This window comes from Photobacterium aquae, from assembly GCF_001029445.1.
Lineage (GTDB): Bacteria > Pseudomonadota > Gammaproteobacteria > Enterobacterales > Vibrionaceae > Photobacterium > Photobacterium aquae.
Genome location: NZ_LDOT01000050.1, coordinates 1 through 57,671 on the forward strand (window position 1 = coordinate 1; position 57,671 = coordinate 57,671).

Sequence of the window (57,671 nt, forward strand, 5' to 3'; positions counted from 1 at the left end):
GGCGGACCATACATTTTTGTGCCTGATGAACAGGCCTTATTAGACTAAAGTCTACTAAGGTCTGTTCATCGTCATAATGCTGTTGTTTGGGGAGGGCCTATGACTCAGAAATGGCTGCCAAGGTTAACGGTTATTAGCCTGTTCCTACTGGGGTTTCAGGTGAGTGCATTGTATTTCCTGCTGGCGGTGTTGCTGCTCAATACCCACCACTCTGATATTTTCTGGTAGCTAGATATTGGCTTTTATCATGTCTAGCGCCCGCTGAGAGTGTGCTTTCATTAGCGCCAGAGCTTGGTCACTGTCGCGATCCAGCACGGCTTTCATCATCATCTCATGCTCGCCGTTGTCATTGTAGCGTTCGTCGTAATGGCGCTGGCGATTGACCCAAATGTGGCGGTAGCGTTGGATTTGCTCATAAACCTGATGGTATAGACCAAGCATCGTCGGAGACTGGCTGCCGGCCAGCAAGGCCAGATGGAACTCGCTATGGCGCATTTCCCATTCGTTGAGATCGGTGCTGTCGTCGGCGGGGTTGAGTCGGTTGAGTTTATGGTAGCTGGTGATGATGTTGATTTCCCATGCTTCGTCACCGAATTGGATCGCGCGTTCCAGCAGGGTTTGGCTGAGGATTTGGTTGGTGGTGTACAGATCCTCGAGTTCAGTGGTGGATACCGGTGCGACCCAGCAGCCCTTCTGCGGGGCAAAGCAGACGTACTTACGCCATGATAGTTGGACTAGTGCCTCTCGGATCGGCGACGCCCCGACTTGGTAGCGTTCTTTGAGCTCGGCGACAACCAGCTTTTGGCCAGGGGGGAGAGAGCCGGAAAGAATATCTTGACGGATAATTTCCATCACTTTATCGGAAAGGGTTGGGGTTGGCACTGGACTCCTCACTATAAACAGCGAATTCCCAAGGGGAATGTATCGTGGCAAGAGTATACTTAGAGGTGTCGGCAGTATCGAATGTTATCTTATAAAAGTGTGAATTATCCCCCTAGCAATCGATAACGATTTACTTGTTGGGTTTTTTAGCTACTTTATGGTCATTGATCAGAGAACTATTTGTCAGGTATCGCTGCTTGCCGAATATAAAAAACGGGAGCCAGTTGGCTCCCGTTTTGTGTTCTGTGTGGACTGTGGTTGATTACAGTACGTGTACAGAAGCAGTGTTGGTTGTGCCTGATGGTACAAGAGCACCAGAAACCATAACAACGATATCGCCTTTAGCGCCTAGGCCAGTTTCCAGAGCCAGTGACTTACCGCGAGTGTAGAAATCGTCAGTGCTGTCGATTGCATCAACAACTACAGGTGTAACACCCTTAGTTAGTGCTAGCTGAGCAGCAGTCTTAGTGTTAGTAGTAACAGCTAGGATGTTTGCAGTTGGGAAGTACTTACGTACAGAACGTGCAGACTTACCGGCTTCAGTTGCAACAACAATCAGAGGAGCGCTTAGCTTCTCAGCTGTGTCTACAGCACCTTTACATACCGCTTCAGTGATGCGTAGGCGTGGGCTGTCTAGGCGAGAACCTAGCTCAGCACGTAGTGCCTTGTCAGTACGCTCACAGATTTGAGCCATGATGGTTACAGCTTCGATTGGGTATTTACCCTTCGCTGATTCACCAGATAGCATAACTGCGTCAGTACCATCCATGATGGCGTTAGCTACGTCACCCGCTTCTGCGCGAGTTGGACGTGGGTTCTTGATCATTGAATCAAGCATCTGAGTTGCAGTGATAACGACTTTACGTGCACGGTTACACTTCTCGATCATCATCTTCTGAGCAAAGATTACTTCTTCAACTGGGATTTCAACACCTAGGTCACCACGAGCAACCATGATACCGTCAGATGCTTCTAGGATTGCGTCGAAGTTATCAACACCTTCCTGGTTTTCGATCTTAGAGATGATCTGGATCTTCTCGCCGCCGTTTGCGTTTAGCAGTTCGCGGATTTCTTTTACGTCTTCAGCCTTACGGATGAAAGAAGCAGCAACGAAGTCAACGCCTTGCTCACAACCGAACTTAAGGTCAGCTTTGTCTTTTTCAGCAAGCGCTGGCAGGTTAACAGATACGCCAGGAAGGTTAACACCTTTGTTTTCGCCTAGGTCGCCGTTGTTCAGTACCTTACACTTAACTTCTGTTTCAGTTGTTTCCAGTACTTCCATCTCGATTAGGCCGTCATCCACAAGGATGGTGTTGCCTTTCGCTAGGTCTTTTGCAAAACCAGGGTAAGTTACCGCTACGCGCTCGCTGTTACCGATTACAGTAGTGTCGGTAGTTAGCGTGAATTCCTGACCAGCAACTAGAGAAACGTCTTGGCCGCCTTCTAGTTTGATAGTACGGATTTCAGGACCTTTGGTGTCCAGAAGAATCGCAAGGTTCTTACCAGTAGTTGCCATTACTTCACGTAGGTTGTTGATACGCTGGCCGTGCTCAGCGAAGTCACCGTGTGAGAAGTTAAGACGCATTACGTTCATACCAGCGTTAGCTAGTTTGGTAAGCATTTCTACAGATTCTGTTTTAGGTCCAATCGTACATACGATCTTGGTCTTTTTCATTGAGAGTGGTCTCCGGACGAACTTTTACCCAAGGGAAATTTGAATCACGGTGTTATACCTGAAAATGCGCATTGGAGAATATTGAAATACGCCTACAAAACGTGCCGTAGTTCAAACATTTGCAACTTACACCTTCATGACAACGGTGATAAAACAAATTTTGTCAAAAATATAGCCTTACAAAAACATTGTGTTGCTTTTGTAAGGCATTTCTGTGCGATCATCGCCAACCTTTAGGCGGCTTATAACTCAAAAGCATAGCGCTTGTACGATCGCTATACACAAAATTGAGTGCTAAACAAGCTGTGTATAGTAGCATAGTTGAACTCTTTGGTCACCTTGTGATAGCGCGCAAAAATTTCTCAATCGCCAAAAGCGAGGGGGGAATTATCTACTTATTTCACAGATTTTTTTTGTTTATTATCAATCTCTGATTAATTTAGGGGCGTGAAATAATTCAATCATCTCAGTTGAACTGGATATCAGTGTAGGGATATTTGGAATTTGTGCGCAATGTGTGCTGTTTGGGTATGGAAGTGAAGCCTATTGGCAGAGTAGAATGCTTTTTACGCATTTTAGTAAGTGGTCTGTGATTTTCTCTGAGAGAAGAACGACATACCTAGCTGATAGGGGCTTTGTGACTAGTCCAGCAATTCATACCGATCCTTTATTCATCGATTCGGCGTATGGGGTTGTTATCCACCGTGATTTCAAACCGCTCTATGTTAATGATGAATATGCCAAATATCTTGGTTTTCAATCAAGCCGGGAGGTTATGGCTCTGCCCAGCATCCTGTCGCTGGTTGCACCTCACGAACAGCAGTTGGCTCGTCAGGCCTATGATTTGGTGATGGCCGGAAAGGCACAACCAGGGGTCAGGACCTATACCAATATCACCCACGGCGGTGCCCCCATTCGAGTGCTGACTATCGACAGTATTGTGAACTGGCAGGGTGAGCCGGCGATGCAAATTATCCTGATAGACTTAAGTGCTCAGGTTGATATGCAGCGCCGTCTTGCGGCCAGCGAGACCCGTTACCGCGGTTTGGTGGACGGGTCGATTCAGGGCATCGTGGTGCACAAAGATTTCCAGCCATTATTTAGCAATCAGGCGTATGCCAACATCCTGGGGTATCCCAGTATTGACGCCTTGCTGGGTTGCTCGTCGTTATTGAACCACATCCATCTGGATCGGCAACAGCAGGCATGGCGCGACAATAACCTGCTGCTCAGGGGGGAGGTTGACTGTATCCGTGCCGAATCCCAGTGCATTCGGTGTGATGGCAGTTACGTATGGCTGAGCATGATATCGAGCCTCGTCGACTGGAATGGCGAGCGAGCGGTACAGGTAACCCTGATGGACATTACCGAGCAGTACCAACTCCGCCAGCAGTTGGAGTTCCGGGCCAATCATGACGGATTGACGGGGGGATACAACCGCCAGGCGCTCGGTGAGCATTTTCAAACCATGTTGGAGCAGGCCTGTGGCTGTGGCGGCGGACTGTGCTGCGTATTGGTGGATATCGATAATTTCAAGCGGGTCAATGATCGTTTTGGGCACCAGGCTGGTGACGAGGTACTGAAAGCCTTCTCGAGCCGTTGCCTTGAGGTGCTGCCGGAGCATGCTCTGTTTGGCCGTTGGGGGGGCGAGGAGTTCCTTTTGTTGTTGCCGATGTGCTCGACAGCTGAAGCGGTTGAGATGGCCAATGTGCTGTGCAATAGGATTGCGGATCAGGCCGTGAATGTCGACGGTATGTCGATCGGTTTTACCATCAGCGCAGGGGTGGCCGGAGTAGATGCCAACTTGGATTCGGTAGATATGCTGTTACTGGCCGCTGATAGGGCGTTGTATCAGGCGAAGCGGAGTGGGAAGTCGCGAGCGATTGCCTATGGTGGCTGCGAAGCGGTGATGTAGCCTGTATAACACGGTTAGAAAAGACAAAAGGCCGAAGTGGTGATTAACCGCTTCGGCCTTTCTATATCTGGTGGCCCCTGACAGACTTGAACTGTCGACCAAGCGATTATGAGTCGCCTGCTCTAACCACTGAGCTAAGGGGCCAGTGTGCGGGAAATTATATGGGATGGGATTTGCCTTGTCTAGCGAATAAAGTATTTGTTTTGTTTGAATATTAAGCACTCAAGGCAGAGTGTGACGGCGGTCGGTAATCATGGTGGGGTTGCGTACGGGTATAAAAAAACGGGCCTGATGGCCCGTTTTTACAAGAAGTGCTATGACTTACTCGTCAAGGAAGCTGCGCAGTACATCTGAGCGGCTTGGGTGACGAAGTTTGCGTAGCGCTTTTGCTTCGATCTGGCGGATACGCTCACGGGTAACGTCGAACTGCTTGCCCACTTCCTCTAGGGTGTGGTCAGTGTTCATATCGATACCGAATCGCATACGCAGTACTTTCGCTTCACGCGGTGTCAGTCCTGCCAGTACCTCGTTGGTCGCTGCGCGAAGGTTGGTCGCGGTCGCGGCATCCATCGGTAGCTGAAGCGTAGTATCTTCAATGAAATCACCTAGGTGCGAATCTTCATCGTCACCGATAGGGGTTTCCATCGAGATTGGCTCTTTGGCAATTTTCAGTACCTTGCGGATCTTGTCCTCAGGCATCTGCATGCGCTCTGCCAGCTCTTCCGGCAACGGTTCACGGCCCATCTCCTGAAGCATCTGGCGAGAGATACGGTTCAGTTTGTTGATGGTTTCGATCATGTGTACCGGGATACGGATAGTACGAGCCTGATCGGCAATCGAACGGGTGATAGCCTGACGGATCCACCATGTTGCGTATGTCGAGAACTTGTAACCGCGTCGGTATTCGAACTTGTCGACAGCCTTCATCAGGCCGATGTTACCTTCCTGGATCAAGTCAAGGAACTGAAGGCCACGGTTGGTGTACTTCTTGGCAATCGAGATAACCAGACGCAAGTTCGCCTCAACCATCTCTTTCTTCGCGCGGCGAGCTTTCGCTTCACCGATAGACATACGGCGGCTGATGTCTTTGATACGCTCGATAGACAGGCCGGTGTCTTGCTCTAGCATACGCAGCTTAAGCGCGCAGCGGCGAAGGTCTTCTTCGTACTGCTTCAGGCGTTCAGCATAAGGCTTGCCTGAGTTCAGTGCTTCGTCGATCCACTCGGTCGATGCTTCGTTGCCGGCAAAGAGGTTGACGAAAGTTTTCTTCGGCATCTTGCTGTTGTCAACACACATACGCATGATCAGGCGCTCGTTGGTGCGCACCTTGTCCATAGAATCGCGAAGTGAGCTAACCAGTTTGTCGAACTGCTTAGGGATCAGTCGGAACTGTTTGAAGATGTCAGAAAGCTCTTCAATAGCTTTGATAGTTTCAGGATCTTGACGGCCACGAGAGTCAATCGCCAGTGCCATCTTCTCGTAGGAGACACGCAGTTCGCTGAATTTCTCGCGGGCTACTTCAGGATCGATGCCAGCATCATCATCAGAGCTGTCATCGTCATCGCTGTCATCGTCGTCGTCGTCTTCAAGATCTTTGTCTTCGTCTTCCAGATCGGTTTCGCTTAGCTCGGAGCCGATGTGGGTTGCCGTCGGTGCCGCCGTCTCTTCGTCGTTAGGATCAACGAAACCAGAGATGATGTCGGTTAGGCGTAGTTCGTCGGCTTCAACTTTGTCAAATTGCTCAAGCAGGTGGGCGATTGCGGTTGGGTATTCGGCCACAGAACACTGAACTTGGTTGATACCGTCTTCGATACGCTTGGCGATGTCGATTTCGCCTTCACGGGTCAGTAGTTCAACGGTACCCATCTCACGCATGTACATGCGCACTGGGTCGGTAGTACGGCCGATTTCACTTTCCACGCTGGAAAGCGCCTGGGCCGCAGCTTCAATCGCGTCTTCGTCCGCATTGTCTTCTGTCATCATCAGATCATCGGCATCAGGGGCGGTTTCTACCACCTTAATACCCATGTCATTGATCATCTGAATGATGTCTTCCACCTGATCGGAATCGACGATATCTTCCGGTAGGTGGTCATTTACTTCGGCGTAGGTCAGATAGCCTTGCTCTTTGCCCTTGGCAACAAGCAATTTTAGCTGTGACTGCGGATTTTGCTCCATAGACGATATCCAACTTAGGGTCTGATTGAGATGTTAGTATGCAGAGATGCAAACCAGTAATTATAACAAATGTCTTAATTGTTGACTACTTACTAGCCGGGACGGTTGAGTATGAGTAACTGCAATTCCCGCTTCTCTTCGACTGATAAGCCGATGGTTCTCGATTTAGCCTGCAACTTTTCGATTTGTTGTTTGACGCACTGATCGATAACTTTATCCATCGCGTCCAAAAATACATCTAGCGTATTGTCCTCATCCTTGTTGAGGGGAAGCTCCCACGCGGCCAATCGGGCCAGCATGGCTTCGCTATTGCTTCCGCGCCAGTTCTCAAGTAATTGGCCTGTTCTGATATTGGGGTTGCTGCGGCATTTTTCAACAATAGATATCAATAAATTTAGTCCAGGCACCTCGATCCCTTCAAATGCCGCCATATCAAATTCGAGGCTGTTAACGAATTCTGGGTGCTGGATCAACAACGCGACCACCTCGCGCATCGGTGTGCGTTTAATTTCCGGTTGGCCTGCTTTTTTGGTGCTTTCGCTTCCCATTCGGGAGATCAACTGCTGGAGCTGGCTCTCGTCGGGCAGGCCGAGCTTCTTGCCCAGCATTTCGCGCAGATACAGGCGCAGCGTCCCGCCGGGTACTTTCTCTATGAGCGGTACGGCGAGGGTGCTGAGCTTGGCCTTGCCTTCGTTGCTGCTGGTGTCTACCTGCTGGAGCAAGGTGGTGAACATGAAATCGGACAGCGTCATTGCCTGATCGATTTGCTGCTCGAAGCCCTCGCGGCCGTACTGGCGGATATAGGTATCCGGGTCTTCGCCGTCAGGCAAGAACATAAACTTCAGCTGGCGGCCGTCATTGAGGTACGGAAGTGCCTGCTCCATTGCTCGCCACGCCGCATCGCGGCCGGCACGGTCGCCATCATAGCAGCAAACCACGGTACCGGTCTGGCGAAACAGGGTCTGGACATGGTCGCCGGTGGTCGAGGTGCCGAGCGAGGCGACGGCGTAGTCGACGCCGAATTGTGCCAGCGCGACGACATCCATATACCCTTCGACCACAAGCAGGCGTTCTGGTTCACGATGGGCTTGCAGAACCTCGTACAAGCCGTACAGTTCACGCCCTTTGTGGAAAATAGGGGTTTCGGGTGAGTTGAGGTATTTCGGCGTACCGTCACCCAATACCCGGCCGCCAAAGCCGATGACACGGCCGCGGCGGTCGCGGATAGGGAACATCACCCGGCCACGGAAGCGATCGTAGCGGCGGCCGTTGTCATTTTCGATCAGCATGCCTGCGGTCACAAGCATCTGCTGGCTGTCCATATCACGGCCAAAGCGCTGGCGCACCAAGTCCCATTGGTCTGGTACAAAGCCGATCCCGAATTTCTGGACGATTTCACCCGAGAGGCCGCGGCCCTTGAGGTAGTCAACCGCGACACCGCCATCGGGGGTACGGAGTTGGGATTGGTAGAACTGGCCAATGTGGGCCATCATCTCGTACATCCCGAGCTTTTCTTTGGTTCGGGCTTCAGGCCGCCCGCCGCCACTGCCTTGTTCGCGAGGGACTTCTAGCCCGACTTGTGAGGCGAGCTCTTCAATGGCTTCGACAAACTCAAGCCGATCGAACTCCATCACGAAGTCGAGGACGTTACCGTGCGCGCCGCAGCCGAAGCAGTGGTAGAACTGCTTTTCCTGGCTGACGGAAAAGGAGGGGGTTTTCTCGTTATGGAACGGGCAGCAGGCACCGAAATTCTTGCCCTGCTTTTTCAGTTTTACCCGGGCATCCACAATATCTACGATGTCATGCCTTGCGATGAGATCATCGATAAAAGATCGTGGGATTTTGCCTGCCATAGCGTGTGCGGTACCTGAGAGTCAGTGGATGATGGGCCAAACCAAAGGGCTCGCTGGGGAGGTAGCCCTTTGGTTTGGCGTACAGTGTAAAAAGTCTGGAGCTAGAATACAAACAAGCCGCGCATTCCGAAACCGGATAGCACGGCTTGTTGCAGAAATAGGGTGTGGATTAACCTAGCTTGGCTTTCACCAACTGGCTAATTTTACCCATATCGGCACGACCCTGAACTTTTGGCTTAAGCTCCGCCATCAGTTTGCCCATGTCCTGCATGCTGGCAGCACCGGTAGCAGCAATAGCCTCATCCAGCAGAGCAACGATTTCATCATCGCTTAGCGGCTGTGGCATGAACTCTTCCAGTACGCTGATTTCAGCAAGCTCGACATCAGCAAGATCCTGACGATCTGCCGCTTCATATTGAGCAACAGAGTCACGGCGTTGCTTAACCATCTTGGTCAGTACCGCCAGTACGTCGTCATCGGAAAGAGTGATCTTTTCGTCAACTTCGCGCTGTTTAATTGCAGCAAGAGCCAGACGGATAGCACCAAGACGAGGTTTGTCCTTCGCCTTCATTGCCGCCTTTTGTTCGTCTTTAAGACGTTCAATCAGAGTCATAGCACGTTCCTTCTGTTAATCAGTTGATTAGTACAGACGAACGCGACGCGCGTTTTCGCGAGCCAATTTCTTCAGGTGACGCTTAACAGCCGCTGCTTTAGCACGCTTACGTACAGTAGTAGGCTTTTCGAAGTGTTCACGACGACGTACTTCTGAAAGGATACCTGCTTTTTCGCAAGAGCGCTTGAAACGACGTAGTGCTACGTCAAACGGTTCGTTTTCACGTACTTTGATTACTGGCATGTAATACTCACCTCAGAGTGATTCATTAACGCTGACGTTCAAAAAGTGTCAGCTGATTAAAAATGGTGCGAAATTCTAATCTGATCTGGGGGCGTTTGTAAAGCATTCTGCATCCCCGAACTGGTTAATTTCTGTCAAGGGCGGTAGTATTGCCCTCAATTACCATAAGTATAGAGGTTGTTATGCGTATACTGGGCATCGAAACCTCCTGTGACGAAACAGGTGTGGCGATTTTCGATGATGAAAAAGGCCTGCTGGCACACGAACTTTACAGCCAGGTAAAACTGCATGCTGATTATGGTGGTGTGGTGCCGGAATTGGCCTCGCGCGACCATGTGAAGAAAACCATTCCGCTGATTAAAGAGGCGCTGAATGCGGCTGGCCTGACCCCGGCTGATCTCGACGGCGTCGCTTATACCGCGGGACCGGGCTTGGTTGGCGCGCTGCTGGTTGGCGCAACTATCGGTCGTAGTTTGGCCTATGCATGGAACCTCCCTGCAGTGGCTGTTCATCACATGGAAGGCCATTTGTTGGCCCCGATGCTGGAGGATAATCCGCCGGCATTTCCGTTCGTGGCGCTGCTGGTTTCTGGCGGCCATACCATGATGGTGGAAGTGAAAGGAATTGGTGAATATCAGATCCTCGGCGAGTCGATTGACGATGCCGCCGGTGAGGCATTTGACAAGACGGCCAAGCTGATGGGGCTGGACTATCCAGGTGGTCCGCTGCTGTCTCGCTTGGCCGAAAATGGTACGCCGGGTCGCTTTACCTTCCCGCGTCCGATGACCGATCGTCCGGGGCTGGATTTTAGCTTCTCTGGCCTGAAGACATTTGCTGCCAATACCATTCGCGCCAATGATGACGACGAGCAGACTCGCGCCGATATCGCTTATGCGTTTCAGGAAGCCGTGGTGGATACCTTGGCGATCAAGTGCAAGCGTGCCCTGAAGCAAACTGGCTTCAAGCGCTTGGTGATTGCCGGTGGCGTGAGTGCCAACAAACACCTGCGCGCACAACTCGAAGAGATGATGCGCAAGATGAACGGTGAAGTGTTCTACCCGAGGACAGAGTTCTGTACCGATAACGGGGCGATGATCGCTTATGCGGGCATGCAGCGTTTGAAGAACCAGGAAACGATGGATCTTGGTGTTAAAGCCTTCCCTCGCTGGCCAATCGACCAGCTAAAGCCGATCAAGTAATGCTTGTGGCCAAGGGGTAGTTGATCCGAATTTGGCCGTGTCAAATCCGCATCAGGAAGGGTCTTTGTGGGACTCGTTACTGGTAGAGGGTTTGGTACGGCTGAATTTTGTCCAGATCTTGCTCTCGCTTCCCTCCAGTAGCCGCCGGAGATTGTCATGGTGGCGAAATACAATTAGGCACGATAGCATTGCCACCGGCAGGGTGTATTCGGGCTTTACCCACCAGGTGAACAGCGGTGCGGCCAGTGCCGTGACCATTGAGCCCAACGACGAATAGCCAGTGACCAGCACGGTCAGCAGCCAGGTGCCAATTAGCAACCCGCTCAGATCCCATCCAATCGGTGCCAGTGCGCCGAGGGCGGTGGCCACCCCTTTTCCGCCCCGGAAATGAAAGAAGATCGGATAGATATGCCCAAGGCAGGCCGCAATGCCGATAAAACCGAGCAGGAACGGGTTGATGCCGAGGAAGTAGCTGATCCAGACTGGGATCATCCCCTTGAGAATATCGCAGACGAGAACCGCAGCGGCGGCTCCCCGTCCTCCCAAACGAAGGACATTGGTGGCGCCGGGATTGCCGGAACCTGACTCGCGGGGATCGGGTAGGCGGCACAGGCGGCTGATCAGCACGGCGCTGGAGACTGAGCCCAGAAGGTAGGCCCCGATGATGATCAGGAGTACGAGTGGTGTCATGCAGTGATCCGCTTGCTGGCGCCGGGGCGCTTTTGGTGTCCATTTTGTTGATTACACGTTGGCCAGTTTCCTGTGTTATAGTGCTGGCCGCAGCTCATAGGCAACCTGATGAGCTTGTAAATCAAAGCAGTAGTATATCGTCGTTTCCGACCTGATAATACGCGTTATTGCTCAAATTTGGTATCCGACCACTAGTACGAATTAGCGATTGAACATGGACTCAGTATTTATCGAACAACTTGAAGTCATTGCCACTATCGGTGTTTATGACTGGGAGCAGGAAATCAAGCAAAAACTGGTGCTTGATTTGGAAATGGCTCACGACAACCGCCCAGCTGCGCAAAACGATGACGTGATGTTGGCCTTGGACTACGCGGCGGTCAGTGAGGCGGTGACGACTTTCATTCAGGAAGGGCGTTTCTTGTTGGTTGAGCGAGTGGCCGAGGAAGTGGCTGGCTTGATTATGTCTCGCTTCGGCGTGCCTTGGATTCGGGTCCGGGTGACCAAGCCGGGTGCAGTAGCCAATGCCCGCGGGGTCGGGGTTGTCATTGAACGGGGTAGTCGGTGACCACGGTTTATATCAGCCTCGGCTCGAACATCGAACGGGACTATCACTTGCGTCAGGGTTTGCTGGAATTGGCCGCGCTGGGGCAGGGAATGCGCGTCTCTACGGTCTACGAGGCCGAGGCGGTTGGCTTTGACGGACCGCAATTTTTTAATTGTGTGGCTGCCATCGAAACGTCGCTGTCGCTAGATAGCCTCTTGCAGGTATTAAAGCAGATTGAACTGAAGTACGGGCGCGAGCCGGATGCAAAGAAAAATCAAAGTCGTACACTGGATCTCGATGTCTTGCTTTACGGTGATGAGGTTCGCGAGGAGTATCCGGTTCTGCCGCGCAGTGACATCTACAAATTTGCTTTTGTTCTTCAGCCATTAATGGAATTGGCTCCGGCACTGGTGCTGCCCGGCGATGGGCGTACCGTGGCGCAGCTATGGCACTTATCGAGTTTTGAGCAGGCACTGTGGCCTGTGGATAATTTTGTTGTGTAAGGATTGTTATGACGACCTTTGAAGCTTTCGCGCTGGCTCTTATCCAGGGGTTGACCGAATTTCTGCCGATCTCCAGCTCGGCGCATTTGATCCTGCCGTCAGCGATACTGGGCTGGGCCGATCAGGGTCTGGCATTTGACGTGGCGGTGCATGTGGGCACTTTGATGGCAGTGATTGGCTACTTTCGTAAGGAAGTGGTCGCCTTGTTGTCGGCCTGGTTTGGCTCGATCTTCAAGAAGCAGCATTCAGCCGAATCAAAATTGGCCTGGATGATCGTGATTGCAACGATCCCGGCCTGTATTTTCGGCCTGTTTATGAAAGATATCATCGAGCTCTACCTGCGCTCGGCGTGGGTGATCGCGGTGACGACTATCGTGTTTGGCCTGTTGCTATGGTGGGTGGATGTGCGTGCCAAACAGACCGACGACGAATACCAGGCTGACTGGAAACGCTCGTTGTTTATCGGGCTGTCGCAGGCGGCCGCGATGATCCCGGGGACATCGCGTTCTGGAGCGACCATGACCGCTGCGCTCTACCTTGGTTTTACCCGTGAGGCGGCAGCGCGCTTTTCGTTCTTGATGTCAATCCCGATCATTTTGCTGGCGGGCGGTTATTTGGGGATGAAGCTTGTTAGCAGTGGCGCTCCAGTACAAGTTGATACGCTGGCGATCGGCATTGCGGTGTCGTTTGTCAGCGCCTATGCCTGTATCCACGTATTCCTTAAATTGGTAACCCGATTGGGGATGCTGCCGTTTGTTATTTACCGTTTGTTGCTCGGTGGTGGCTTATTGGCATTCCTGATGATGCAGTAAGTTTCACGGCAAGCAAAAAGCCCGGCATCATGCCGGGCTTTTTTGTGCTTGTTAGCGGCCCTATGGGCTCTTAGCGCAGGGTGGTAAGAGCTTGTTCGACGGCGGCTGTGCGGCGGATGGCTAGTTGATCCTTGATATCCTTGCCTTTGAAGCCTGCGTCGATAATCGGTTTTACTTCGACTTCCAGAGCGGCGGCGAAAGCGCCTTGGAGGATTTCAGCCTGTGGGTAGGGGGCGGTTTCGAAACCGGTCCGGCCTCGTACGTCGGCGAGGCAGCAGGTTGCCAGCTGGGCAACCCGCTCCGGTTTGCGCCAGGCATCGATCTGGTCGAAGATCTTGATGAAGGTAGCTGGGCGCAGGATATCGGCATTGTGGATCTTGGTGTGCTGGGCGCAGACCATCAATGCAGTATCTCGGTAGTCGTTGGGGACTCTCAGGCGCTGGCAGAGCGTCTTGATTGCCCCAAGCCCAGTTTGGCAGTGCAGCTTGTGGCTCGGCCATTCTTCTTCCGGGGTGAGCGCCTTGCCCAGATCATGGACTTGAGCCGTAAAGCGGATCACGGGATCATCACTTAGCAAGGCGGCCTGCTCGGCAACGAGCAAGGTATGGATGCCACAGTCGATCTCCGGGTGCCATTTTTCAGGTTGCGGCACGCCGAAAAGATTGTCGATTTCAGGCATGATCACCCCTAGCGCGCCGCATTGGCGCAGTACCCTGAGGAAGATCTCAGGATTGGCGGTCTGGAGCGAACGTTCCCACTCCTGCCATACGCGCTCTGGGGTCAGGGCTGCCAGCTCACCGGCTACGACCATGTCTTGCATCAGAGCCATGGTTTCTGGGGCAACGGTAAATCCGAGATGGGCAAAACGCGCGGCAAAGCGTGCGACACGTAGCACGCGGAGCGGATCTTCGATGAAAGCGGGTGACACATGGCGCAGGAGGCGCTGTTGCAAATCGTGCTGACCGTTATAGGGATCGATCAGGGTGCCGTCGTCAGCCTTGGCGATGGCGTTGATAGTCAGGTCGCGGCGCATGAGATCTTGCTCAAGCGTCACATCGGGTGCCGAATGGCAAACAAACCCGGTATAGCCTTTGCCTGACTTGCGCTCGGTTCGGGCCAGGGCATATTCCTGTTTGTTTTTGGGGTGGAGGAATACAGGGAAGTCGCTGCCGACCTGAGTGTAGCCTTGTTCCAGCATTTGTTCCGGGGTCGCGCCGACTACCACCCAATCCTGATCTTTGACGCTCAGTCCAAGAAGGGCGTCGCGAACGGCCCCGCCTACCAAATAAATTTGCAATGTATTCCCCTTATGCACGACAGATATGACACAAGTATATCAAAACAGCAGCTTAGCACGAATCCTGTGAGCAACGTGCCAAGCTGACCAAGAGAGGCAGGTGTCTGTCTGGAAAGGGCTATACAATGGTATAAGTGACAAGTAACGTTAAGTATAATCAACCCATGTTCCAATCAAGAGATACGATGGTATGTATAGGGATTTCTACGGGATATCGGAGCCCCCCTTCTCAATTGTTCCCAGCGCGCGTTTTCTTTACCTGAGTGAGCGCCATCGCGAGGCGTTGACGCATATGCTCTCCAGCTTGAGCGGCGGGGGCGGTTTCGGCTTGCTGACGGGGGAAGTGGGCACCGGGAAAACCACGGTTTTGCGGGCGCTGGTCACCCGGCTGCCGCAGGAGACTCAGGTTGCGGTGATCCTTAACCCGTCCTATACCACGCTGGAGCTGCTGGCGAGTATCTGTGATGAGTTCGGCATCTCGTACCCAGAAAGTGCGACGGTCAAGCAGATGACTGACGCTATTTACCAGCACCTGCTCGATAACCATAAAAACGGCACCCAGAGCCTATTGCTGATCGATGAGGCCCAGCACCTGATGCCGGATGTGCTCGAGCAGCTACGCCTGCTGACCAACCTCGAAACCGACAGCATCAAGCTGCTCAAGGTGGTGTTGGTTGGCCAGCCTGAGTTGCAGCAGCTATTGCAGCAGGAGCGTTTGCGCCAGCTGGCGCAGCGGATCACATCCCGTTATCACCTGCTGCCCCTGACTCAAGAAGAAGTCAGCGAATATATCAACTACCGTTTGCGGGCGGTTGACTGCCTGCATAATGTGTTCAGCACTGCCAACAACCAGATCATTGCCAAGGCGACGGGGGGGATCCCGCGCTTGATCAATCTTGTCTGCGACAAGGCGATGCAGCTCGGTTTCCAGCGCAGCATGCACCAGATCCCGAAGGAGCTGGTGGAGCAGGCCTGTCAGGAAGTGCTGGACTGGCAGTTGCCGACACTCAAGTCGGTGGAGACGAAAAAGCAGGGCAACAAGCGCTTTATGCTGCCATTGGCTGCCGCGGTGGCTGGTGTGGCGGTACTTGGGGCCGGTTACGGCTTGGCGCTATGGTCTGGAGATGACAAGCAGCCCGACAGCGCCGCGAGTGTGTCCGTACTGCCTGTGGTTGCGAGCCAGCCAGTGTCGCCGACTCCCGCTGCTGTTGTGGCGGAAGCCGTGCAGGATATCGTCGCTCAGCAACCGAGCCTGCCACTCTATGATCCGCGCCAGGCTGCGGTGAATTGGATGCATCTGGTGAATCAGTCCGCCTCCGAGCGGCATGCGATGCAGTCGCTATACCGGATGTGGGGCTATGACACTCAGCTGAGCCAAGCCAACTGTGAGTCAAGCGGCCGTGTTGGTTTGAGCTGTTACAAGGGGCAGGGTGATCTTGAGCAGCTAGGGCTGATTAACCGGACTGCCATCTTAACGCTGACGGAGCCCGGTGGTATCCCATACTATGCGATTCTGTATGCGGTGCGAAGAGATAGCGTTGAGCTATTACTGGCTAACCAACGGGTATCGGTGAAACCGGAGTGGCTTGCGGCCCGATGGGATGGGGAATACACCTTGCTGTGGCGTCCGCCGCTTGGAGACAAGGGGGCGATCCGCTATGGCCAGCAGGGCCCCCGGGTTCGTTGGTTGGATGATCAGCTAAGTGCCTTGCTGGGTGTCCAGCAAAGCCGTGATGACATTTTCGGCCAAGGCTTGCTGGAGAAGTTGCGACGTTTTCAAAAGGCCCAGGGATTGTCGGTGGACGGTATTGCCGGGCCGCGTACCTTGATGGTGGTCGATGCTGCTATGAACCTGCCGGGGCCGACCTTGCAGCCGCAAGCAACGGCGCAGGAGCCGCTGGATAATTCGCAGCAGTTGCCTGTCGAGATCACGGCAATGGCCTACCCGGTACTTGATGCTGAGCCATTGCCATTGTACAGCCGCTTGGTTCCGCTGGAGCCATCATCGACCCCGCAAGCTCAGGCTGCTGGACAGACAGGGGCTGAGCCTCCGGCTCTGATCAGCCATCAGGCCGATCAGAGTGGTGATGAGGGCTGGGATCTCAATGCGATTGATTACTCCGATATGTCACCGGAGTTGGCATCTCACCTGAAGTCGGCGATTGCCGCAACCAGTGATGGGGAGCTGCCTGCAGAAGAGCCGGTGGCGGTAGAAGAGAAGGCGAAGGGTGCCGATACGATTGATATCGCGGATTTGCCCGTTGCGGTACAGAACAGGATCCCGACGCTGAACTTCCAAACCCATATTTACTCGTCGAATAAGGAGAGTCGCTGGGTGAAGGTTAATGGCAAGGAGGCTTTTGAAGGTGACAGTATCGCCCCAGGGGTGTTGCTGCGCAGCATTGAGCCTCGCCGGGTAGTGTTCGACTTCGAGTCGTACCATGTGTCGATGCCGGCACTTTCTGAATGGTAGTCACCCAGTTCCGAATAGTAGTCACTAAGTGACAAGGCGAAATAAAAAAGGCAGCCGCGAGGCTGCCTTTTTGTATGCGGGGATAGCTAGGTTAAGCCCAGCCGTTGTTGCGCTTGCGACGGCGCGGGATGATATGTGGCAGTAACAGGCCAAATAGCAAGCCACCGCCGGCAACCATACCGCCGTAGGTGAACCAGCGCATCAGCAGGTCATCTTTCTGAGTATCAAGCTTGGCACGCAGTTCGCGAATTTCGGTCTGGGACGTCATCAGCTGCTCGTTAAGGTGGCTGCTCTGGGTCTCCAGCTCGGTGATTTGCTCGGTGCGCATTTGCAGTGTGCTCTGCAAGGTTGCCGTTTTCTCATCGCCAGATTGCAGCGCATCAGCTAGCTGCGCCTTGACTTTGGTCAGTTCGTTTTCCAGCGCAGGAACGCGCTCTTTAAGACCAACCTGCTTAGAAATGAAGTCACCGTTAACCCAGCCAATACGGCCTCGGTCGTCACGGATTTTACCAAAACCGGTATCGCGGTTGGTTTCCAGCAGGGTAACTTTGGTTCCCGCATTGACACTGCCGATGATCCGGAACTGGGTGCTAGGGCCTTTGTGCATATAAGTAAACAGGTTATCGGAGATATACCGGGCCTGCTCTGCTTTTGCTGGCATGGTTGCCATGACGCAAGCAAATAATAGTAAGCTGATTAACTGCTTCACAATCTGATTCCTTGGGAGAGCCTGTTTTTCTTAAGATGACAAAGTCTAAAAACTTTGTACGGCGGGTTCAAGAAAAGAGGGAGGCACTGCCTCCCTCTTTTTGATCTCGAGCCCGATTTGACGTTAATTAACCGAACATTGCTTGCATTGCGTAGAAGAAGATCACTGCCAGTAGGGCACCTGCCGGCAAAGTGATAACCCAAGACGCAACGATATTGCGGACAACACCTAGGTTTAGGGCTGCAATACCACGGGCAAAGGCAACACCGATCACACCGCCCACAAGCGTTTGGGTGGTTGAAATTGGCAGACCTGTACCTGATGCAAGAACAACGGTTGAGGCTGTTGCTAGCTGGGCGGCAAAGCCACGGCTAGGTGTCAGTTCGGTAATACCGGTACCAACAGTCGCCATTACCTTGTGGCCCATAGTCGCAAGGCCGATAACGATACCGATACCGCCAAGAGGAAGGATCCACCATGCAATGGTTGTTTCCGCAGCCAGCTGGCCAGCACTCTCGACAGTTGCAACAACCGCAGATAGAGGACCGATCGCATTGGCAACGTCGTTAGAGCCGTGGGCAAATGCCATCGCACAAGCCGTTACAACCATTAGCAGGCTGAATACGCGCTCAACACCGGCGTAGCCGTTGCTGTCGACAGATGAACCGTCGTCAGTGTATTTGCGGCTGATGTATAGGTAACCCAAAAGCATTACAATGGCTGATATAGCGATAGAGGCCATCCAAGCTTCGTTGTTCGACAAGTGAAGACCAACGTGCTTCAGACCTTTCTTGATCGTTACCAGTGCGATAACCATCGCAGTGATGAACATGTAGACGGGTACGAAGCGCTTGGCATTGATTAGCGGGGTATCCGTATCAAAAATGAGACGCTGGGCGCTCACGAAAATACCATAGGCGAACAGGCCGGAAATCAACGGTGTGATAAGCCAGCTGCCGACGATGCCTTTTACCGAACCCCATGAAACCGCTTCAGGGCCGACAGAAATACACGCAAAACCAATGATTGCACCGATGATGGAGTGGGTGGTTGATACCGGCCAGCCCATGTAAGAGGCAAGCAGTAGCCAAGTACCCGCTGCCAACAATGCTGACATCATGCCGTAAACCAGTACCTCTGGTTTATCAGCAAAGAAAGACATATCAACGACGCCTTTACGGATTGTGTCCGTTACCTCACCACCGGCAAGATACGCACCCGCAAATTCAAAAATCATCGCAATGATGATCGCTTGCTTAACTGTTAATGCTTTTGAGCCAACAGAAGTACCCATTGCATTGGCAACGTCATTCGCACCAATACCAATAGCCATCAAAAGACCAAAAAAAGCCGCCACCAAAATAATCATGGTGCCGTAGTTAGACAGGATTTCCATTGTAAAACCTTGTTTTTGTTACACTCTTTCGCTATGAGCGCGATAGCATGATTTCAAGACGTGAGCCGACGCGCTGCGCCTGGTCGGCAATAGCACCAACCCACTCGAGAATCTTGTAAAGGAACATCACATCCACCGGACTGTATTGGTCTTCGATGGACATCAGTTGTTGGCGAAGCTTGATCTGCATACTGTCAGTGTCGTCTTCGATCACGTCTAGCTGGTTGATCATTTCCGCAACAAGCGTTACTTCTCGGCCTTTGAAGCCAGTTTCAAGCAATTCGTCGAGCTCGTTGATAACGCGATTTGCTTGGTTGGCTGAGTCCAGACAGCGCTGAACATAGGCAAGGAAGTCAGGGTACATTTCGGAAGGAATTTGCAGTTGGCGACCCAACACTCGGCCTGCGATATCTTTGGCGAGGTTGGCAAGCTTGTCCTGCTGGGTGAGAAGGCCGAGCATGTCAGTCCGGTCGACTGGCATAAACAGACCGCGAGGAAGCTTCAGACGGATCTCTCGTTTGAGCACGTCCGCATCTTTTTCAAGCTGCGATATCTGCTCTCGGAGCGCCGTCGCTTTATCCCAGTCTCCAGCCTTGCAGGCTTCGAAGAAGGGCACGAGAAGTTCGCAACACTCATTTACGCGTGTAACGTGGCGTTGCAATGGTTTTATTGGGGATTTAGCAAAGAGCCCCATGATCGTATTTACTGGCATAGCCGAATAACCTAGAAAGAGCCTAATTGGCGAATTCTTGAGCGATGGTCATTAAGGCGCGCATGTTAACGCATAAGTAAGTATAGGGGAACTAATTTCGATCAAGGTTTTGTTTATATTTCGTGCTTGCCCCGGGACGAAATTGCCAATATCCTTGGTTTGCCACTGTTTATAGGTAGGACTATGGAAACCGAGATAGAACTGAAGTTTTTCGTCTCACCAGAATTTTCCAGTCAGTTATTGCACAAAATTACTGAAGCGAAGATTCTGCAGCAAAGCCGTCGTGAGTTAGGCAACGTCTACTTCGACACCCCAGACCAAATTCTTCGCCAGCATGATATCGGCTTGCGTATCCGCCGTTTTGATGATGTCTTGGTTCAGACATTGAAAACGGCCGGCCGTGTTGTCGCTGGCTTGCATCAGCGCCCTGAATACAATGCGGAAACTCGCAGCAGTTCGCCTGAATTGACCCTCCACCCGGCCGATGCCTGGCCCGAAGGCTTCGATGTTGCTCATGTTCAGCAGCAGTTACAGCCGCTGTTTTCAACCGATTTTGTTCGTCAGCAATGGTTAATTGCGATGCCCGACGGCAGTCAGGTTGAGTTAGCTTTTGATCAGGGTTGCGTGAGTGCCGATGGCAAGACAGATGCAATCTGTGAAGTTGAGCTTGAACTCAAATCAGGCCAGACCGAGGCTCTGTTCGCGCTTGCCCGTGAGCTATGTACCGACGGTGGAATGCGTCTGGGCAACTTGAGCAAGGCGGCCCGAGGTTATCGCTTGGCCGCTGATTATACCGGGGATGCGATCAAGCCGTTGGATATCGTTCCGCTGGCCGGAGACGAAAGTGTTGAGGCCGTGTTGGTGAAAACCCTCGAGCATGCTCTCGGCCATTGGCATTACCATGAGCAGATTTTTGCCGAACGGCAAGATGTTGCGGCGCTGGAGCAAATCCAGCAGGCGCTGAGCCTGTTGCGCCAGACACTCGTGACCTTTGGCGGGATGATCCCGCGTCGAGCCAGTGCCCTGCTGCGTCAGGAACTGCAGTGGCTTGAAGGCGAGTTGGAATGGCTGGGCGAAGCGGCCAGTATTGCCGATTTGCTTGATGAGAAAGGTTATGCCCTGCGTAAGCTGGACAACCGCAAGACGTTGATGAAACAACTTGAAGCTCGCCAAGCTGATTTGCCTGATACCGAAGAGGTGCTTGAGCTGATTCAATCGGCCCGTTATTGCAACTTGCTGCTCGACTTGAGCCGCTGGATCCTCAGCCGTGGCTGGCAGCCGTTTCTTGATGATAAGGGACGCGCCAGATTGGCCGAGCACGTCAAGGACTTTGCCGACCAGAGCCTGGCTCGTTCGTGGCAGGAATTGTTGGATGTGTTCCCTGCTGAGCGCCAGCTCAACCGGATTGACTATCTTGACCAGCAGCCGCGTTTGCTACGCAATTTGATGAGCGGACTGAGCTTTGCCGCGCTGTACGACGAAGACAAGCGCCGGCCGTTCCGAATGCCGTGGCTGGATCTGCTACAGGGTATGGACGACTTGCGCTTGCTTGAGCCTGCTCGTTCCCTGCTTGAGCTGCAAGATGACGAAGAAGATCGCCGTCAGCTCGAGAAATGGTTGGTTCGCAAAGAGGACTCATTGATCCACGCGATGGATCAGTCGCGGGCAATCGGTATTGAGCTGGTTCCTTATTGGCCCTAGTTATCCTTGATCCTTCTCGCTAGTTTGTTCATGGGCCCGGCAATATTTTGCCGGGCTTTATTGTATCTAGGGAGCAGGAGGCGATTTCTGCTCGCCTAACTGCTTTTCGATGGCCTCCAGCCGCTCGATAAGGCGTTGCTGGTTGTCCAGCATCAGGCGCCACTCCTCGGCATGGCGCTTGGCGTCTTTTTCTTTTTGCTGCTCGGGATCGGCGATTACCGAGCTGACCAGTCCCGCAACCATGCCGAACAGCCCGACCCCGCAGATAATGATCACTGCTGCGAGGATTTTTCCCATCGCGGTGACGGGATAGTGGTCGCCGTAGCCTACCGTAGAGATTGTGACAAAGACCCACCACAGCGCATCGCCGGCTTCTTTGATATTGGACTCGGGGACATGGCTTTCGAAAATCAGCATCATTGACGAGCCGACCGAGAGCAGTAGGGTCAGTAGTAGGAAGATACCGGCAATAGTGGTTTCCCTGCGGTTACGCCGAAGCTGGCGGAGGATCTGCTTGCTTGAGTTGAGGAGCCGCAAAACCCGGAATATTTGCAACACTCGGGCGAAGCGGAGCTGTTCGATGACCGGGATGCTGGCGAGGAAGTCGACCCAGTGGGTCTTGATGTATGCGCGCTTGTTGCTGCTGCGTGACCAATCACCCAATAGCTGGCACCAGAACAGCAGGCAGATAAAGGAGTCTATCCCGAACAGCAGATGATAGGCGCTGCTTGCCTTGGGCAGGAAGATCATGGTGGTCACGATAGCCAGCGAGAGGAAGGAGAGAACCAGCGACATTAGGCTTAGCGGATTGAGTTCGTGTTTGACGGCATCAATTTTTTTTGTCATTTAATTTTCGTCGCTCCGGGCCGATAGGTACAATGCAGGGTAATTCGGTGAATGAAAAAATAATCATAAAACAATGGCCTATTTACACCGCTAAATAGCGGCAACGCCGAAAGACCAGGCTCATTGTGCATAAATATACGGAGATTCCACATGACAGAAATGGTGTTCAAGCCGTGGGAAAAAGGGCTGACAAATATCCGTCTGGTACCCAAGCTGGTGCTGCTGATGGTATTCAGCACGGTGTTGCTGATCGGCAAGCAGCTTTGGGATGCCCATACATTTTACCAGTCCGTTGTCAGCATTTCGCAAGATAGAGCAAAAGAGCAGGCACTGTCTACAGCCGCTATGTTGAAGAAAGTACTGGCGACTGGCCCGCAAGGGGAGGCCTTGGCGGAATCTTTAATTCAGGCTCAGTCAGCGGCCATGTCGCAGGATGCTTTCCTCTATATTGTTGAGCGTGACTCTCAACAGGTGTTCGGCCATCCGTCAGGGCAGAGCTTGGCCGCTCTGGGCGCGAACGTTGATGGTGCGGGTACACAGGCATCGCTGTTTGCTGGGTTGACGGGGAACCGGGCGATGACGCTGGATAACCATCAACGATTCGAGTTCGCGGTGGCATTGCCAGAGCATAATTGGTTGGTGGTCGCTTCCCAGCCGGCCTCGGTAGCGGAAGCCTATTACCAGCAGTATTTGGTTCAGATTGCCTGGCAGACGGCGGCAATGATTGTAGCCTTCATGGTGATCTTGTTGGGGGGTTCGAGTGTGATGCTGCGCCAGACCCACTACCTGATGGCTAGCATCAAGCGCTTGGCCGAGCGTGATTTGTCCCAGCCGATCGTGATGCCCTGCAAAGATGAATACGGTGATCTGGCCCGTGAGTTGGAGACGACCCGGGTTCAGTTGCGCGAGGTGATTTGCAACCAACGCGAGGCGGCCGGCGAGTTGTCCGGTCTGGCCGAGGTGATGTCTATTAGTATGGTGGAAACCAAAGAGTCCGCCCAAGAGGAATTTGTTGAAATTGACCAGCTGGCATCGGCAATGAGCCAGATGAACTCGACGGTGCAGACGGTGGCTGGCCACGCCAGAGAGGCCTCGGTTGCAACCGCCGGGACCTCGGATCAGGCGCTGCAGGGACAGCAGTTCGTGTCGCAGACCATTTCCACCATCCAGTTGTTGTCGCAGGATATCACCCAGTCTGCCGGTGCGGTTAGCCAGGTGGAAGAGCGGGTTGAGCAAATTGGCAGTGTGATTGTCACCATACAGGGGATCTCTGAGCAGACTAATTTGCTGGCGCTCAATGCGGCGATCGAAGCGGCCCGTGCCGGCGAGGCCGGGCGTGGCTTTGCGGTAGTGGCTGATGAAGTTCGTAGCTTGGCTCAGCGAACCCAAACCGCAACGGTGGAGATCCAGCAGATGATCGCCTCGCTTCAGGGCAGCGCTCAGCAGGCTGTAGGCCTGATGGAACAGAGTGTGGTTGAGGCGGCAGAGAGTGTCGAGTTGGTGACCAATGCCGGTGGTGAGCTTGATAAGATTGTCGAGCAGGTTCAGCAGATCAATGACATGAATTTCCAAATCGCCTCGGCGGCCGAGCAGCAGAGCACCGTAGCCAGCGAGATGAGCCAGAACCTGACGAATGTGCGGGAGTTGGTTGAAGCCTCGGTGGTGGTGGTCAGTGAGTTGGCGGAAACGTCAGATACCATGCAGGACCATGCCTCGGAACTAGAGCGTAAGATCCAAGCCTTTCAGGTGTGAAAGGATCGCCGTGTGACACATACTTTTTATAGCTAAATCAACGCCCGCCTTATGCGGGCGTTGTGCTATCGTAAGGGCATATTCGACCGACGCGCCGACAGAGGAAAAGGAAGCATTATGAGCCCGCAAGATATTTTCAACGATGCCAAGGACAAAGCGTGGAACAAGCTGGCCTCGGCCCAGCCGGAGCGCCTTGCTCAGTGGCCCGAAGCCAAGGAGGCAGAGCTAAGGGCGGTGCTTGGCTACAGTGATTTTGTTGCCGCAGCATTGGTACGGGACGGTGAATTACTGCCGTGGCTGGCCCAGAATCTGGATGAACCATCACGCGAGGCGGGCTATCGCGATGAATTGGCGGCGTTGTTGGCCAAGGTCGGTGACGAGGCGGGCTTGATGCGGGTGCTGCGCCAGTTCAGGCGGCGCGAAATGGTTTGGATCGCCTGGCGGGACTTCACTCAGGCTGCCTCTCTTGATGTGGGGCTCGCGCATTTGTCGATGCTCGCCGAGGCGATCATCATGGAGGCCTACAACTGGCTCTATGCCAAATGCTGCGAGGAATGGGGGACGCCGACCAATCCGGAAGGCGAGCCCCAGCCGATGCTGATCCTCGGAATGGGCAAGCTGGGCGGCGGTGAGCTGAACTTCTCGTCTGATATCGATCTTATTTTTACCTACCCGGAAAATGGCGAGACGCTAGGTGGCCGACGAAGTTTGGCCAATGCCCAGTTTTTCACCCGTCTCGGCCAGCGCCTGATTAAGGCCTTGGATCAGCAGACGTATGATGGTTTCTGCTACCGGGTGGACATGCGGCTGCGCCCGTTCGGCGACAGCGGCCCCTTGGTGATGAGCTATGCGGCTTTGGAAGATTACTACCAAGAGCAGGGAAGGGACTGGGAACGCTATGCGATGATCAAGGCCCGGGTGATGGGGCGCGAAAGCTTTAGCCAATATCAAACCCTGCGCCAGATGCTGCGTCCGTTTGTTTTCCGTCGTTATATTGATTTTAGTGCCATCCAGTCTCTGCGGCGGATGAAAGCGATGATCAGCAGCGAGGTGCGCCGTCGAGGGCTGATCAACAATATCAAGTTGGGGCCTGGTGGGATCCGCGAGGTGGAGTTTATCGCCCAGTCGTTTCAGCTCATTCGGGGGGGGCGATCGCCTGATTTGCGTGGCCGCGGTTTGCTCGAAACGCTTGATGCGGTGCGTCAGCAGGGCTTATTACCCGAGCGACAGGTTGCTGATTTGGAACGGGGGTACCGTTTTCTGAGGCGGCTTGAGAACCTGCTTCAGGCGATTGACGACAAGCAGACCCAGACCTTGCCGGATAAACCGCTGGATCAGGTACGGCTTGCGATGGCGATGGGTTACGGTTCATGGTCTGAGCTGGAGCATGCAATTACCGATGCGATGACAGCGGTGCACCGGGTGTTCGATGAGATTGTCGGAACCGATGAGGAAGAGTTGCAGCATGATGTACCGGGCCAGTACCGCGAGTTATGGGAGATGGTCAAAAATCCCGATGTGGTGACGGCAATATTGACCGAGCTCGACGTGCCGGCCGTGGAGGGCCAAACTCGGATTCTGGGCAATATGAAAGCCGAGCTGTCAAAGCGTACCTTGGGCCCGCGCGGACGGGAAGTGCTTGCGAGGCTGATGCCTGCAGTTCTCGCCCTGGTGGTGCCTCGGGATGATGCAGAAGCCGTGCTTGACCGTATCAGCAAGCTGATTGTGCGGATCGCCACGCGTACCACATACCTTGAATTGCTCGGTGAGCACCCTGCTGCGTTGGAGCAGCTTATCCGCTTGTGTGCTGCCAGCCCGATGGTGGCGAACCAATTGGCCCAGTACCCGATCCTGCTTGATGAGCTGCTTGATCCTCAGCACCTTTACAACCCGACGCCGCTCAGTCAGTACGGTGACGAGCTGCGCGAGTACCTTGCCCGGATCCCCGAGGAGGACATGGAGCAGCAAATGGAGGCGATCCGCCAGTTCAAGCAGACCCAGCTTCTGAGGATTGCGGCGGCAGACATTGCTGGGGCATTGCCGTTGATGAAGGTGAGCGATCACCTGACCTATCTGGCTGAAGCCATCGTGGCGGCAGTGGTGAATCAGGCATGGATGCAAATGGTTGCCAAGTATGGCGAGCCATCCCATTTGGCCGGCCGTGACGGGCGGGGCTTCGCCGTCGTCGGTTATGGCAAGGTCGGGGGCTGGGAGCTTGGCTACGGCTCGGATTTGGATTTGGTCTTTATCCATGACTGCCCTGAGCATGTCTATACGAGCGGGCCAAAGGAGATTGACGGTCGCCAGTTCTACCTGCGGCTTGCCCAGCGGATTGTCCACCTGTTTTCGACCCGGACGGCCTCCGGTGTCTTGTATGAGGTGGATGTACGGCTGCGTCCTTCGGGGGCATCGGGCATGCTGGTCAGCACGATGACGGCGTTTGCCGAGTATCAGGAAAAAGAAGCCTGGACTTGGGAGCATCAGGCATTGGTTCGGGCGCGGATGATTTATGGTGATCCCCTGCTACAGCAGGCATTTGCCACTGTCCGCCAGCAGGTTTTGATGTTGCCGCGCGAAGAGCCGGAGTTACGTCGGCAGGTGGTTGATATGCGCCATAAGATGCGAGAGCACTTGGGGAGCCGCCGTGCCGGGTTCTTCGATCTCAAGCAGGACCACGGCGGGATCACGGATATTGAGTTTCTAGCCCAGTATCTGGTATTGCGTCATGCCGGTGTCGAGCCCGCCCTGACCCGCTGGTCTGATAATGTTCGCCTATTTGATACCATGGCGGAATATGACATCATGGCGGTGCAGGATGCGATGGCTCTGAAACAGGCTTATTGCCGCCTGCGTGATGAAATTCACCGTCTTAGCCTGCTCGGACTGCCCGCTCAGGCAGAGGATGGTACGTTTTCTGCCGAGCGGGATGCGGTCGTGCAGATTTGGACCCGCCTGCTGGCGGTTGACGCCAGCTGAAACACCTTGTGTGTAGGGTATATATATCGTTGAATTCCCCCAGGCTTGGGTGCATGGCAAATTGGCTTTGTGGTAAGATTTGGGGGTTATTACAATCCCGGAGAAAAAAATGAAACTGACCCTTCCTGATTATGATCAAGCAGGAGTACTGGTTGTTGGCGACGTAATGCTGGATCGCTACTGGTATGGGCCAACTAACCGTATCTCGCCAGAAGCACCTGTGCCGGTTGTAAAGGTTGATCAGGTTGAAGAGCGTCCTGGCGGCGCGGCCAACGTGGCGATGAACATTGCTGCGCTGGGCGGTCATGCCCGTCTGGTTGGCCTGACCGGGATTGATGAGCCTGCCAAGGCGCTGACCGAAAAGCTGAGCTCTTTGCAGGTACACTGTGATTTTGTATCACTGCCAAATTACCCGACTATCACAAAGCTACGCGTAATGAGCCGTGGCCAGCAGTTGATCCGCTTGGACTTCGAAGAAGGCTTCCATAATGTCAATGCGGATTTGATCCTGCCACGCGTCGAGCAGTCTCTGGCATCGGCCAAGGCGGTGATTCTATCGGATTACGCCAAGGGCGCACTTGAGCATGTTCAGGCGATGATTCAGCTAGCTCGTAAAGCTGGCGTGCCTGTGATGATCGACCCTAAAGGGGCGGATTTCGAGCGTTACCGTGGTGCGACCTTGTTGACCCCTAACCTGTCGGAATTCGAAACTGTAGTCGGTAAGACGACATCGGATGAGGATCTGGTTGCCAAGGGCCTGGGCCTGATCGAGAAATTCGATCTGGAAGCGCTGCTTGTGACCCGTAGCGAACACGGCATGACTCTACTGCAGAAAGGCCAGGAGCCTTTGCATATGCCGACTCAGGCCAAAGAGGTCTACGATGTGACCGGTGCTGGTGATACGGTTATTTCCGTATTGGCGGCATCGCTGGCGGCAGGCAAGTCGCTGTCAGACTCGTGCAAGCTTGCCAATGCGGCCGCTGGTGTGGTGGTTGGTAAGCTGGGTACATCGACGGTATCGACTATCGAGCTGACCGATGCGATCCACGGCAGTCAGGATAGCGGCTTTGGTGTCGTGGGCGAAAGCCAGCTGATTGCAGCGGTGAAGGCTGCCCGTGCTCGTGGCGAGAAAGTGGTTATGACTAATGGCTGTTTTGACATCCTGCATGCCGGCCATGTTGCCTACCTCAATGAAGCCGCCAAGCTAGGCGATCGTTTGATTGTCGCGGTTAATTCAGATAGTTCTGTGCAGGCGCTTAAGGGGCCTGGTCGTCCGGTTAACCCGGAAGATCGTCGCATGGCGGTATTGGCGGGTCTGGGTGCGGTTGACTGGGTAGTGCCGTTCACCGAGGAAACACCACAGCGCCTGATCAGTGAAGTATTGCCAACCCTTCTGGTTAAGGGCGGTGACTACAAGCCGGAAGAAATTGCCGGTGGCAAGGAAGTGATTGCCGCGGGCGGTGAGGTTCGCGTGCTTAACTTTGAAGATGGCTGTTCGACGACAGAAATCATCGAGGCTATCCGTGGCGGTCGTGGCTAACCGTCACTCACTAAGCGATAGCGTATAAAAAAAGCACCCTGACGGGTGCTTTTTTGTATCTGATATTTCTACCTAGGGGGAAGCCCCGCTTATTTCTTGGCGGTGATCAGACCGGCGTTGACATCCAGGATGTCTTGCTCGTTGAGGCTGCCGACAGCCTGCTTGAGCTGAAGCTGGCTGATGATGTAATCATAGCGGGCATTGGACAACTGGCGGTTTGCATCATACAGACGGCGGGTCGCATCCAGTACGTCAACAATGGTACGGGTACCCACATCGAAACCGGCCTCGGTTGCCTCAAGGGCTGACTGGGCAGATACCACAGATTGCTTGTAGGCGCGCAGGGCACCGATCGATGCATTGATGTTGTTGTAGAAGGCGCGGACATCTTTGACGACGCTACGGTACGACGCTTCCAGATCTTCGCTGGCTGCAACGTATGAGTACTGGGCCTGTTTCACTTCAGAGGTCGTACGGCCACCGGTGTAGACAGGCAGTGCCAAGTTGATACCTGCGTTGATGGTACCGTCGTCCAGGCTACCGTTGACATCACGGGTTTCGTCGTAGCTGTAACCGGCATTGAACGACAGGGTCGGCAGATGGCCGGATTCTGCTAGGGCGATACGGTCACGGGCGATATCCTGAGCGATGCGTGATGACAGCAGGCTCAAGTTTTCTTGTTCAGCACCGTTGACGAGATCCAGTACTTTGCCCTGTGGGGCGCTGGCAGCAAATCGCTGGGTATCAAGCACATTTAGGTTGGTGTGCTCTTGGCCGGTGATTTCACGTAGGCCTTCGTAGCTGTTAGTCAGGGCGTTTTCTGCCAGGATTTCATCTGCCAGTACGCTGTCGTACTGGGCCTGGGCATCGTGCACATCGGTGATGGCTGATAGGCCAACTTCGAAGCGCTGCTTGGTTTGTTCTAGCTGGCGGCCCACGGCGGCTTTCTCGGCACGGACAAACTCAAGATCATCCATTGCGCGCAAAACGGCAAAGTAGGCATCGGAAGTACGCAGGATCAGACCTTGCTGAGTGGCGGCATAGGCGGCATCACGTTGGCGGGCCTGCTTCTCGCTGATGTCTAGGCTAACCCAGCTTGCGCGGTTATAGATCTCTTGGCCAAGGCTGAGGCCTGCATTGAAACCGTCAGGATTATCCTTACCGTCTAGGAAGAAAGTGTTATAGCCTGCGGTGAGGTTAATTTGTGGTAGCAGGGCACTGCGTGAAGCGTTAATCGCCTCGAACGCGGTATCTTTATCGGCTGCTGCACGGAGCAACTGAGGATCATTCTGTTTGGCTTGTTGATAGATTTCGGCGAGATCATCAGCCAGTGCACTGTGGCTTAGACCGCCAAGCGCAAAGCTAACGAAGAGCGGAAGCAATTTTTTCATGGATGCCTTTCCTGGTCCTGACAAAAAATGAGCAAGGCTCCAGTTTATCGTATGAATCCTTGCTGGAAACTGATTAATTCGAAGTTTTACTTTAATTTACGTATTTTTCTTATTCTATTCGTGATTGTAATTTATTCATATTGAAATTTTGACTTAAATAATTTAACAAGAATTGTCACAATTGTTGAATTAAATCATTGTTAGTCAGCATCAGGCATGAAAAAATAGTCTGTTATGCTGCTTGCTGGCGAATTATTCGCTCAGTTATACCCAGATAAAGGAATAGGTAAGATGGTGAAAACATCAAAGACAGTTGGCCGTTGCGAGGAATTTACGGCGAACGATGTTGAAGTGCTTGGCAAGGCTCCGCTTTATCAAGGTTTTTTCAGTATGGTCAAATATCGTTTTCGTCATCGCCTGTTTGCTGGGGGATGGAGCGAGCCGGTCGACCGTGAAATGTTTGAACGCGGCCATGCGGCGGCTATGCTGCCTTATGATCCGGTTAGGGATTGCGTGGTGATGATCGAGCAGTTCCGGGTCGGCGCCTACGCGGCGGGTTGTGCACCGTGGCAGTTGGAGATTGTCGCGGGCATCATCGAGCCGGAAGAGGTATCGGAGGAGGTGGTTCGCCGCGAGGCGGTCGAAGAGGCCGGCTTGGAGGTTGGCGAGCTGCACAAGATCACCCGTTACCTGTCGAGCTCGGGCGGTTGCTCCGAGACACTGGACGTATTTGTCGGTATAGCCGACAGTCGCAAGGCCGATGGGATCCACGGCCTTCCTGAAGAAGGCGAGGACATTCGGGTTAGGGGGTTGTCGAGGGAGCAGGCTTACCAGTGGGTAGAATCTGGTAAAATTGAAAATGCAGCCTCGATCATTGCACTACAATGGTTGCAGTTGAACTACCGAAAGTTGCAAGAGGCAGCCCAAGACCTCCCATTGCCGTGAGGATACCGATTGAATAAAAAGTACACTGTTGATTTCGCTGGCATTATGCGGTTGTATGAAACCAACTATGCGAAGTTGCTTCCACTACTACCAAAAAGTGATCAGGTTGGTGATAAGTGCGTTTATGGTGTTGCAGATCAGGAATATAGCCTGACTGTCACCGAGTCAACCCGTTATACCACGGTGGTTGAGCTCTGCCTGCGAACGCAGGAGACGTTGCCCGATTACCTGATCCCGCGAATGTCAGTCCGTTTGTACCATGATGCCAGGGTCGCAGAAGTGTGTTCCGCCCAACAGACTTCTAGGTTGAAGCCAAGGTATGATTACCCCAATTTGCGGATGCACCAAAAAGACGAAAAACATCAGGTGAACCGTTTTCTCGGGGACTGGTTGGTATATTGTCTGAAAAATGGGATCAGCAGACAGTCGGTTTGTTAGTTATTGATACACAAGGTTTTAGACGTTTTGCAGAACTTTACTCTGCCCCAAGCGAACCCCGACAAGGTGGTTCTCCTCCAGATCACAGATACCCACCTCTTTGCCGATGAAAGCGGCAGCTTGCTGGGAGTCGCGACTAAAGACAGTTTTCATGCCGTGCTTGATGCGGTAGAGGCGTCTGCATGCCCGTTCGAGGCCATCGTGGCGACGGGGGATATCTCGCAAGATCATACGGAAGCGTCCTACCGTCGCTTTTGCGATGGGATTGCGCGTTGGAGCCAACCTTGTTTCTGGTTACCGGGCAATCACGATTATCAGCCTAGTATGCAGGCTATGTTGCCATCCCCGCAGATCAAACCTTGCCACCAGGTACTCGCTGGCGATCACTGGCAGGTGATCCTGCTCGACAGCCAAGTGAAAGGCGTGCCGCACGGCGAGCTGAACAGCGAACAGTTGGCGATGCTGGATTTGGCCTTGGCGGCTTATCCTGATAGGCACGCGCTGGTACTGCTGCATCACCACCCGCTACCGGCCGGGAGTACGTGGCTTGATCAGCACCAGCTTCATAATGCCGAGCGTTTTTGGCAGGTGGTTGAACGACACCCACAGGTCAATGCGGTTTTGTGCGGCCATATTCATCAAGCTCTTGACCGCCAGTACCGCGGCGTGAGGGTGTTGGCGACACCGTCGACCTGCATTCAATTCCAGCCTGACTCCCATGATTTTTCTTTAGATCACCAAAGCCCTGGTTGGCGGGTATTGGAGCTTTTGCCTGATGGCAGTATCCAAACTCAGGTGCACCGAGTGGAAGGCCATCAGTTTACTCCTCATTTCGACTCGGCGGGTTATTGAATGAAAAAGAAACCGTTACTACTTTATATTCATGGTTTTAATAGTTCCCCGCTATCGGTAAAGGCATCCTTGATGGCTGACTACTGTCGCCAGGAACGTCCTGATATCCGGGTGGAGATCCCGCAGATGCCCTGCTACCCGGCAGAGGCCCAGGCCTATATAGACGAACTTGTCGGTTCGTTGTCTGCCGAATACCAGATTGGGTTGGTAGGTAGCTCGTTGGGCGGGTATATCTCAACATGGCTTAACGACCGCTATGGCCTGCCTGCGGTGTTGGTTAACCCGGCGGTGAAGCCTTATGAGCTGCTGCAGGATTATCTCGGTGAGCAGGAAAACCCATATACCGGAGAGCGTTACCTGCTGGTACCCGAGCATATGAACGAGCTGCGTGAAATGGATGTTGCCCAGTTATCTTCCCCTGAGCTGCTGTGGTTGCTGCAACAAGAAGGGGATGAAATTCTCGATTATCGCCAGGCAGTGGAAAAATACGCGTATTGCCGCCAGACTGTAGAACCAGAGGGTGACCACAGTTTTGTCGGATTTGAACGCTACCCTGCGCAAATCATCACATTTCTTGGCTTGTAGAGCCGATTAACGCTTACGCCCGATTTACAATTGTGGGGCACTTCATCGACCCTAGCTTGACATCCTCGCTGGGGTTACTGACTATTGTGGCAAATTTCCGTAACTTTCCGTAATTATGACAGAGCAAAGCTATAACGCTGGAGCCATTGAGGTTCTGAACGGCCTTGAGCCTGTTCGCCGCCGTCCGGGTATGTATACCGATACGACCCGCCCTAACCACCTGGGCCAAGAAGTCATCGATAACAGTGTCGATGAGGCATTGGCTGGGCATGCCCGTAAAGTCGAAGTGATTCTGCATGCCGATCAGTCGCTGGAGGTTATCGATGATGGCCGTGGTATGCCGGTGGATATTCACCCTGAAGAAGGGGTATCCGGGGTTGAACTGATCCTGTGTAAGCTGCACGCAGGCGGTAAGTTTTCAGGTAAGAACTACCAATTTTCCGGTGGTCTGCACGGGGTAGGTATTTCAGTTGTGAATGCCTTGTCGACCCGTGTCGAGGTCACCGTCAAGCGTGATGGCCAGATTTATCAAATTGCCTTCGAAAATGGCGATAAGGTGTCTGAGCTGGAAGTGATCGGCACTTGTGGCCGCCGGGCGAAAGGGACCAGTGTCCATTTTTGGCCCGATACCAAGTATTTTGATAGCCCGAAATTTTCGGTGTCTCGCCTTAAGAATAACCTCAAGGCGAAAGCCGTGCTGTGTCCGGGTCTTGAGATTGTCTTTACCGACAAGAATACCGACGAGACACTGACCTGGTGCTACGAGGACGGCCTTAAAGACTATCTGCTAGAAGGCGTCAGAGGTTATACCCTACTGCCGGAAGAGCCGTTTACCGGTGCCTTCCACGGCCAGACCGAGGCGGCCGACTGGGCATTGTTGTGGTTGCCTGAGGGCGGGGAGCTGGTGGGCGAAAGCTATGTCAACTTGATCCCGACGGCTCAGGGCGGTACGCATGTTAATGGCCTGCGTCAGGGCCTGCTGGATGCGATGCGCGAATTTTGTGAATTCCGTAACTTGCTGCCGCGCGGCGTGAAGCTGACGGCTGATGATATCTGGGATCGCTGTGCCTACGTCCTGTCGGTGAAAATGCAGGATCCGCAGTTTGCCGGCCAGACCAAAGAGCGCCTGTCCTCACGTCAGTGTGCGGCGTTTGTCTCCGGGGTAGTGAAAGATGCCTTCAGCCTGTGGCTGAACGAGCGTCCGCAGCTTGCTGAGCAATTGGCCGAAGTCTGTATTGCCAACGCCCACCGCCGGATGCGCGCCAGCAAGAAAGTCGTGCGCAAGAAGATCGCCTCGGGTCCGGCCTTGCCGGGCAAGCTGGCCGACTGTTCGCAGCAGGATCTCAACCGTACCGAACTGTTCTTGGTAGAGGGTGATTCGGCAGGCGGTTCGGCCAAGCAGGCACGTGATCGTATGTTCCAAGCCATCATGCCGCTGCGCGGTAAGATCCTTAACACCTGGGAAGTCTCGGCCGATCAGGTACTGGCGTCGCAGGAGGTGCATGATATCTCGGTGGCATTGGGTATTGACCCTGACAGTGATGACCTGAGTGGCCTGCGCTACGGTAAGATCTGCGTCCTTGCGGATGCGGACTCGGATGGTCTGCATATTGCTACCTTGCTATGCGCATTGTTCGTGAAGCATTTCGAGTCGCTGGTGCGAGCCGGCCACGTCTATATCGCGATGCCGCCTTTGTACCGTATCGATTTGGGCAAAGAAGTGTATTACGCCCTGGATGACGCTGAGAAAGAGGGGATCCTCGAGCGCCTGAGCAGTAAGCGTGGCAAGGTCAACGTCCAGCGATTCAAAGGTCTGGGTGAGATGAACCCGATGCAGCTGCGCGAGACCACGATGGATCCGAACACCCGCCGCTTGGTGCAGTTGACGATCGACGATGATGCGCAGACCACCGAGATGATGGATATGCTGCTGGGTAAAAAGCGTGCGGAAGATCGCCGCCATTGGCTGCAGTCCAAAGGTGATATGGCTGAGGTGTAAACTCGGCTGTGCCAGTCGAGGCTGGCAGTAACGATGATTTGATAGGCCGGAGGCTGTAAATACGCGTCCGGCCGCAACAGTTTGAACGGAATACCCAACGATGACCGATGTCTCAATGGACGGCGTGGAACAGCTTCCGCTACGGAAGTTTACCGAAGACGCCTACCTCAATTATTCCATGTACGTGATCATGGACCGTGCCTTGCCGTTTATCGGTGACGGCCTCAAGCCGGTGCAGCGCCGTATTATCTACGCGATGTCCGAGCTTGGCCTGTCGGCAACTGCGAAATACAAAAAATCGGCCCGTACGGTCGGTGACGTACTGGGTAAGTACCACCCTCATGGCGATTCGGCCTGTTACGAAGCCATGGTGCTGATGGCCCAGCCATTTTCGTACCGCTACCCGCTAGTTGACGGCCAGGGTAACTGGGGTGCGCCGGATGATCCGAAATCGTTCGCCGCAATGCGTTATACCGAATCGCGCCTGTCTCGTTTCTCGGAAGTCCTGCTTAGCGAGTTAGGTCAGGGTACAGTTGATTGGGGGCAGAACTTCGACGGCACAATGAAAGAGCCGAAGATGCTGCCTGCACGTCTGCCGCATATCCTGCTTAACGGTGTTACCGGTATTGCTGTTGGTATGGCGACCGATATCCCGCCGCACAACGCGCGCGAGGTGGCAAATGCCGCTGTTCACTTGATCGATAATCCCAAGGCGGATTTGGATGAGGTGATGGGGTTTGTACAAGGGCCTGATTACCCGACAGAAGCTGAAATCATTACCTCTAAGGCTGATCTGAAGAAGGTCTACCGTACTGGCCGCGGCAGCATCAAGATGCGCGCGGTATGGCATAAGGAGAACGGCGACATCGTGATCACGGCGCTGCCGCATCAGGTCTCTGGCTCCAAGCTGCTCGAGCAAATTGCCGCGCAGATGCGGGCGAAGAAGTTGCCGATGGTCGAGGATTTGCGTGATGAGTCGGATCACGAGAACCCGACTCGCATCGTGATTGTGCCGCGCTCTAACCGTATCGATTGCGACCAGTTGATGAATCATCTGTTTGCCTCCACGGATCTGGAGAAGAGTTTCCGGGTTAACCTGAACATGCTGGGGCTTGATGGCCGTCCGGAAGTGAAGGGGCTGGTGGAAATCCTGAGCGAATGGCTTGTATTCCGCCGCGAGACCGTTCGCCGCCGTTTGCAGTACCGTCTTGACAAGGTTGTGGCCCGCCTGCATATCCTTGAGGGCTTGTTGGCCGCCTACCTCAATATCGACGAGGTGATTGAGATCATCCGCAGTGAGGATGACCCGAAGGCGGAATTGATGTCGCGCTTTGATCTGAGTGCGATTCAGGCCGATGCGATTTTGGAAATCAAGTTGCGCCAGTTGGCGAAGCTTGAGGAAATCAAAATCCGTGGCGAGCAGGACGAGTTGTCGAAGGAGCGTGATCAGCTTGAGAAGCTGCTGGGTTCCGAGCGCCGACTAAATACTTTGATCAAGAAAGAAATTCTGGCAGATGCCGAAACCTACGGCGATGCACGTCGCTCACCGTTGGTTGAGCGAGAGGAAGCCAAGGCGCTAACCGAGCGCGAGCTGATCCCGTCTGAGGCGATCACCGTGGTGCTGTCTGAGAAGGGCTGGATCCGCCATGCCAAAGGGCATGATGTTGACCCGAGCACGCTGAGCTACAAGTCGGGCGATGGCTACTTGTGCCATGCCCGAGGCAAGAGCAACCAGCCTGCGTTGTTCCTTGGATCCGATGGCCGCAGCTATGCATTGGAATCTCATTCGTTGCCATCGGCGCGCAGTCAGGGCGAGCCGATCACCGGCCGCTTGAATTTGACACCGGGCAGCCAGATGCGTCAGGTCATTATGGGCGAAGAGAGCCAGTTGTGGCTGATGAGCTCGGATGCGGGCTATGGCTTTATCTGCAAGTGTGCCGACATGGTCTCCAAGAACAAGAACGGTAAGGCACTGCTGACTCTGCCGGAAAGTTCCGAGGTGATGCCGCCGCAGTTGGTTGGGGATTTGGACAACGATGAAATCTTGGCCATTACCAATGAAGGCCGGATGTTGTTGTTCCCGATCAAGGAGCTGCCGCAGCTTGGCAAGGGTAAGGGTAATAAGATCATCAATATCCCTTCTGCGCGCTCCAAGGCTCGGGAGGAGTTCCTGTCACACTTGGTGGTCTTGCCGCAGGGCAGTCATATCACCTTGTATGCCGGCAAGCGCAAGCTAGGCCTCAAGCCGTCTGATCTGGATAACTTCCGTGGCGAGCGCGGCCGCCGTGGTGCGATGCTCCCTCGCGGGTTGCAGCGCGTTACCCGGATGGAGATTGACGCCCCGGAATCACAGGTAGAATCCGAGTAATCTCGCTCTGTTGATATTGGGCCCTCCATCAGGAGGGCTTTTTTATACCTATTGGCACAGTGGTCTAATTTCTCCACATAAAGGATGTTTTTTCCTGCGGCCTGAGTATACTAGCGAACGCTTGTACGCTGAGGAGAAGTCCATGATTTTTGTTTTGCGCATGATTGCTGTGGCGATCTTTGCCTTTGTCATGTTTGTGTTTGGTTGCGGTTACTGTTTGTTGAGCCCGCGCAACCCTAAGCATGTCCGTACATTTGGCCGCCTGTTCAGCAAGATGTCCCGGGTCTTTGGCATCAAGCTGGAAATCCGAGTACCGGAAGGGGCTGATCGGGCAGGGCCTAGCGTTTATATCGCTAACCACCAGAATAATTATGATTTGTTTACGGTTGCCGGTGCGGTTATGCCACGGACCGTGACGGTTGGTAAGAAAAGTCTAGTCTGGTTGCCGTTGTTTGGGCAGCTTTACTGGCTGACCGGTAATATCCTGATTGACCGCGCCAACCGCGCCAAGGCGGTCGGTACCATTGGTCAGGTTGTTGAGAAAATCAAGCAGCGCAAGGTATCGGTTTGGATGTTCCCTGAGGGGACCCGTTCCCGTGGCCGCGGGCTGTTGCCGTTCAAGACCGGAGCATTTCACGCGGCGATTGGCGCGGCAGTTCCTGTGGTGCCGATTGTGTGTAGCTCGACCGAGCATGTTAAACTTAACCGCTGGAATAACGGGGTGGTGATTGTCGAAATCTTGCCGCCAGTGTCGACCGAAGGATTGACCAAGGAAGATGTTCGCGAGCTTTCCGAACGCTGCCGTAGCATGATGGAGCAGAAGCTGAGCGACATCAACGCAGAGGCCGCCCGCCGCTCAGCAGCCTGAGCCCGTGCGATCCTACCGCCCAATAAGGACATGCTATGCGTGTCCTTTTGTTTATATGGTTATAACGTGATGATTGAAGAACAGGTTGTTTTAGTCTCGCCTGATGGACAGCCCATTGGTCTGCAGGAGAAGATGCAGGCGCATCGAGATGGCGCTCTTCATCTGGCATTTTCTGTGCTGTTGTACCGCCAAGGTGCCAATGGTCGAGAATACCTGATGCAGCAGCGTGCGTTGGGCAAATACCACAGCGGTGGGTTGTGGACCAACACCTGCTGCTCGCACCCTCGTCAGGGGGAGACAATAGTAGAAGCTGGGATCCGCCGTTTGCAAGAGGAGATGGGGATCTCGGGTGTTAGCGCATTGGAAGACGTTGCCAATTTCATTTACCGTGCGCAATTGGACAATGCGCTTGTCGAACATGAGCTTGATCATGTTCTGATTGCCTGTACCGACGAGCTGGCGTTCGAGCCGAATCCTGACGAAGTGATGGCATACCGCTGGTGGCCAGAGCTAGAGCTGGTTGAGGCGGTAGAGGTATCGCCAGAGCTGTTCACTGCTTGGTTCCCGCAGGTACTATCCCACGCCATCGCGGCCTGATGGGGTGTTTCGGCTATAAAGCTTCGGCTATAAAAAAGCTGCCATCAGGCAGCTTTTTTGTGTTTTAGGTGACAGCACCTTGAAGCAACAGCGCGATTATTTGCGAACTGCGATAGCTTCAATTTCAATTTTTACGTCTTTTGGCAGACGAGCCACTTCAACACATGAACGTGCTGGGTAAGGGGCGTTGTGCTCATCGAAGAACTTGCCGTATACCTCGTTGACAGTACCGAAATCATTGAGGTCCTTGACGAAAACAGTCATTTTCACGATGTCAGCCACTTTAAGACCTGAGGCCTCAACAACGGCTTTTACGTTTTCAAGTGATTGGCGAGCCTGATCGGCGATGTCTTCTGCTACTTCACCTGTTTGCGGGTTAACCGGGATCTGGCCTGAGGTTAGAACCATATTGCCTAGGTCTACACCTTGAACGTATGGGCCGATAGCTGCAGGTGCTTGATCAGTGTGAAGAACTTGAGTCATTGCTAATCCTTACTGTTGGATTGGGATGTTAGGAATGACTTAGTTTGCAACCCAATAGCGTCGGGGTCAAAAGGTTTCCGCCGCTGAGATGAAAAAGCCTTCATAGCAGGAATGAAGGCTGGCAAGGTAGAGCGGGTCTAGGCGGTGCTTATGCGGGTACGCCGAGCCGGGTTCTTACCACTTTCTCACATTCATCAATCCGCGAGATATCACGCGGTGCAACCATCACGGTGTCGTTGCCACCCACTGTGCCGAGAATTTCAGCGTGTGGCTGGATATCGATAAGCCGGGCGACCAGTTGGGCCCCGCCGGGATGGGTTTTGACGACCACGACCAATTGGTTGTGGGTGATAAACTCGATTTGTGACGCAATGGATGAACTGACCTGTACCGGTTCGTTTTCTACAGTTAGGCAGTAGACTTTTTTACCGTAGGCATTGGGTACTTTGGCTACGCCTAGTCGGGATAGCAGCCGGGAAACCGTTGACTGGCTGACATCCTCAAATCCCATTTCAATTAGGCTATGACGGACTTCTTCCTGGGTGGAGAAGCTTTGTTGTTGCAACAGGCGCTTGCAGGCCGTTGTCATGCTTTCTTCAGGGCAGACATCCATCGCTCCGTGCATATTGAATCCACTCACGGGCAACTCCTTGTTGTTTCATTGGTATAGATCGTATCTTCTTATTGCCAGCTGGCCTTCAGTGTAGAAGGTTTGCATGAAGACAAAAAAAGGGCACAGCTGGGATATGTCACAGGACATAATAGTTTTGTTGCATAATATTGCAGGGGAATCATAGCAACAAAACCGAGGCAATTTGTTGACCGCAGTCACCAAAACAATACGCCATACATTTCGAGTCTCTGTCGAATTAAATTCTGTTGATAAAGCCTAAAAATAGTGAATTAGTTGATATCTTCCGGGTTCTGGGCAGCCAGCTCCATTGACCCATCGTGATCGCTTGCTGACGGTATATGCATATTTGCAGAACGACGGTTTTCGCTTTGGGATGCTTGTTGGTCTCGTCGGTTGAGGTGGGTGACATAGTCTGAAACTTGGATTTCATTGAGTGCATTGCTGCCGGAGCGGGGGGAGAACCCGAGCGCCTTGAGCCAGTCGAAAATAATGGTTGCCGGCACAAACTGGCTGTAGCGTGCCGCGGGAAGTAGGTTGTCGAGTTCTTCGGGGTTGTCGACAATCGCAACGGTGATTCCGGCGATTTCCCCGGCGGGGTTGAAAACCGGCCCCCCGCTCATGCCTGACATAACAGGGGCGTCACTGAGTGAGTAGAGGCAATCGGTATTGGTGTCGATGACATCTTGCAGGTACTTTCCTTTCCCTTCGACGGCGGTGCCGAGTAGGGAATAGCCTTGGTGGGTAACGGCCTGATCGGGATAGATGAGCCCCCAGGATGGCACAGTATCGGAGTGCCGCCTTACTAGTGATAAATCGCAGTAGGGATGGTGAATGACGTCCATATCCCATGACAGCCGGGCGACGTGCTTGGCGGTGATGATGTAGTCATGGCTGATGGGAACGCCGGAGCCGAATCCACCGAGTAGGATCGGCACACCGATCACGAGCATTTTGTTCGCTTGATGATGGCTTGCTGTATCGATGTTGCCGTTGCTGGTTACGCAGCCGCTTACTGCGAGGCTGCTTGCTGCCATGAGCAGAGCGGGGAGGATATGCCGAGAAACGGCATTGCCGCTTGTTGGGGTATCTTTCATGCTACTGACCTTGTTGTCGATTGTTGGTGCTGTGGCCGGCTGTTTCTGGCGTCAGCACACTAGTTAGACTGTAAAAGGTAGCGGGTGGGGAAAGGGCAAGGCTGCGTTAGATGTGAGAATAAAAAAGCCCGCTCAAGGGTGAGCGGGCTTTCTTAGTCATGGGGCAGAAAATGTCTTTAGTGAGACAGGTTTAGCTGTTTATCCCCCTATAAAGGTGAGCGTATTTTTGGTCACCTGTGCCGTGATATTAGTTGTTCTCGGTGACAATTTCGCGCGAGAAAACCTTTTCGCAGTACTTGCATTTCAGTTGAACGTCATCGTTTTTAGTCAGCACTTTGAAGCTGCTGTCGACGGGCTCGCCGTGGCTAATGCAGTTGCTGTTCGGGCATTTGAAGATGGCATTAATCTGCTCTGGCAGAGACAGATTCATCTTTCCTGCAACTTCGTAGTTTTCGATCTGATTGACGGTGGCCTTTGGTGCGTAGAGGGCCAGCTGATTCGCCTGCTCGGTAGTCAGGAAGGTGTTCTCGATTTTGATCAGATCCTTGGCGCCCAGTGCAGAAGACGGCAGGTTCAGGCCGATGGTGACGCGCTGGTTGGTCTTGTGCATCTTGAACAGTTTCAGCACTTTGATACCGATATTGGCAGGGATGTGGTCAATGACGGTACCGTTTTTGATTGCTTCGACCTGCAGTTGTGTTTCTTTTGCCATTGTTGTTTCTCCTGCTTAGATAGTTTCGTTCAGTACCAGTGCCAATAGGGCCTCGCGTGCATAGACGCCGTTTTCTGCCTGCTGGAAGTAGTAGGCGTGCTTGGTTTTGTCTACATCTACGGTGATTTCGTCAATACGAGGAAGAGGGTGAAGAACCTTCAGGTTGTCACGGGCTTCGGTCAGCATCGCGGCAGTCAGGATGTACGCGGCTTTCATGTGGGCGTATTCAGACTCATCGAAACGTTCTTTCTGGACCCGCGTCATGTAGAGGATATCCAGCTCAGGGATCACGTCTTCCATGTTGCTGTGCAGGCTGTAGCTGATCCCGGCTGCATCGAGTTCTTCGCAGATGTAGTCTGGCATGGCCAGAACTTCAGGTGCGATGAAGAAGAAATTGATGTTGTTGAATTTCGACAGAGCCTGGGTCAACGAGTGGACGGTACGGCCGTATTTCAGGTCGCCGACGAAGGCAACGTTGAGGTTGTCGAGGCGGCCTTGGGTTTCGTAGATGGTAAAGAGATCCAGCAGGGTTTGGGTTGGATGCTGGTTGGCTCCGTCGCCACCGTTGATGACTGGCACGCCGTTGGAGAACTCTGCTGCTAGGCGTGCTGCACCTTCTTGCGGGTGGCGCATGACGAATGCATCGACATAGGAAGAGATGACCTGAACCGAGTCGGCAAGTGTTTCGCCTTTTTTGGCCAGTGATGTATTTCCGCCGTTGTCGAAGCCGATTACAGTGCCGCCAAGGCGTTGAACTGCCGTTTCGAACGACAGGCGGGTACGGGTGGATGGTTCGAAGAAGCAGCTTGCAACAACCTTGTTCTTCAGCAACTCTGGATTCGGCTCGGCCTTGAGTTTACCTGCCGTCTCGACAACGAGTTCTAATTCACTACGACTCAGTTCCGGAATGGAAATGATGTGCTTTTGAAACAGCGAATTCGCCATGGCTTCTCTTCCCTCTTTGATCACGATGATGAACGTTTTTTGCCTGCCGTCAGTGTGTGACAGACAAAAAAAAGCCCCCTTAAAAAAGGAGGCTTCTTGGATACTTAACAGAAAGAACAAAAAACGGTGCTGCCGCCGAGAATCGGCGTGAGTTCAAGCAGGTAAGCAGAACTAAACAGGACATTTTTTATCTCTCTCTAGACAAATTGCGAAGGATTATACCCCCATTTTTCGTGAACGCAAGCGTTTGCCTAAAGTATTCATTTGTTGGGATTTTATGCAAAACAAAGGGATATTCTGGGAGGTGAAAACGGGGGCTTAACCCTTTAATTAATAGGATTTTTGCTGGGGAGCGCGGGGGGAGGTTGGACTCTTTTTGTAGGCATAAAAATACCGGCCCGAAGGCCGGTATAGGGTCGAGAGATAGGGTCACCAGCAAGAGGGGGACCCTAAACCCAAGAGAGTCGGTTAGTTACCTAGTGTTGCTACCATGATTGCTTTGATGGTGTGCATACGGTTTTCAGCTTCGTCGAATACGATTGAGTGCTTAGACTCGATCACTTCGTCAGTTACTTCAACGCCTTTAGCTAGGATTGGGTACTCAGCTGCTAGCTCTTTGCCCACTGTAGTATCTTCGCCGTGGAATGCAGGTAGGCAGTGCATGAATTTAACATGTGGGTTGCCAGTTGCTTTGATGACATCCATGTTAACTTGGTAAGGTAGCATTAGTTCAATACGCTCAGCCCATGCTTCTTTCGCTTCGCCCATTGATACCCATACGTCAGTGTATAGGAAGTCACAGCCCTGAACGCCTTCTTTTACGTCTTCAGTTAGAGTGATCTTAGCGCCAGTCTCTTCTGCGATTTCGCGGCACTGTGCTACTAGTGCTTCTTCAGGCCAGTAAGCTTTTGGTGCTACTAGACGGATGTCCATGCCCATTTTCGCTGCGCCAACCATTAGAGAGTTACCCATGTTGTTGCGAGCATCGCCTAGGTAAGCGAAAGTGATTTCGTGTAGTTGCTTGCCACGGCCGTGCTCTTGCATGGTCAGGAAGTCAGCTAGGATTTGAGTTGGGTGGAATTCGTCAGTTAGGCCGTTCCATACTGGTACGCCAGCGTATTCACCTAGCTCTTCAACGATTGACTGGCCAAAGCCACGGTACTCGATACCGTCGTACATGCGACCAAGAACGCGAGCAGTGTCTTTCATTGATTCTTTGTGGCCGATTTGAGAGCCTGATGGGCCAAGGTAAGAAACTTGTGCGCCCTGGTCGAATGCCGCTACTTCAAATGCACAGCGAGTACGAGTAGAGGTTTTTTCGAAAATCAGTGCGATGTTTTTGCCAGTTAGGCGAGGCTGCTCGTAACCGTTGTACTTCGCTTTTTTAAGTTCAGCAGACAGTTCTAGTAGGTGCTGAATCTCACGTGGAGTGAAGTCTAGTAGTTTTAGGAAGTTACGGTTGCGTAGGTTAAAAGCCATGATAGTTTCCTCTCTGAATCTCTCTGGTCCGGCTGAGCACTTACTAAATATGAATAGTGCCAGCCGATTTGTTTTATTAATGTTTAACGTATAATGGAGCTCTTGTGAATAACTATTCTGTTATTCTGCAATAATATTTGTACCTGCGTCACCCTTAAGGATGGCTAGGCCGTCTTCTAGCGAACCGATACCAACCAGCTTGCCGCCTTTACGGATAAATTCGCATGAAGCATCAATTTTCGGACCCATTGAACCAGCATCGAAAGCGTACTGTGACAGCTCAGTAGGCGTAGTGCTGCGTAGTGCTGTCTGGGTTGGTTTGCCCCAGTCAAGGTATACAGCATCGGCATCGGTCAAAATTAGCAGTGCGTCGGCATTAAGTTGCTGAGCTAGGTAAGCTGCTGACATGTCTTTGTCGATAACCGCCTCAACACCTGTTAGCTTGCCGTTTTCGCGCTTCACTGGGATACCGCCGCCACCGGTGCAGATCACTAGGTGATCTTGCTTGATTAGGGTAGTGATGGCGTCGCCTTCAACGATACCGGTAGGTAGTGGGCTTGGTACCACGCGGCGGAAGTACTGGCCGTCAGGCTTCACAGTCCAATGGTATTTTTCTGCCATTTCACGGGCTTCTGCTTCTTCGTAAACAGGGCCGATTGGCTTAGTTGGGTCAGCAAATGCTGGGTCCGCTGGGTCAACTGTCATCTGAGTAAGCATGCAAGAAACGTCTTTCTCAGGAAGCAGGTTCTTCAGTTCTTGCATCAGCATGTAGCCGATCATGCCCTGGGTTTCAGAGCCAAGAACGTCTAGCGGATATGGGTTAACTTTCTTGTATTCCAGGCCTTGTAGGGCTAGTAGGCCAACTTGTGGGCCGTTACCGTGAACAAGGACTACATTGTATTCTTTACCAATTTCAGCAATGGTTTTTGCTGCTTTGGCGATGTTCTGGCGTTGGATATCTGCCTCTAGAGGCTCGCCGCGGCGTAGTAGGGCATTACCGCCCAGTGCGACTACAACAGTTTGCTTAGTCATGTGATCGTCTCTCTTGGTTTTGCTCTCGGTCTTATTGTGTTTTTGTCGTTGGCTTTATGCCGGTGACCGAAAGAGGATGTTGCTGTTTTCAGGCCGGTGCAGCGCACCGGCCGTTAGGGTTTGGCTATTGCCTGTGAACTTAGATACCGTCACGCTCGATTGGGCAGCTCATGCAGCGTGCGCCACCGCGGCCGCGGCCAAGTTGGTCACCAGGGATTGGTAGTACGGTGATACCAGCTTTGTCGTATTTCTCGTTGGTGTAAGTGTTGCACTCGTAACCAACAACCACGCCAGGTTTAACAGTCAGTACGTTGTTTGCATCGTTCCACTGCTCACGCTCAGCTTCGAAGTTGTCACCACCAGTAGTGATTAGGTTCAGCTGGCCTACGCCCAGTGCTTTTTCGATTGCAGTTACGAAGTAGCCTTCTTCAGTTGCTTTCACTGAGCCAGACTCGTCGCCAGTTAGGCTCCAGCACTTAACGTCTTTGCGAACAACTTCTGGGTAAACAGAGAAGGTGTCTTCACGCATGTGGGTCATAACTGTGTCTAGGTGCATGCAAGAACGGTGCTTAGGCAGTTCCATCGCGATAACTTGCTTAGCCTGGCCGTGCTTGAATAGGCTTGATGCTAGCTGCTCTACGCCTTGTGCAGTAGTACGCTCTGACATACCAATCAGTACAGCGCCCTTACCGATAACTAGTACGTCACCGCCTTCGATTGTTGAGTTGTCGTAGATCTTCTCTTCGTCACCGAAGTACTTGATGAAGTCCTGACCTGCGAAGGTTGGGTGCCAGCGGTAGATAGCACGTAGGTGGTTGGTTTCGCGCTGACGAGCAGGCTTAGCCATTGGGTTGATTGAAACGCCGCCGTATACCCAGCAAGATGTGTCGCGGGTGAATAGGTGGTTTGGTAGTGGTTCAATGATGAAGTCGCTTGCTGCGTGCAGGCCCTGCATCATAGAAGAAGACTGAATTGGAAGCTCAGAGTATGCTAGGCCGCCTAGTAGGATTGCTGCTAGTTCTTGGTTTGGTAGGTCCGCAAGGAAGCAACGAACATCGTTAGCAAATGTTGGGCCGAAACGGTTATCTGAAATCTGAGTGCCTAGCAGCCAGTCTTTCGCTTCTTTAACAGCTAGTGTTTCAGCTAGCATGTCTTGAAGAAGCATTACTTCAACGCCTTGTTCGCGCAAAGTGTTGGCAAATACGTCATGCTCTTCGCCTGCACGCTCAACAGCCAATACGTCATCGAATAGTAGGTCATGGCAGTTAGACGGAGTCAGGTGAGTTAGAGCGCGCTCTGGACGATGAAGAAGAACGCGGCGTAGTTGGCCTATTTCAGAACCTACATAGAACTTACTCATGATCGTATCTCTCTTTATTTGATAGCCAATTCATTTGGCATTTATTTGTTTTTTGGCGAAGAGAAAATTTATTCTCTGCCGTTGTTTCTGTAATTCATTCTACGGATCGCGAGCAGATAGTCTTAGATATCCATCACACTTTATCTATTAATCTCATAACGATGGCTTCTTTATTTTTTAACATTTTTAATGCATTCGTTACTATATTTCATGCGGGGTTTTTTATGTGGAAAGGACGTTTTTTTAGTGTGTTATTCACTATTAAGTCATTGTTTTTAAAGGTGTGATTTGGTTTTGGTGGAATGTTATGCATAAACTGCGGGTGAAATTTGTTTGTGTAAAAACAAGCTTATTCACTTTTAGTGGCTGACTATATAAAAATAGTTGGAATGTTAATGTTAAAATAACAAAACTTTTTCCAAAATATATTTCTTTTCTTGTTTTGTAATTTAGCAACAGGCGAGGTTACTGTTTTATTTTTCTTTTTTAATTATGTTTTGTTGAGTTTTTATTTGATATTCGCAGCGCTGTTTTTTTTGTTTTATTTCAATGTTTAATTTTCCAAGTGACGGGTAATGCAAAAATATAGCAGCAGGTAAAAATATTGCGCTTATAGGTTAGGGGCGGTGCAGGTGTGGTATTTGAGTCGAGCGATGTTCTTGCTCTCTCAATCCCAACGCTTGGTGCTGTTGTTATGGCTGTATCTGCCGCCTCTCGTGCTGCCTCCAAGGGGGATGGCCAGGTACTGCCTTGCGATACAAGGGCGTGTCGGCTTGCCGGTATATGGCTGGGGGCATGCGAAACAAGTTGGTTTCGGGAGGGGGATGGCCGAGGTGCATTTTGAACCGGGTGTTTGGGATGGGCGCTGATAGCAAAAAGCCGCCCCGAAGGGCGGCTGCACAAGCAAGATAGAAGCGGTATTACATCATGGCACCCACGCTGAGCATTACCATGATTAGGACAATCAAAATGCCTAGTAGCGGTGCAACCCACTTCACCCAGCGAACGTATGGGACATGGGCAATGGCCAAGCCACCCATAACAACGGCTGAGGTTGGCGTCATTAGGTTTACAACACCTGATGCAGACTGGTAAGCAGTTACCACTAGGTCACGGCTCACGCCAGCAAAGTCAGCAAGTGGTGCCATGATTGGCATGGTCAGCACTGCTAGGCCTGAAGATGAAGGCACAAGGAATGACAGGATAATTTCCAGTAGGTACATCACGTTGATGAATACTACTGAAGACAGGCCAGATACGATGTGCTCTGCAGAGTTCAGGATGGTGTCGGTGATCATACCGCGGTCCATGATAACCACGATACCACGTGCGATACCGATGATCAGTGCTACGCCCAGTAGGTCGCGGGCACCGTCGATAAAGCTTGTGGTGAACTCTTCTTCGCTCATGCGAGAGATCACGCCGATGATGATGGTTGATGCTAGGAACATGGCAGAGATTTCAGCCATCCACCAACCTGCAACCGATACGCCGTAAATCATGATACCGAAAGATGCGGCGAAGATACCCAGGATGATTTTGCGAGTCGTGGTGAACTCCAGCATTTCGCCAGTCTGGTTGCCAAGGAAGTGTGCTTTGTTTTCTTCGTACTTGTCGTAAACGATAGATTTGGTTTGGTCAGCGCGAACCATCTTGGCATAGCGCATTACGTAGGCAACACAGATTAGCCAGCCGATAACAAGCATAGCGACACGTAGACCGATACCGTCAGTGAACGGAATACCAGCAGCGTTTGATGCGATAACGGTAGCAAATGGGTTGATAGTCGAACCTAGGGTACCGATACCCGCACCTAGCAGAACGGTAGCAGCAGCAACAACTGGGTCGAAGCGCGCGGCCATCATTACCGGTACAAGCAGGGTGTAGAACGGAAGTGATTCTTCAGCCATACCGTAGATAGTACCGCCTGCGGCAAACAGTGCCATCAGAATCGGGATCATCAGCTCTTCACGACCTTGCAGACGGGCGGTAACACGCTCGATACCCGCATCAATCGCACCAGTCTTGGTGACTAGGCCTAGGAAGCCACCGATCACCAGGATGAACAAGGACACATCGATAGCCGCAGCTTCGTAAGTGTTGTGGTCGTAGAAGCCGTCAATCGGCGCCAGTAGCACATCGACAACGCCTTGAGGGTTGCTCTCAACGCTGTGGTAAGTTCCGGTTACGGGTACTTCTTTGCCTAGATCTTCGTTCATGACGCGGTCGTACTGGCCAGCAGGAACGATCCAAGTCATCAGCGCCACTAGGGCAATAAGGGCAAATAAAATGGTGTAGGCAGATGGAAACTTAAAGTTGGCAAAGAAGCCGCCTTTTTCTTCCTTGTTCATCGATTCAGTTGTCATTGTTATCTCCTTGCCTCTTGGGCACTTTGTGCCAGAGGGTTAAACATCGACCTAGTCCGAAACAGGCATGAAAGTGTTAGCCAGCAAGGCCTCAGGGTATGAGGGCTGGTATTGACCATCAGGTACTGTAAAGGGGTGGATTAGCTTGAAGCCGTTGGTGGTTAATACCTTGGGCTGTTGGCCGTGAACAGTCAGAGAAGTACTCTCTCTGCATGAAGTTCCATTGACCGGCAGTAGGCAGATTTGCTACTACCGGCGGCAATGGCCATGCGAGTTAGCGTTCTACGAGGGCGACAAAGTGGGCTTTGCCGCCGCCATCCTGATTGCTGGACCGGGCAGATGTTACTCATGATCGTATCTCTCGAAATTGTTTTGGCGCAGTCTCTGCTGCAGCTCTATTTGCTTGTTGCCATCGGATTTTATGCTGACGGGATTGAAATGACTTTGGTGTTGTTCACACTTTACGGGGTGCATGTCGCAGCTCGCTTGAGACGGTATGTAAGGACAAGGGTATTTCTTTGTAATAAGTGGGTGAATATGTGATTAACTATTTCTTGCTCGTTGGGTCGGGGTGCATAGCCGGGAATATTATGCATTTTTCCGAATTCTAGCACCAAGGCAAAAAAAATCGCTTTGTTTGATGTATGTCAATTTTCAAAATAGCGGCTAGAAATGGGAGTGGGAGATAGCCCACGCTTTTACGTGGCAATTTTCCGCAATCCGTGCGATATTTGCCGTCGAATTGATATTAAGGTGGAGTTTCCCCATGTCTTATGCAGAACTGATTGAAGAGCAGAAGGAAGAAACGCGCGAGATTATTGCTGCGTTGCTGGAAGATGGCAGTGAGCCTGATGCGCTTTACAGCATTGAGCACCACTTTTCGGCTGATACTTTTGAGCAGTTAGAAGCTGCGGCAGCTGAAGCGTTTAAGATGGGCTTCGATGTACTGGATGCCGAAGAGCTTGAGCTAGCCCCTGAAGACGGTGGCGGTACCGTGGTATGTTTTGATGCCGTGATGGAATCAGCACTGAATGCAGAGTTGATTGACGAGCAGGCAGAGAAAATGATCCGCCTTGCAGAAAAGCACAACATTGATTACGACGGCTGGGGTACTTACTTCGAGTCGGACGAAGACGATGATGAAGACTACGAGGATGACGAGGAGTAATTCCCCGTTGATCTGACCGATTGAAAAGCTGCCCATGGGCAGCTTTTTTTGTATGTAGCTATCACGCATGCTGATGCAGGCAGAATGAAGGGACGCTTGTGGCTGCCTGCTTGTTCTGGCGCAGCCAGACTTTCTCGTGGAAGTAGTACGCCACACTGTTCAGGCTTGGCTCCAACATTGCCATGATACCACCGACAAAGGCATCACCGGTCAGCAAGTACACTACGGTAAAGGCAACGGAAAAATGGACGGTGGCAAAGCTGGCTGTTTTCCATTTTGTTTGAGTTTGACGGGCTTTCAATGCGGGTATTGATGCCCATGCTTTTTCATGGAAATAGAAGGCCACAGTGTTGACGGAAGGCTCAATCATAGCAATCAAACTACCGATAAGGAGGTCACCAGTCAGCATGTAAGCGACACTAAACGCAATGGTAAAATGGAGTGCGGCAAAAGTTAGTGTCTTTTTCATGATGATCTCCTCCCCTCAAGGATGCTTGGGTGTGTTGTAGGAATGCCCTGTTTCTATGTTTTTATTATTGAGAACTATTCGCGTTTAATCCAATGGCTTTTAGATATTGATTTGATAGGAACAAGCTATCAAATCGCGAATGATGAATGTAATGATCTATGAGTGATGGTGCGATAAAAATCGAGGGTGGTAGGGGCGCTTAAAACAAAAAAGGCTGGCCCGAAGGCCAACCTTTTTAACATGACACGCTTATAGGCGTGTTATTAACATTAAGCAAAGCGCTTATAGTGCAGCAATCGTTGCTTGTTGCTCAGCGAGCTTCACTAATGTTTCTTTGTAGCCATCTAGCTTCTCGCGCTCTTTGGCGATAACTGCTTCAGGTGCTTTGGCTACGAAGCCTTCGTTACCTAGCTTGCCTTCGATGCGCTTGATTTCGCCTTCAGTCTTGGTGATCTCTTTCGCCAAGCGAGCCAGTTCTGCATCTTTGTCGATCAGACCTGCCATTGGGATCATCAGCTCTGATTTGCCAACCAATGCTGTTGCACATGCTGGTGTTTCTTCACCGGCTTCTAGCACGCGTACAGATTCTAGCTTCGCTAGGGACATCAGTACTTGCTTGTTCGCTTCAAGACGTGCGGCATCTTTCGCGTTGTCAGCTTTTAGCATCACGTCTAGCGGTTTACCTGGGTTGATGTCGTATTCGGCACGCAGGTTACGGATGCTGGTGATGAATGCTTTCACCCACTCGATGTCGTCTAGCGCTTCTTGGTTGAAGTTAGCTTCGTCGAATTGAGGCAGGGATTGCAGCATAATGGTATCGCCTTCCACACCGTCTACTAGCGGCTTGATGCTCTGCCAGATAGTTTCAGTGATGTAAGGGATCACCGGGTGAGCCAGACGCAGGGTCTTCTCAAGCACCGTGATTAGCGTACGACGAGTGCCGCGCTGCTGTGCTTCGGTGCCTTTCCATAGAACTGGCTTAGTCAGTTCTAGGTACCAGTCACAGAATTGGTTCCAGATGAACTCGTACAAGGTGTTCGCGGCCATATCCAAACGGAAGTTGTCGATATGGTTGTTGAACGCCTTCGCAGCCAGTTCAAACTGAGACTCGATCCACTTGTCCGCCAGTGAGTATTCGATCTCACCGCCGTTGAAGCCGCAATCTTGCTCTTCTGTGTTCATCATTACGTAACGGCTGGCGTTCCATAGCTTGTTACAGAAGTTACGGTAACCTTCCAGACGCTTCATGTCCCAGTTGATGTCACGGCCAGTCGATGCCATTGCTGCAAGCGTGAAACGTAGGGCGTCAGTACCGTAAGGTTCGATACCGTTTTCAAACGTCTTACGGGTGTTCTTCTCGATCTTCGCCGCAAGTTGAGGCTGCATCATGTTACCGGTGCGCTTCTCAACCAGAGACTCAAGGTCGATACCATCGATCATGTCGATTGGGTCAAGCACGTTACCTTTCGACTTCGACATCTTGTCGCCGTTCTCGTCACGGATCAGGCCGGTTACGTAAACAGTCTTGAACGGTACTTGCGGCTTGCCGTTTTCGTCTTTCACGAAGTGCATGGTCATCATGATCATGCGGGCAACCCAGAAGAAGATGATGTCGAAACCGGTGACCAGCACGTCTGATGGGTGGAACACTTTCAGATCGTCAGTTTGCTCAGGCCAGCCTTGAGTACCAAACGTCCATAGAGCGGAAGAGAACCAAGTATCCAGAACGTCTTCGTCCTGATGCAGTTCGATAATGCTTTCTAGGTTGTGGTTCTGGCGAACTTCGTCTTCGTTGCGGCCAACGTAGACGTTGCCTTGGTTGTCGTACCAAGCCGGGATGCGGTGACCCCACCATAGCTGACGAGAGATACACCAGTCTTGAACGTCGCGCATCCAAGAGAAGTACATGTTTTCGTATTGCTTAGGTACGAATTGGATGTCGCCATTTTCAACGGCTTCAACCGCTGTTTTTGCTAGCGGTGCAGTACGTACATACCACTGGTCAGTCAGCATTGGCTCGATAACGACGCCACCACGGTCACCGTAAGGTACCTGTAGGTCGTGATCTTTGATCTCTTCAAGCAGGCCTAGTTCGTCGAACTCGGCAACGATAGCTTTACGCGCTGCGAAACGCTCCATACCGTGGTATTTAGCTGGCAGTTCTGTCGCGTAAGCGTCGCTTGGCTCACCGTTGGTGTTGAAGACTTCCGCCGCGTCACGGATGTTAGCGTCGAATGTCAGGATGTTGATCATTGGCAGGCTATGACGCTTGCCTACTTCGTAGTCGTTGAAATCGTGCGCAGGGGTGATTTTCACACAGCCTGTGCCTTTTTCCATGTCCGCGTGCTCATCGCCCACGATAGGGATGCGGCGGTCAACGATAGGCAGGATGATGTCTTTGCCGATCAGATCTTTGTAACGTGGATCTTCTGGGTTAACGGCAACACCGGTATCGCCCAGCATGGTTTCCGGACGGGTGGTGGCGACGACGATGTAATCTTTACCGTCAGCCGTTTTAACGCCATCCGCCAGTGGGTAGCGGAAGTGCCACATGTGGCCCTTGGTATCTTTGTTCTCTACTTCAAGATCAGAGATAGCGGTGTGTAGTTTAGGGTCCCAGTTAACCAGGCGCTTACCACGGTAGATAAGGTCGTCTTCGTACAGACGTACGAATACTTCCTGAACGGCGTTAGACAGACCGTCGTCCATCGTAAAGCGCTCGCGATCCCAGTCTACAGATGCGCCTAGGCGACGTAGCTGCTTAGTGATAGTACCGCCAGATTCGCCTTTCCATTCCCAGATTTTGTCGATGAAAGCTTCACGACCGTAATCGTGTTTGGTTTTGCCTTCTTCTGCAGCGATCTTACGCTCAACAACCATCTGAGTCGCGATACCCGCGTGGTCAGTACCTACCTGCCAAAGGGTGTTTTTGCCCTTCATACGCTCACAACGGATCAGGGTATCCATGATGGTATCCTGGAACGCGTGGCCCATGTGAAGGCTACCGGTGACGTTTGGCGGCGGGATCATAATGCTGTAGGCAGCTTTAGTCGTATCACCGTGAGGCTTGAAGTAGCCAGCCTCTTCCCAGCGCTGATATAGCGCCTGTTCAATTGAAGTTGGGTTGTATGTCTTTTCCATAGCGCTCTTAGAAGGATCTATGTGGAATTAAGGCGTATCAGGGGCAGTGGCGGTCTGAAGCTGGATGCCAGCTTGGCGGTATAGCTTGTAGCGTTCCCGCGCCAACTGCTTGAGTTTTTCATCGCAAGGGACGAAGTCTATCACTTGTGAGAAGGTAACGGCAAAATTTGGTGCATGTTGGCTCAAATTTATCAGTATCCCGCGTCGCCCGCTGTGGCGGAGTTCGGGCCACCCAATTTCAACCGGAGAACCACCACGGGGGCCTTCGCCGATCAAATTGTGCGGTACGAAATTATCGGGTTCCTGTTGCCATAGGTACTCATCAATGTGTTCTGCTTGGGCTTTGCTTTCCGCGAGAATATAGACTTTCTGGCCCTGGCGGTAACTCATGGCTGCTTGATGACAGGCAAAATGCAGCAGGTAGTCGTTGTCTGCGGCAAGGTGCGTTTCATCGATCATATAAAAAGTAGCATGAGTCATAGCGATAACCTATAAAACAAGAGGGCCTTTTGGCCCTCTTCTGTTGTCAATCTTACTCGACGGTTTCCTGGCCTGCTCGGTTGAGGAGGAACTGGACCAGCAATGGAACCGGACGGCCGGTCGCCCCTTTGGCCTTGCCGCCAACCCAAGCTGTCCCGGCAATATCAAGGTGAGCCCAGTTGTACTTCTTGGCAAAGCGAGACAGGAAGCAGCCTGCGGTGATTGTACCAGCGCCCGGGCTGCCCAAGTTGGCCATATCGGCAAACGGGCTTGCCAGCTGCTCTTGGTACTCGTCGCTCATCGGCAGGCGCCATGCACGGTCACCAGCTTGCTCTGATGCGTTGATCAGCTCGTGTGCCAGCGGGTTGTGGTTCGAGATCAGGCCGCTGATATGGTTGCCAAGGGCAACGACACAAGCGCCGGTGAGGGTGGCGACGTCAACGACGCATTCCGGCTCGAAACGCTCGACGTAGGTCAGGGCATCACACAGCACCAATCGACCTTCGGCATCGGTGTTGAGCACCTCAACGGTCTGGCCTGACATGGTGGTCAGGATATCACCCGGACGGTATGCACCGCCGCCAGGCATGTTTTCACAACCGGCCAATACGCCGACCACGTTGATTGGCAAGTTTAGCTTGGCCAGTGACTTCATCGCACCGAAGACCGTCGCGGCGCCGCACATGTCGTATTTCATCTCGTCCATCTGGGCTGATGGCTTGATGGAAATACCGCCGGAGTCGAAGGTCAGACCCTTGCCGATCAGCACGATAGGCTTGGCTGACGGATCTGGGTTGCCCTTGTATTCGATGACCGACATCATGGCTTCGTTTTTCGAACCTTGGCCAACAGCCAGGTAAGAGGTCATGCCCAGCTCTTTCATCTCCTGCTCGCCGATGATTTTGGTCGAGACTGTCTCGAAGTCATCAGCCAGGCGGCGTGCTTGGGAGGCTAGGTAGGCAGGGTTGGCCACGTTTGGCGGCATGTTGCCGAGATCTTTGCCGGCTCTGACGCCAGAGGCTACCGCTAGGCCGTGTGAAATCGCGCGTTCGCCAAGCGACAGCTCGCGGCGGGTCGGCACGTTGAACACCAGTTTGCGCAGCGGACGACGGGTCTCAGGCTTCACGCTCTTGAACTGGTTGAAGGTATACAGGCTGTCTTTGGTTGTTTCGACAGCCTGGCGGACCTTCCAGTATGTATCGCGGCCTTTGACATGCAACTCGGTCAGGAAGCAGACGGCTTCCATAGAGCCCGTTTCGTTCAGGGTGCTGATCGTTTTCTTGATGATCTGCTTGTATTGACGTTCGTCAAGCTCGCGCTCTTTACCACAACCAACCAGTAATACACGCTCAGATAATACGTTTGGTACATGGTGAAGCAGCAGCATTTGGCCAGGCTTGCCTTCGAGATCCCCGCGGCGAAGTAGCGAACTGATGTAACCTTCGCTAATCTTGTCTAGCTGTTCGGCGATGGGAGAAAGACGACGTGGTTCAAAGACGCCAACGACAATACAGGCACTGCGCTGTTTCTCGGGGCTACCACTTTTTACACTGAACTCCATGCGTACTCCTACATCCTATTAAAGACAATTAAAGCTAAATGTTAGATAATGCCGCACTTACTTGCTGGACCTCAGATTCGGTATAGGATTAAAGTGCAGGTTAACATTTAGCCGAAAGATTAAAAAATACCTAATTAACCGAAAAATTATAGTGATTCCAGTAAAAAAACAAGTTTTCTATGGGTAAATAAAGCGTGATTATTGTTCGGTATTTGACGCGTGAAACATTAAAAAGCCAATTTGCGGTGCTGTTCGTGCTTTTTCTTGTTTTTATCAGTCAAAAATTCATCCGCATTCTGGCCTCTGCGACGGAAGGCTCGATCCCCAGCGATCTGATCGTGACCTTAATGGGGCTGTACATGCCATCTATGGCATTGTTGATGCTGCCGCTGAGTTTGTACATCGGTATCTTGCTGACATTCGGCCGCCTGTATGCCGAGAGTGAAATTACGGTAATGAATGCGACGGGGATCGGGAATAAGTTCTTGATTCAAGCTGCATTATGCTTGGCTATTATCACCGGTACCATCGCTGCGTTCAATGCCTTGTGGCTAGCTCCGTGGAGTGTCGAGCAGGAAACGCAAGTGATGGAGAAGGTTGAGGCCGACTCGGGGCTGGATCTGTTGGTCAAGGGCCAGTTCCAGGCGGCTCCCGATGGCAAGGGCGTCGTGTTCGTCAACGACATTACCGATAACGGTACCCGGTTGCACAAAGTGTTTGTTGCCCAGCTCGCTGCCAAAGATGCCTTGCGGCCGAGTGTGATGGTGGCGGATCGTGGCTTTGTCAGTGAGCTGCCTGATGGTCGCCAGATTCTCGATTTGAAAGACGGTACCCGCTATGAGGGGGTTCCGACTCGGCTTGATTATTCCATTACGGATTTTGACGGCTACCAAGCTCTGATCGGCCAGCGCGCGGTGCGTGAAAAAAGCCGAGATTGGGATGCATTGCCAACGCTCGAGCTGATGAAACGCCCGGAACTGGCTGCAAAAGCCGAGTTTCAGTGGCGGGTTTCGCTGGTGCTGTGTATCCCTATTTTGACAATGGTTGTTGTTCCGCTGTCGGCGGTCAATCCGCGTCAGGGACGTTTTGCCAAATTGGTGCCAGCCGTTTTGATTTATCTTGCCTACTTCTTGGCGATCAGTGCGGCCAAATCGGCGGTAGAAGACGGGGGGATGCCATCGGCCATTGGCTTGTGGTCAATCAATATTGTTACCTTCATCATCGCAGTGGGGCTCAATAGCTGGGATACCTTACCGATGCGTAAGTTAAGAGAAAAAATGCGGAGACGTGGCTAATGTTTAAGATTCTTGATTTATACATTGGCCGTACGATCATTGCGACATCGGCACTGACCTTGTCTACCTTGGTTGGCTTGTCGGCTATCATCAAGTATGTCGAGCAGTTGCGCAAAGTTGGCGAGGGTACGTATGACTTGTGGAAGGCATTGGCGTACGTGCTTCTGAGCATTCCCCGAGACATTGAAATGTTCTTCCCAATGGCAGTATTGCTGGGGGCGTTGATTGGTCTGGGAATGCTGGCTTCGAGCTCTGAGCTGGTGGTAATGCAGGCGGCGGGTTTTTCCAAGCTTGATATCGGTTTGTCGGTGCTGAAAACGGCAGTGCCTTTGATGATCCTTGTGATGCTGCTGGGGCAGTGGGGGGCACCTGAGGCCCAGAAGTCGGCCCGCGAGCTGCGTGCGCTGTGGACATCTGGCGGCAATATGCTTTCTGTCCAGCGTGGTGTTTGGGCGAAGGACAACAACGATTATATTTACATAGGCCGGGTTCATGAGCAGAAGCAGCTTTACGCTATCAACATCTGGCAATTCAATGATAAGGATCAGCTAGAGTCTACGACCTTTGCTGAATCTGCTGATTTTGAGCCTGAAAAGGGCTGGGTGCTCAAGGATGTGACGGTCACGACCATGGGCGAAACCCAGCAGACCAAGCAGTCTTTCCCAGAGCAGGTTTGGAAAACCACGTTGACCCCTGACAAGCTGGCGGTGGTAACGGTTAAGCCTGAAGAGCTTGCCCTTTCCGGGGTGTATGATTACGTGACGTACCTCAAGGACTCCAAGCAGGATGCCTCGCGTTATGAGCTGGCATTTTGGCGTAAGGCGCTCCAGCCGGTTTCGATTGCGGTGATGATGCTGCTGGCGCTGTCATTTGTCTTCGGTCCGCTGCGTTCGGTAA

The 57,671-nt window shown here is 52.5% G+C and carries 48 protein-coding genes and 1 tRNA gene (1 of these 49 running past the window's edge); 22 read left to right on the plus strand and 27 right to left on the minus strand.

Annotated features, from left to right (window positions below):
- The first annotated feature begins 99 nt into the window (after positions 1–99).
- Positions 100–228, plus strand: a complete 129-nt coding sequence (locus ABT56_RS24610) for a hypothetical protein (RefSeq protein WP_047880983.1) — start codon at positions 100–102, stop codon at positions 226–228.
- Here ABT56_RS24610 and ABT56_RS21535 read toward each other — a convergent pair whose 3' ends face one another.
- Positions 229–852: an FCD domain-containing protein gene (locus tag ABT56_RS21535; protein ID WP_047880984.1), complete on the minus strand. Its 624-nt coding sequence runs from the start codon at positions 850–852 to the stop codon at positions 229–231.
- A gap of 292 nt (positions 853–1,144) precedes the next feature.
- Entirely contained in the window at positions 1,145–2,557 is a 1,413-nt protein-coding gene (gene pykF, locus ABT56_RS21540) for a pyruvate kinase PykF (protein WP_047880985.1), read from the minus strand.
- A gap of 637 nt (positions 2,558–3,194) precedes the next feature.
- Here pykF and ABT56_RS21545 point away from each other — a divergent pair.
- The gene (locus ABT56_RS21545) at positions 3,195–4,472 is read left to right on the plus strand and encodes a sensor domain-containing diguanylate cyclase (protein ID WP_047880986.1); all 1,278 of its coding nucleotides are present in this window, start codon (positions 3,195–3,197) and stop codon (positions 4,470–4,472) included.
- A 68-nt stretch (positions 4,473–4,540) separates the two neighbouring features.
- On the opposite strand, the gene ABT56_RS21550 is transcribed toward ABT56_RS21545, so the two are convergent.
- The 5 genes from ABT56_RS21550 to rpsU all read right to left on the minus strand — a co-directional run bounded on the left by ABT56_RS21550 (position 4,541) and on the right by rpsU (position 9,359).
- Positions 4,541–4,616: transfer RNA gene (locus tag ABT56_RS21550), tRNA-Ile, on the minus strand.
- A 177-nt stretch (positions 4,617–4,793) separates the two neighbouring features.
- Complete coding sequence (gene rpoD / locus ABT56_RS21555; RefSeq protein WP_047880987.1) at positions 4,794–6,650, minus strand: RNA polymerase sigma factor RpoD; 1,857 nt, start codon at positions 6,648–6,650, stop codon at positions 4,794–4,796.
- 92 nt (positions 6,651–6,742) lie between these two features.
- Positions 6,743–8,503 (minus strand): DNA primase, encoded by a 1,761-nt coding sequence (gene dnaG / locus ABT56_RS21560; protein ID WP_047880988.1) that lies wholly within the window; start codon positions 8,501–8,503, stop codon positions 6,743–6,745.
- 169 nt (positions 8,504–8,672) lie between these two features.
- On the minus strand, positions 8,673–9,116 hold the full coding sequence (locus tag ABT56_RS21565) for a GatB/YqeY domain-containing protein (RefSeq protein ID WP_047880989.1): 444 nt from the start codon (positions 9,114–9,116) through the stop codon (positions 8,673–8,675).
- 27 nt (positions 9,117–9,143) lie between these two features.
- Positions 9,144–9,359 carry a 30S ribosomal protein S21 gene (rpsU, locus tag ABT56_RS21570; RefSeq protein WP_005301411.1) on the minus strand — a complete coding sequence of 72 codons (216 nt, stop codon included), beginning with the start codon at positions 9,357–9,359 and terminating at the stop codon, positions 9,144–9,146.
- A gap of 182 nt (positions 9,360–9,541) precedes the next feature.
- On the opposite strand from rpsU, the gene tsaD reads away from it, so the two are divergent.
- Positions 9,542–10,558, plus strand: a complete 1,017-nt coding sequence (gene tsaD / locus ABT56_RS21575) for a tRNA (adenosine(37)-N6)-threonylcarbamoyltransferase complex transferase subunit TsaD (protein WP_047880990.1) — start codon at positions 9,542–9,544, stop codon at positions 10,556–10,558.
- 51 nt (positions 10,559–10,609) lie between these two features.
- Here the strand turns inward: tsaD and plsY are convergent, their stop codons facing one another.
- Complete coding sequence (gene plsY / locus ABT56_RS21580; protein WP_047880991.1) at positions 10,610–11,248, minus strand: glycerol-3-phosphate 1-O-acyltransferase PlsY; 639 nt, start codon at positions 11,246–11,248, stop codon at positions 10,610–10,612.
- A 214-nt stretch (positions 11,249–11,462) separates the two neighbouring features.
- Between plsY and folB the strand changes: the two genes are divergently transcribed.
- The 3 genes from folB to ABT56_RS21595 are packed head-to-tail and all read left to right on the plus strand — an operon-like array spanning position 11,463 to position 13,110.
- Positions 11,463–11,816 carry a dihydroneopterin aldolase gene (folB, locus tag ABT56_RS21585; protein ID WP_047880992.1) on the plus strand — a complete coding sequence of 118 codons (354 nt, stop codon included), beginning with the start codon at positions 11,463–11,465 and terminating at the stop codon, positions 11,814–11,816.
- Positions 11,813–12,298 carry a 2-amino-4-hydroxy-6-hydroxymethyldihydropteridine diphosphokinase gene (folK, locus tag ABT56_RS21590; protein ID WP_047880993.1) on the plus strand — a complete coding sequence of 162 codons (486 nt, stop codon included), beginning with the start codon at positions 11,813–11,815 and terminating at the stop codon, positions 12,296–12,298. The genes folB and folK overlap by 4 nt, the downstream gene beginning before the upstream one ends.
- A gap of 8 nt (positions 12,299–12,306) precedes the next feature.
- The gene (locus ABT56_RS21595; protein ID WP_047880994.1) at positions 12,307–13,110 is read left to right on the plus strand and encodes an undecaprenyl-diphosphate phosphatase; all 804 of its coding nucleotides are present in this window, start codon (positions 12,307–12,309) and stop codon (positions 13,108–13,110) included.
- 70 nt (positions 13,111–13,180) lie between these two features.
- On the opposite strand, the gene ABT56_RS21600 is transcribed toward ABT56_RS21595, so the two are convergent.
- Positions 13,181–14,407, minus strand: coding sequence for a multifunctional CCA addition/repair protein (locus tag ABT56_RS21600; RefSeq protein ID WP_047880995.1), 1,227 nt, complete (start codon positions 14,405–14,407; stop codon positions 13,181–13,183).
- Between the two features lie 190 nt (positions 14,408–14,597).
- Here ABT56_RS21600 and ABT56_RS21605 point away from each other — a divergent pair, with 190 nt between their 5' ends.
- The gene (locus tag ABT56_RS21605; RefSeq protein WP_047880996.1) at positions 14,598–16,880 is read left to right on the plus strand and encodes an AAA family ATPase; all 2,283 of its coding nucleotides are present in this window, start codon (positions 14,598–14,600) and stop codon (positions 16,878–16,880) included.
- Between the two features lie 91 nt (positions 16,881–16,971).
- Here ABT56_RS21605 and ABT56_RS21610 read toward each other — a convergent pair whose 3' ends face one another.
- From ABT56_RS21610 to ABT56_RS21620, 3 genes are all read right to left on the minus strand, one after another.
- Positions 16,972–17,589 (minus strand): TIGR04211 family SH3 domain-containing protein, encoded by a 618-nt coding sequence (locus ABT56_RS21610; RefSeq protein ID WP_047880997.1) that lies wholly within the window; start codon positions 17,587–17,589, stop codon positions 16,972–16,974.
- Between the two features lie 127 nt (positions 17,590–17,716).
- A complete protein-coding gene (locus ABT56_RS21615) occupies positions 17,717–18,985 on the minus strand; it encodes an inorganic phosphate transporter (RefSeq protein WP_047880998.1) in 1,269 nt (422 codons plus the stop codon).
- A 31-nt stretch (positions 18,986–19,016) separates the two neighbouring features.
- Positions 19,017–19,697 carry a TIGR00153 family protein gene (locus tag ABT56_RS21620; RefSeq protein ID WP_047880999.1) on the minus strand — a complete coding sequence of 227 codons (681 nt, stop codon included), beginning with the start codon at positions 19,695–19,697 and terminating at the stop codon, positions 19,017–19,019.
- A gap of 183 nt (positions 19,698–19,880) precedes the next feature.
- On the opposite strand from ABT56_RS21620, the gene ABT56_RS21625 reads away from it, so the two are divergent.
- On the plus strand, positions 19,881–21,398 hold the full coding sequence (locus ABT56_RS21625; protein ID WP_047881000.1) for a CYTH and CHAD domain-containing protein: 1,518 nt from the start codon (positions 19,881–19,883) through the stop codon (positions 21,396–21,398).
- A 66-nt stretch (positions 21,399–21,464) separates the two neighbouring features.
- On the opposite strand, the gene ABT56_RS21630 is transcribed toward ABT56_RS21625, so the two are convergent.
- Entirely contained in the window at positions 21,465–22,244 is a 780-nt protein-coding gene (locus tag ABT56_RS21630; protein WP_047881001.1) for a potassium channel family protein, read from the minus strand.
- Between the two features lie 150 nt (positions 22,245–22,394).
- Between ABT56_RS21630 and ABT56_RS21635 the strand changes: the two genes are divergently transcribed.
- From ABT56_RS21635 to hldE, 3 genes are all read left to right on the plus strand, one after another.
- Entirely contained in the window at positions 22,395–23,996 is a 1,602-nt protein-coding gene (locus ABT56_RS21635) for a methyl-accepting chemotaxis protein (RefSeq protein WP_047881002.1), read from the plus strand.
- A gap of 117 nt (positions 23,997–24,113) precedes the next feature.
- Complete coding sequence (gene glnE, locus ABT56_RS21640; RefSeq protein WP_047881003.1) at positions 24,114–26,972, plus strand: bifunctional [glutamate--ammonia ligase]-adenylyl-L-tyrosine phosphorylase/[glutamate--ammonia-ligase] adenylyltransferase; 2,859 nt, start codon at positions 24,114–24,116, stop codon at positions 26,970–26,972.
- 109 nt (positions 26,973–27,081) lie between these two features.
- A complete protein-coding gene (gene hldE, locus ABT56_RS21645; RefSeq protein ID WP_047881004.1) occupies positions 27,082–28,512 on the plus strand; it encodes a bifunctional D-glycero-beta-D-manno-heptose-7-phosphate kinase/D-glycero-beta-D-manno-heptose 1-phosphate adenylyltransferase HldE in 1,431 nt (476 codons plus the stop codon).
- Positions 28,513–28,601: 89 nt separating this feature from the next.
- On the opposite strand, the gene tolC is transcribed toward hldE, so the two are convergent.
- The gene (tolC, locus tag ABT56_RS21650) at positions 28,602–29,903 is read right to left on the minus strand and encodes an outer membrane channel protein TolC (protein WP_047881005.1); all 1,302 of its coding nucleotides are present in this window, start codon (positions 29,901–29,903) and stop codon (positions 28,602–28,604) included.
- 291 nt (positions 29,904–30,194) lie between these two features.
- Here tolC and nudF point away from each other — a divergent pair, with 291 nt between their 5' ends.
- From nudF to idi, 8 genes are all read left to right on the plus strand, one after another.
- Positions 30,195–30,848 (plus strand): ADP-ribose diphosphatase, encoded by a 654-nt coding sequence (nudF, locus tag ABT56_RS21655; protein ID WP_047881006.1) that lies wholly within the window; start codon positions 30,195–30,197, stop codon positions 30,846–30,848.
- 9 nt (positions 30,849–30,857) lie between these two features.
- On the plus strand, positions 30,858–31,286 hold the full coding sequence (locus ABT56_RS21660; protein WP_084722460.1) for a DUF1249 family protein: 429 nt from the start codon (positions 30,858–30,860) through the stop codon (positions 31,284–31,286).
- Positions 31,287–31,313: 27 nt separating this feature from the next.
- Positions 31,314–32,138 carry a 3',5'-cyclic-AMP phosphodiesterase gene (gene cpdA, locus ABT56_RS21665; protein ID WP_047881008.1) on the plus strand — a complete coding sequence of 275 codons (825 nt, stop codon included), beginning with the start codon at positions 31,314–31,316 and terminating at the stop codon, positions 32,136–32,138.
- Positions 32,139–32,723: an esterase YqiA gene (gene yqiA / locus ABT56_RS21670; protein ID WP_047881009.1), complete on the plus strand. Its 585-nt coding sequence runs from the start codon at positions 32,139–32,141 to the stop codon at positions 32,721–32,723.
- 115 nt (positions 32,724–32,838) lie between these two features.
- The gene (gene parE / locus ABT56_RS21675; RefSeq protein WP_047881010.1) at positions 32,839–34,722 is read left to right on the plus strand and encodes a DNA topoisomerase IV subunit B; all 1,884 of its coding nucleotides are present in this window, start codon (positions 32,839–32,841) and stop codon (positions 34,720–34,722) included.
- Between the two features lie 100 nt (positions 34,723–34,822).
- Complete coding sequence (parC, locus tag ABT56_RS21680; protein ID WP_047881011.1) at positions 34,823–37,090, plus strand: DNA topoisomerase IV subunit A; 2,268 nt, start codon at positions 34,823–34,825, stop codon at positions 37,088–37,090.
- A 142-nt stretch (positions 37,091–37,232) separates the two neighbouring features.
- Positions 37,233–37,958: a 1-acylglycerol-3-phosphate O-acyltransferase gene (locus tag ABT56_RS21685; RefSeq protein WP_047881012.1), complete on the plus strand. Its 726-nt coding sequence runs from the start codon at positions 37,233–37,235 to the stop codon at positions 37,956–37,958.
- Positions 37,959–38,027: 69 nt separating this feature from the next.
- Positions 38,028–38,555 carry an isopentenyl-diphosphate Delta-isomerase gene (gene idi / locus ABT56_RS21690; RefSeq protein ID WP_047881013.1) on the plus strand — a complete coding sequence of 176 codons (528 nt, stop codon included), beginning with the start codon at positions 38,028–38,030 and terminating at the stop codon, positions 38,553–38,555.
- A 96-nt stretch (positions 38,556–38,651) separates the two neighbouring features.
- On the opposite strand, the gene ABT56_RS21695 is transcribed toward idi, so the two are convergent.
- The 9 genes from ABT56_RS21695 to ABT56_RS21740 all read right to left on the minus strand — a co-directional run bounded on the left by ABT56_RS21695 (position 38,652) and on the right by ABT56_RS21740 (position 48,660).
- Positions 38,652–39,038: an enamine/imine deaminase gene (locus tag ABT56_RS21695; RefSeq protein WP_047881014.1), complete on the minus strand. Its 387-nt coding sequence runs from the start codon at positions 39,036–39,038 to the stop codon at positions 38,652–38,654.
- 148 nt (positions 39,039–39,186) lie between these two features.
- Positions 39,187–39,663, minus strand: a complete 477-nt coding sequence (locus ABT56_RS21700; RefSeq protein WP_047881015.1) for an arginine repressor — start codon at positions 39,661–39,663, stop codon at positions 39,187–39,189.
- A gap of 278 nt (positions 39,664–39,941) precedes the next feature.
- The gene (locus tag ABT56_RS21705; protein WP_053062598.1) at positions 39,942–40,766 is read right to left on the minus strand and encodes a serine protease family protein; all 825 of its coding nucleotides are present in this window, start codon (positions 40,764–40,766) and stop codon (positions 39,942–39,944) included.
- 247 nt (positions 40,767–41,013) lie between these two features.
- Positions 41,014–41,478, minus strand: a complete 465-nt coding sequence (gene pyrI, locus ABT56_RS21710) for an aspartate carbamoyltransferase regulatory subunit (protein ID WP_047881016.1) — start codon at positions 41,476–41,478, stop codon at positions 41,014–41,016.
- Between the two features lie 15 nt (positions 41,479–41,493).
- Positions 41,494–42,423 carry an aspartate carbamoyltransferase gene (gene pyrB, locus ABT56_RS21715; protein ID WP_047881017.1) on the minus strand — a complete coding sequence of 310 codons (930 nt, stop codon included), beginning with the start codon at positions 42,421–42,423 and terminating at the stop codon, positions 41,494–41,496.
- Between the two features lie 468 nt (positions 42,424–42,891).
- Positions 42,892–43,902: an ornithine carbamoyltransferase gene (locus ABT56_RS21720; RefSeq protein ID WP_047881018.1), complete on the minus strand. Its 1,011-nt coding sequence runs from the start codon at positions 43,900–43,902 to the stop codon at positions 42,892–42,894.
- A gap of 120 nt (positions 43,903–44,022) precedes the next feature.
- Positions 44,023–44,934, minus strand: coding sequence for a carbamate kinase (gene arcC / locus ABT56_RS21725; RefSeq protein WP_047881019.1), 912 nt, complete (start codon positions 44,932–44,934; stop codon positions 44,023–44,025).
- A 139-nt stretch (positions 44,935–45,073) separates the two neighbouring features.
- Entirely contained in the window at positions 45,074–46,294 is a 1,221-nt protein-coding gene (gene arcA / locus ABT56_RS21730) for an arginine deiminase (protein WP_047881020.1), read from the minus strand.
- A 920-nt stretch (positions 46,295–47,214) separates the two neighbouring features.
- Entirely contained in the window at positions 47,215–48,660 is a 1,446-nt protein-coding gene (locus tag ABT56_RS21740) for a YfcC family protein (protein WP_047881022.1), read from the minus strand.
- A 766-nt stretch (positions 48,661–49,426) separates the two neighbouring features.
- Between ABT56_RS21740 and rraB the strand changes: the two genes are divergently transcribed.
- Positions 49,427–49,828 (plus strand): ribonuclease E inhibitor RraB, encoded by a 402-nt coding sequence (gene rraB / locus ABT56_RS21745; RefSeq protein ID WP_047881023.1) that lies wholly within the window; start codon positions 49,427–49,429, stop codon positions 49,826–49,828.
- Positions 49,829–49,889: 61 nt separating this feature from the next.
- Here rraB and ABT56_RS21750 read toward each other — a convergent pair whose 3' ends face one another.
- From ABT56_RS21750 to pepA, 4 genes are all read right to left on the minus strand, one after another.
- Positions 49,890–50,297 (minus strand): DUF2061 domain-containing protein, encoded by a 408-nt coding sequence (locus ABT56_RS21750; protein ID WP_047881024.1) that lies wholly within the window; start codon positions 50,295–50,297, stop codon positions 49,890–49,892.
- Positions 50,298–50,579: 282 nt separating this feature from the next.
- Complete coding sequence (locus ABT56_RS21755; protein WP_047881025.1) at positions 50,580–53,438, minus strand: valine--tRNA ligase; 2,859 nt, start codon at positions 53,436–53,438, stop codon at positions 50,580–50,582.
- Between the two features lie 27 nt (positions 53,439–53,465).
- Positions 53,466–53,918 carry a DNA polymerase III subunit chi gene (locus ABT56_RS21760; protein ID WP_047881026.1) on the minus strand — a complete coding sequence of 151 codons (453 nt, stop codon included), beginning with the start codon at positions 53,916–53,918 and terminating at the stop codon, positions 53,466–53,468.
- A 52-nt stretch (positions 53,919–53,970) separates the two neighbouring features.
- Positions 53,971–55,479, minus strand: coding sequence for a leucyl aminopeptidase (gene pepA / locus ABT56_RS21765; protein WP_047881027.1), 1,509 nt, complete (start codon positions 55,477–55,479; stop codon positions 53,971–53,973).
- Positions 55,480–55,673: 194 nt separating this feature from the next.
- On the opposite strand from pepA, the gene lptF reads away from it, so the two are divergent.
- The gene (lptF, locus tag ABT56_RS21770) at positions 55,674–56,774 is read left to right on the plus strand and encodes an LPS export ABC transporter permease LptF (protein WP_047881028.1); all 1,101 of its coding nucleotides are present in this window, start codon (positions 55,674–55,676) and stop codon (positions 56,772–56,774) included.
- Positions 56,774–57,671, plus strand: partial view of an LPS export ABC transporter permease LptG gene (lptG, locus tag ABT56_RS21775; RefSeq protein ID WP_047881029.1) — the 5' portion only. 173 nt of this gene lie beyond the right edge of the window; only the first 898 of its 1,071 coding nucleotides appear in the window; the start codon lies at positions 56,774–56,776; the stop codon falls past the right edge of the window. The genes lptF and lptG overlap by 1 nt, the downstream gene beginning before the upstream one ends.

Coding starts and splice junctions, on each gene's coding strand:
- ABT56_RS21740 (WP_047881022.1), bottom strand. CDS start 48,660: ATGACAACTGAATCGATGAACAAGGAAGAAAAAGGCGGCTTCTTTGCC.
- ABT56_RS21635 (WP_047881002.1), top strand. CDS start 22,395: ATGACAGAAATGGTGTTCAAGCCGTGGGAAAAAGGGCTGACAAATATC.
- parE (WP_047881010.1), top strand. CDS start 32,839: ATGACAGAGCAAAGCTATAACGCTGGAGCCATTGAGGTTCTGAACGGC.
- plsY (WP_047880991.1), bottom strand. CDS start 11,248: ATGACACCACTCGTACTCCTGATCATCATCGGGGCCTACCTTCTGGGC.
- hldE (WP_047881004.1), top strand. CDS start 27,082: ATGAAACTGACCCTTCCTGATTATGATCAAGCAGGAGTACTGGTTGTT.
- ABT56_RS21620 (WP_047880999.1), bottom strand. CDS start 19,697: ATGCCAGTAAATACGATCATGGGGCTCTTTGCTAAATCCCCAATAAAA.
- ABT56_RS24610 (WP_047880983.1), top strand. CDS start 100: ATGACTCAGAAATGGCTGCCAAGGTTAACGGTTATTAGCCTGTTCCTA.
- rpoD (WP_047880987.1), bottom strand. CDS start 6,650: ATGGAGCAAAATCCGCAGTCACAGCTAAAATTGCTTGTTGCCAAGGGC.
- ABT56_RS21705 (WP_053062598.1), bottom strand. CDS start 40,766: ATGAAAGATACCCCAACAAGCGGCAATGCCGTTTCTCGGCATATCCTC.
- ABT56_RS21625 (WP_047881000.1), top strand. CDS start 19,881: ATGGAAACCGAGATAGAACTGAAGTTTTTCGTCTCACCAGAATTTTCC.
- ABT56_RS21695 (WP_047881014.1), bottom strand. CDS start 39,038: ATGACTCAAGTTCTTCACACTGATCAAGCACCTGCAGCTATCGGCCCA.
- dnaG (WP_047880988.1), bottom strand. CDS start 8,503: ATGGCAGGCAAAATCCCACGATCTTTTATCGATGATCTCATCGCAAGG.
- ABT56_RS21750 (WP_047881024.1), bottom strand. CDS start 50,297: ATGAAAAAGACACTAACTTTTGCCGCACTCCATTTTACCATTGCGTTT.
- nudF (WP_047881006.1), top strand. CDS start 30,195: ATGGTGAAAACATCAAAGACAGTTGGCCGTTGCGAGGAATTTACGGCG.
- ABT56_RS21595 (WP_047880994.1), top strand. CDS start 12,307: ATGACGACCTTTGAAGCTTTCGCGCTGGCTCTTATCCAGGGGTTGACC.
- ABT56_RS21615 (WP_047880998.1), bottom strand. CDS start 18,985: ATGGAAATCCTGTCTAACTACGGCACCATGATTATTTTGGTGGCGGCT.
- pyrB (WP_047881017.1), bottom strand. CDS start 42,423: ATGGCGAATTCGCTGTTTCAAAAGCACATCATTTCCATTCCGGAACTG.
- arcA (WP_047881020.1), bottom strand. CDS start 46,294: ATGAGTAAGTTCTATGTAGGTTCTGAAATAGGCCAACTACGCCGCGTT.
- tsaD (WP_047880990.1), top strand. CDS start 9,542: ATGCGTATACTGGGCATCGAAACCTCCTGTGACGAAACAGGTGTGGCG.
- glnE (WP_047881003.1), top strand. CDS start 24,114: ATGAGCCCGCAAGATATTTTCAACGATGCCAAGGACAAAGCGTGGAAC.
- ABT56_RS21700 (WP_047881015.1), bottom strand. CDS start 39,663: ATGCACGGAGCGATGGATGTCTGCCCTGAAGAAAGCATGACAACGGCC.
- ABT56_RS21685 (WP_047881012.1), top strand. CDS start 37,233: ATGATTTTTGTTTTGCGCATGATTGCTGTGGCGATCTTTGCCTTTGTC.
- rpsU (WP_005301411.1), bottom strand. CDS start 9,359: ATGCCAGTAATCAAAGTACGTGAAAACGAACCGTTTGACGTAGCACTA.
- ABT56_RS21720 (WP_047881018.1), bottom strand. CDS start 43,902: ATGGCTTTTAACCTACGCAACCGTAACTTCCTAAAACTACTAGACTTC.
- ABT56_RS21565 (WP_047880989.1), bottom strand. CDS start 9,116: ATGACTCTGATTGAACGTCTTAAAGACGAACAAAAGGCGGCAATGAAG.
- ABT56_RS21755 (WP_047881025.1), bottom strand. CDS start 53,438: ATGGAAAAGACATACAACCCAACTTCAATTGAACAGGCGCTATATCAG.
- pepA (WP_047881027.1), bottom strand. CDS start 55,479: ATGGAGTTCAGTGTAAAAAGTGGTAGCCCCGAGAAACAGCGCAGTGCC.
- ABT56_RS21605 (WP_047880996.1), top strand. CDS start 14,598: ATGTATAGGGATTTCTACGGGATATCGGAGCCCCCCTTCTCAATTGTT.
- pyrI (WP_047881016.1), bottom strand. CDS start 41,478: ATGGCAAAAGAAACACAACTGCAGGTCGAAGCAATCAAAAACGGTACC.
- tolC (WP_047881005.1), bottom strand. CDS start 29,903: ATGAAAAAATTGCTTCCGCTCTTCGTTAGCTTTGCGCTTGGCGGTCTA.
- folB (WP_047880992.1), top strand. CDS start 11,463: ATGGACTCAGTATTTATCGAACAACTTGAAGTCATTGCCACTATCGGT.
- rraB (WP_047881023.1), top strand. CDS start 49,427: ATGTCTTATGCAGAACTGATTGAAGAGCAGAAGGAAGAAACGCGCGAG.
- ABT56_RS21760 (WP_047881026.1), bottom strand. CDS start 53,918: ATGACTCATGCTACTTTTTATATGATCGATGAAACGCACCTTGCCGCA.
- ABT56_RS21630 (WP_047881001.1), bottom strand. CDS start 22,244: ATGACAAAAAAAATTGATGCCGTCAAACACGAACTCAATCCGCTAAGC.
- pykF (WP_047880985.1), bottom strand. CDS start 2,557: ATGAAAAAGACCAAGATCGTATGTACGATTGGACCTAAAACAGAATCT.
- yqiA (WP_047881009.1), top strand. CDS start 32,139: ATGAAAAAGAAACCGTTACTACTTTATATTCATGGTTTTAATAGTTCC.
- ABT56_RS21535 (WP_047880984.1), bottom strand. CDS start 852: ATGGAAATTATCCGTCAAGATATTCTTTCCGGCTCTCTCCCCCCTGGC.
- idi (WP_047881013.1), top strand. CDS start 38,028: ATGATTGAAGAACAGGTTGTTTTAGTCTCGCCTGATGGACAGCCCATT.
- arcC (WP_047881019.1), bottom strand. CDS start 44,934: ATGACTAAGCAAACTGTTGTAGTCGCACTGGGCGGTAATGCCCTACTA.
- parC (WP_047881011.1), top strand. CDS start 34,823: ATGACCGATGTCTCAATGGACGGCGTGGAACAGCTTCCGCTACGGAAG.